53 protein-coding genes are annotated in these 55,387 nt (G+C 71.0%); 41 read left to right on the top strand and 12 right to left on the bottom strand.

Annotated features, from left to right (window positions below; genetic code table 11):
* The first annotated feature begins 265 nt into the window (after nucleotides 1-265).
* Nucleotides 266-1,456 carry an acyl-CoA dehydrogenase family protein gene (locus tag ACX80K_RS16400; RefSeq protein WP_459272959.1) on the top strand — a complete coding sequence of 397 codons (1,191 nt, stop codon included), beginning with the start codon at nucleotides 266-268 and terminating at the stop codon, nucleotides 1,454-1,456.
* Nucleotides 1,457-1,520: 64 nt separating this feature from the next.
* Here ACX80K_RS16400 and ACX80K_RS16395 read toward each other — a convergent pair whose 3' ends face one another.
* The gene (locus ACX80K_RS16395) at nucleotides 1,521-2,267 is read right to left on the bottom strand and encodes a M23 family metallopeptidase (protein ID WP_459272958.1); all 747 of its coding nucleotides are present in this window, start codon (nucleotides 2,265-2,267) and stop codon (nucleotides 1,521-1,523) included.
* A gap of 417 nt (nucleotides 2,268-2,684) precedes the next feature.
* Here ACX80K_RS16395 and rpsB point away from each other — a divergent pair, with 417 nt between their 5' ends.
* The 6 genes from rpsB to ACX80K_RS16365 all read left to right on the top strand — a co-directional run bounded on the left by rpsB (nucleotide 2,685) and on the right by ACX80K_RS16365 (nucleotide 7,890).
* A complete protein-coding gene (gene rpsB / locus ACX80K_RS16390; RefSeq protein ID WP_459272957.1) occupies nucleotides 2,685-3,668 on the top strand; it encodes a 30S ribosomal protein S2 in 984 nt (327 codons plus the stop codon).
* Between the two features lie 135 nt (nucleotides 3,669-3,803).
* Nucleotides 3,804-4,640 carry a translation elongation factor Ts gene (tsf, locus tag ACX80K_RS16385; protein WP_459272956.1) on the top strand — a complete coding sequence of 279 codons (837 nt, stop codon included), beginning with the start codon at nucleotides 3,804-3,806 and terminating at the stop codon, nucleotides 4,638-4,640.
* Nucleotides 4,641-4,808: 168 nt separating this feature from the next.
* Nucleotides 4,809-5,549, top strand: a complete 741-nt coding sequence (gene pyrH, locus ACX80K_RS16380; RefSeq protein WP_459272955.1) for a UMP kinase — start codon at nucleotides 4,809-4,811, stop codon at nucleotides 5,547-5,549.
* A 127-nt stretch (nucleotides 5,550-5,676) separates the two neighbouring features.
* The gene (frr, locus tag ACX80K_RS16375) at nucleotides 5,677-6,234 is read left to right on the top strand and encodes a ribosome recycling factor (RefSeq protein WP_104179976.1); all 558 of its coding nucleotides are present in this window, start codon (nucleotides 5,677-5,679) and stop codon (nucleotides 6,232-6,234) included.
* Nucleotides 6,234-7,235, top strand: a complete 1,002-nt coding sequence (locus ACX80K_RS16370; protein ID WP_459272954.1) for a phosphatidate cytidylyltransferase — start codon at nucleotides 6,234-6,236, stop codon at nucleotides 7,233-7,235. The genes frr and ACX80K_RS16370 overlap by 1 nt, the downstream gene beginning before the upstream one ends.
* Before the next feature lie 76 nt (nucleotides 7,236-7,311).
* The gene (locus tag ACX80K_RS16365; protein ID WP_459272953.1) at nucleotides 7,312-7,890 is read left to right on the top strand and encodes a DivIVA domain-containing protein; all 579 of its coding nucleotides are present in this window, start codon (nucleotides 7,312-7,314) and stop codon (nucleotides 7,888-7,890) included.
* A gap of 54 nt (nucleotides 7,891-7,944) precedes the next feature.
* On the opposite strand, the gene ACX80K_RS16360 is transcribed toward ACX80K_RS16365, so the two are convergent.
* The 4 genes from ACX80K_RS16360 to ACX80K_RS16345 are packed head-to-tail and all read right to left on the bottom strand — an operon-like array spanning nucleotide 7,945 to nucleotide 11,783.
* Nucleotides 7,945-9,411, bottom strand: coding sequence for a sodium/solute symporter (locus ACX80K_RS16360; RefSeq protein ID WP_459272966.1), 1,467 nt, complete (start codon nucleotides 9,409-9,411; stop codon nucleotides 7,945-7,947).
* Between the two features lie 25 nt (nucleotides 9,412-9,436).
* Nucleotides 9,437-9,850, bottom strand: coding sequence for a DUF485 domain-containing protein (locus ACX80K_RS16355; RefSeq protein ID WP_459272952.1), 414 nt, complete (start codon nucleotides 9,848-9,850; stop codon nucleotides 9,437-9,439).
* A gap of 6 nt (nucleotides 9,851-9,856) precedes the next feature.
* Nucleotides 9,857-10,576: a LytR/AlgR family response regulator transcription factor gene (locus ACX80K_RS16350; RefSeq protein ID WP_459272950.1), complete on the bottom strand. Its 720-nt coding sequence runs from the start codon at nucleotides 10,574-10,576 to the stop codon at nucleotides 9,857-9,859.
* Nucleotides 10,577-10,595: 19 nt separating this feature from the next.
* Complete coding sequence (locus ACX80K_RS16345; RefSeq protein WP_459272949.1) at nucleotides 10,596-11,783, bottom strand: histidine kinase; 1,188 nt, start codon at nucleotides 11,781-11,783, stop codon at nucleotides 10,596-10,598.
* Between the two features lie 224 nt (nucleotides 11,784-12,007).
* Here ACX80K_RS16345 and ACX80K_RS16340 point away from each other — a divergent pair, with 224 nt between their 5' ends.
* Together ACX80K_RS16340 and ACX80K_RS16335 are read left to right on the top strand one after the other, a co-directional pair.
* On the top strand, nucleotides 12,008-12,391 hold the full coding sequence (locus ACX80K_RS16340; RefSeq protein ID WP_459272948.1) for a DUF485 domain-containing protein: 384 nt from the start codon (nucleotides 12,008-12,010) through the stop codon (nucleotides 12,389-12,391).
* 26 nt (nucleotides 12,392-12,417) lie between these two features.
* Entirely contained in the window at nucleotides 12,418-14,025 is a 1,608-nt protein-coding gene (locus ACX80K_RS16335) for a solute symporter family protein (RefSeq protein ID WP_459272965.1), read from the top strand.
* Between the two features lie 66 nt (nucleotides 14,026-14,091).
* On the opposite strand, the gene ACX80K_RS16330 is transcribed toward ACX80K_RS16335, so the two are convergent.
* Entirely contained in the window at nucleotides 14,092-14,568 is a 477-nt protein-coding gene (locus ACX80K_RS16330) for an Lrp/AsnC family transcriptional regulator (RefSeq protein WP_459272947.1), read from the bottom strand.
* 181 nt (nucleotides 14,569-14,749) lie between these two features.
* Here ACX80K_RS16330 and pdhA point away from each other — a divergent pair, with 181 nt between their 5' ends.
* From pdhA to ACX80K_RS16315, 3 genes are read left to right on the top strand one after another with little or no spacing between them, the layout of a single operon-like run.
* Nucleotides 14,750-15,940 (top strand): pyruvate dehydrogenase (acetyl-transferring) E1 component subunit alpha, encoded by a 1,191-nt coding sequence (gene pdhA, locus ACX80K_RS16325; RefSeq protein WP_459272945.1) that lies wholly within the window; start codon nucleotides 14,750-14,752, stop codon nucleotides 15,938-15,940.
* Nucleotides 15,940-16,974: an alpha-ketoacid dehydrogenase subunit beta gene (locus ACX80K_RS16320; RefSeq protein WP_459272944.1), complete on the top strand. Its 1,035-nt coding sequence runs from the start codon at nucleotides 15,940-15,942 to the stop codon at nucleotides 16,972-16,974. The genes pdhA and ACX80K_RS16320 overlap by 1 nt, the downstream gene beginning before the upstream one ends.
* Entirely contained in the window at nucleotides 16,971-18,317 is a 1,347-nt protein-coding gene (locus ACX80K_RS16315) for a dihydrolipoamide acetyltransferase family protein (RefSeq protein ID WP_459272943.1), read from the top strand. The genes ACX80K_RS16320 and ACX80K_RS16315 overlap by 4 nt, the downstream gene beginning before the upstream one ends.
* 36 nt (nucleotides 18,318-18,353) lie before the next feature.
* On the opposite strand, the gene ACX80K_RS16310 is transcribed toward ACX80K_RS16315, so the two are convergent.
* Together ACX80K_RS16310 and ACX80K_RS16305 are read right to left on the bottom strand one after the other, a co-directional pair.
* Nucleotides 18,354-18,821 (bottom strand): GNAT family N-acetyltransferase, encoded by a 468-nt coding sequence (locus ACX80K_RS16310; RefSeq protein ID WP_459272942.1) that lies wholly within the window; start codon nucleotides 18,819-18,821, stop codon nucleotides 18,354-18,356.
* 118 nt (nucleotides 18,822-18,939) lie between these two features.
* Nucleotides 18,940-19,551: a TetR/AcrR family transcriptional regulator gene (locus tag ACX80K_RS16305; RefSeq protein ID WP_459272941.1), complete on the bottom strand. Its 612-nt coding sequence runs from the start codon at nucleotides 19,549-19,551 to the stop codon at nucleotides 18,940-18,942.
* Between the two features lie 122 nt (nucleotides 19,552-19,673).
* Here ACX80K_RS16305 and ACX80K_RS16300 point away from each other — a divergent pair, with 122 nt between their 5' ends.
* From ACX80K_RS16300 to ACX80K_RS16265, 8 genes are all read left to right on the top strand, one after another.
* Entirely contained in the window at nucleotides 19,674-21,293 is a 1,620-nt protein-coding gene (locus ACX80K_RS16300; protein WP_459272940.1) for a carboxyl transferase domain-containing protein, read from the top strand.
* Between the two features lie 4 nt (nucleotides 21,294-21,297).
* Nucleotides 21,298-23,400 carry an acetyl/propionyl/methylcrotonyl-CoA carboxylase subunit alpha gene (locus ACX80K_RS16295; protein WP_459272939.1) on the top strand — a complete coding sequence of 701 codons (2,103 nt, stop codon included), beginning with the start codon at nucleotides 21,298-21,300 and terminating at the stop codon, nucleotides 23,398-23,400.
* Entirely contained in the window at nucleotides 23,397-24,569 is a 1,173-nt protein-coding gene (locus ACX80K_RS16290) for an acyl-CoA dehydrogenase family protein (protein ID WP_459272938.1), read from the top strand. The genes ACX80K_RS16295 and ACX80K_RS16290 overlap by 4 nt, the downstream gene beginning before the upstream one ends.
* A gap of 69 nt (nucleotides 24,570-24,638) precedes the next feature.
* Nucleotides 24,639-25,415: a CoA transferase subunit A gene (locus tag ACX80K_RS16285; RefSeq protein WP_459272937.1), complete on the top strand. Its 777-nt coding sequence runs from the start codon at nucleotides 24,639-24,641 to the stop codon at nucleotides 25,413-25,415.
* Between the two features lie 2 nt (nucleotides 25,416-25,417).
* On the top strand, nucleotides 25,418-26,068 hold the full coding sequence (locus ACX80K_RS16280) for a CoA transferase subunit B (RefSeq protein WP_459272936.1): 651 nt from the start codon (nucleotides 25,418-25,420) through the stop codon (nucleotides 26,066-26,068).
* Nucleotides 26,069-26,172: 104 nt separating this feature from the next.
* Complete coding sequence (locus ACX80K_RS16275) at nucleotides 26,173-26,652, top strand: MaoC family dehydratase (RefSeq protein WP_459272964.1); 480 nt, start codon at nucleotides 26,173-26,175, stop codon at nucleotides 26,650-26,652.
* On the top strand, nucleotides 26,649-27,473 hold the full coding sequence (locus ACX80K_RS16270) for an HpcH/HpaI aldolase/citrate lyase family protein (RefSeq protein WP_459272935.1): 825 nt from the start codon (nucleotides 26,649-26,651) through the stop codon (nucleotides 27,471-27,473). The genes ACX80K_RS16275 and ACX80K_RS16270 overlap by 4 nt, the downstream gene beginning before the upstream one ends.
* 69 nt (nucleotides 27,474-27,542) lie before the next feature.
* Complete coding sequence (locus tag ACX80K_RS16265; RefSeq protein ID WP_459272934.1) at nucleotides 27,543-28,091, top strand: dihydrofolate reductase family protein; 549 nt, start codon at nucleotides 27,543-27,545, stop codon at nucleotides 28,089-28,091.
* A gap of 123 nt (nucleotides 28,092-28,214) precedes the next feature.
* On the opposite strand, the gene ACX80K_RS16260 is transcribed toward ACX80K_RS16265, so the two are convergent.
* The gene (locus tag ACX80K_RS16260; protein WP_459272933.1) at nucleotides 28,215-29,750 is read right to left on the bottom strand and encodes an HNH endonuclease signature motif containing protein; all 1,536 of its coding nucleotides are present in this window, start codon (nucleotides 29,748-29,750) and stop codon (nucleotides 28,215-28,217) included.
* A gap of 262 nt (nucleotides 29,751-30,012) precedes the next feature.
* Here ACX80K_RS16260 and dxr point away from each other — a divergent pair, with 262 nt between their 5' ends.
* The 9 genes from dxr (at nucleotide 30,013) to ACX80K_RS16215 (ending at nucleotide 39,119) form a co-directional block, all read left to right on the top strand.
* Entirely contained in the window at nucleotides 30,013-31,299 is a 1,287-nt protein-coding gene (gene dxr / locus ACX80K_RS16255; RefSeq protein WP_459272932.1) for a 1-deoxy-D-xylulose-5-phosphate reductoisomerase, read from the top strand.
* Nucleotides 31,296-32,639: a M50 family metallopeptidase gene (locus ACX80K_RS16250; protein ID WP_459272931.1), complete on the top strand. Its 1,344-nt coding sequence runs from the start codon at nucleotides 31,296-31,298 to the stop codon at nucleotides 32,637-32,639. Before dxr ends, ACX80K_RS16250 begins: the two co-directional genes overlap by 4 nt.
* A 39-nt stretch (nucleotides 32,640-32,678) precedes the next feature.
* Entirely contained in the window at nucleotides 32,679-33,302 is a 624-nt protein-coding gene (locus ACX80K_RS16245; RefSeq protein WP_459272930.1) for a MarR family transcriptional regulator, read from the top strand.
* A gap of 196 nt (nucleotides 33,303-33,498) precedes the next feature.
* Nucleotides 33,499-33,939 carry a hypothetical protein gene (locus ACX80K_RS16240; protein WP_459272929.1) on the top strand — a complete coding sequence of 147 codons (441 nt, stop codon included), beginning with the start codon at nucleotides 33,499-33,501 and terminating at the stop codon, nucleotides 33,937-33,939.
* 19 nt (nucleotides 33,940-33,958) lie between these two features.
* Nucleotides 33,959-34,249, top strand: coding sequence for a YciI family protein (locus ACX80K_RS16235; protein ID WP_459272928.1), 291 nt, complete (start codon nucleotides 33,959-33,961; stop codon nucleotides 34,247-34,249).
* 99 nt (nucleotides 34,250-34,348) lie between these two features.
* Nucleotides 34,349-35,515, top strand: coding sequence for a flavodoxin-dependent (E)-4-hydroxy-3-methylbut-2-enyl-diphosphate synthase (gene ispG, locus ACX80K_RS16230; RefSeq protein WP_104179949.1), 1,167 nt, complete (start codon nucleotides 34,349-34,351; stop codon nucleotides 35,513-35,515).
* Nucleotides 35,469-36,371: a GNAT family N-acetyltransferase gene (locus ACX80K_RS16225; RefSeq protein WP_459272927.1), complete on the top strand. Its 903-nt coding sequence runs from the start codon at nucleotides 35,469-35,471 to the stop codon at nucleotides 36,369-36,371. Before ispG ends, ACX80K_RS16225 begins: the two co-directional genes overlap by 47 nt.
* Nucleotides 36,372-36,506: 135 nt before the next feature.
* Nucleotides 36,507-38,300 carry a proline--tRNA ligase gene (locus ACX80K_RS16220; protein ID WP_459272926.1) on the top strand — a complete coding sequence of 598 codons (1,794 nt, stop codon included), beginning with the start codon at nucleotides 36,507-36,509 and terminating at the stop codon, nucleotides 38,298-38,300.
* A gap of 6 nt (nucleotides 38,301-38,306) precedes the next feature.
* Nucleotides 38,307-39,119, top strand: a complete 813-nt coding sequence (locus tag ACX80K_RS16215) for a sulfite exporter TauE/SafE family protein (protein WP_459272925.1) — start codon at nucleotides 38,307-38,309, stop codon at nucleotides 39,117-39,119.
* Between the two features lie 46 nt (nucleotides 39,120-39,165).
* Here the strand turns inward: ACX80K_RS16215 and ACX80K_RS16210 are convergent, their stop codons facing one another.
* Both ACX80K_RS16210 and ACX80K_RS16205 read right to left on the bottom strand, forming a co-directional pair.
* A complete protein-coding gene (locus ACX80K_RS16210; RefSeq protein WP_459272924.1) occupies nucleotides 39,166-40,251 on the bottom strand; it encodes an aminoglycoside phosphotransferase family protein in 1,086 nt (361 codons plus the stop codon).
* Nucleotides 40,244-41,428 (bottom strand): DUF4439 domain-containing protein, encoded by a 1,185-nt coding sequence (locus ACX80K_RS16205; protein WP_459272923.1) that lies wholly within the window; start codon nucleotides 41,426-41,428, stop codon nucleotides 40,244-40,246. The genes ACX80K_RS16210 and ACX80K_RS16205 overlap by 8 nt, the downstream gene beginning before the upstream one ends.
* Before the next feature lie 129 nt (nucleotides 41,429-41,557).
* Between ACX80K_RS16205 and ACX80K_RS16200 the strand changes: the two genes are divergently transcribed.
* The 5 genes from ACX80K_RS16200 (at nucleotide 41,558) to rbfA (ending at nucleotide 47,325) form a co-directional block, all read left to right on the top strand.
* Nucleotides 41,558-42,232 (top strand): ribosome maturation factor RimP, encoded by a 675-nt coding sequence (locus ACX80K_RS16200; RefSeq protein ID WP_459272922.1) that lies wholly within the window; start codon nucleotides 41,558-41,560, stop codon nucleotides 42,230-42,232.
* Between the two features lie 10 nt (nucleotides 42,233-42,242).
* Complete coding sequence (gene nusA / locus ACX80K_RS16195; RefSeq protein ID WP_459272921.1) at nucleotides 42,243-43,241, top strand: transcription termination factor NusA; 999 nt, start codon at nucleotides 42,243-42,245, stop codon at nucleotides 43,239-43,241.
* A gap of 35 nt (nucleotides 43,242-43,276) precedes the next feature.
* The gene (locus ACX80K_RS16190) at nucleotides 43,277-43,714 is read left to right on the top strand and encodes a YlxR family protein (protein WP_459272920.1); all 438 of its coding nucleotides are present in this window, start codon (nucleotides 43,277-43,279) and stop codon (nucleotides 43,712-43,714) included.
* A gap of 121 nt (nucleotides 43,715-43,835) precedes the next feature.
* Entirely contained in the window at nucleotides 43,836-46,781 is a 2,946-nt protein-coding gene (gene infB / locus ACX80K_RS16185) for a translation initiation factor IF-2 (RefSeq protein ID WP_459272919.1), read from the top strand.
* A gap of 106 nt (nucleotides 46,782-46,887) precedes the next feature.
* Nucleotides 46,888-47,325, top strand: a complete 438-nt coding sequence (gene rbfA, locus ACX80K_RS16180) for a 30S ribosome-binding factor RbfA (protein WP_459272918.1) — start codon at nucleotides 46,888-46,890, stop codon at nucleotides 47,323-47,325.
* Nucleotides 47,326-47,410: 85 nt separating this feature from the next.
* Here rbfA and ACX80K_RS16175 read toward each other — a convergent pair whose 3' ends face one another.
* Entirely contained in the window at nucleotides 47,411-48,586 is a 1,176-nt protein-coding gene (locus tag ACX80K_RS16175) for a pyridoxal phosphate-dependent aminotransferase (protein WP_459272917.1), read from the bottom strand.
* A 70-nt stretch (nucleotides 48,587-48,656) separates the two neighbouring features.
* Between ACX80K_RS16175 and truB the strand changes: the two genes are divergently transcribed.
* The 7 genes from truB (at nucleotide 48,657) to ACX80K_RS16140 (ending at nucleotide 55,276) form a co-directional block, all read left to right on the top strand.
* A complete protein-coding gene (gene truB / locus ACX80K_RS16170; protein ID WP_459272963.1) occupies nucleotides 48,657-49,568 on the top strand; it encodes a tRNA pseudouridine(55) synthase TruB in 912 nt (303 codons plus the stop codon).
* 3 nt (nucleotides 49,569-49,571) lie between these two features.
* Nucleotides 49,572-49,940, top strand: a complete 369-nt coding sequence (locus ACX80K_RS16165) for a hypothetical protein (protein WP_459272916.1) — start codon at nucleotides 49,572-49,574, stop codon at nucleotides 49,938-49,940.
* Between the two features lie 56 nt (nucleotides 49,941-49,996).
* Nucleotides 49,997-50,407, top strand: a complete 411-nt coding sequence (locus tag ACX80K_RS16160; RefSeq protein ID WP_459272961.1) for a hypothetical protein — start codon at nucleotides 49,997-49,999, stop codon at nucleotides 50,405-50,407.
* A gap of 134 nt (nucleotides 50,408-50,541) precedes the next feature.
* Nucleotides 50,542-51,231 carry a DUF4345 domain-containing protein gene (locus tag ACX80K_RS16155; RefSeq protein WP_459272915.1) on the top strand — a complete coding sequence of 230 codons (690 nt, stop codon included), beginning with the start codon at nucleotides 50,542-50,544 and terminating at the stop codon, nucleotides 51,229-51,231.
* Between the two features lie 151 nt (nucleotides 51,232-51,382).
* Nucleotides 51,383-52,378: a bifunctional riboflavin kinase/FAD synthetase gene (locus tag ACX80K_RS16150; protein WP_459272914.1), complete on the top strand. Its 996-nt coding sequence runs from the start codon at nucleotides 51,383-51,385 to the stop codon at nucleotides 52,376-52,378.
* 103 nt (nucleotides 52,379-52,481) lie between these two features.
* Nucleotides 52,482-52,751: a 30S ribosomal protein S15 gene (gene rpsO, locus ACX80K_RS16145; protein WP_049829981.1), complete on the top strand. Its 270-nt coding sequence runs from the start codon at nucleotides 52,482-52,484 to the stop codon at nucleotides 52,749-52,751.
* A 269-nt stretch (nucleotides 52,752-53,020) separates the two neighbouring features.
* On the top strand, nucleotides 53,021-55,276 hold the full coding sequence (locus ACX80K_RS16140; RefSeq protein ID WP_459272960.1) for a polyribonucleotide nucleotidyltransferase: 2,256 nt from the start codon (nucleotides 53,021-53,023) through the stop codon (nucleotides 55,274-55,276).
* The last annotated feature ends 111 nt before the right edge of the window (nucleotides 55,277-55,387 follow it).

Raw genomic sequence — 55,387 nt, 5'->3', positions numbered from 1 at the left:
GTGGCTCCAACCTCGTCCTCTTTTTGTCTCGTCCTCCCACCCCCCCCCCCCCCCCCCCCCCCCCCCCCCCCCCCCCCCCCCCCCCCCCCCCTCCCCCCCCCGGTCCTGCTTAACGGGGTGCTGTCCCGGTACGTCCTGTCCCTGCCACTGGCGCCCTAAGTTACCCGCGGGTAACATGTTGTCCCGAGCGCTGGAAGCGCCCGCCGCAAAGCCCACCTGTTCGAGTGAGATTCCGGTCGCCGACGACCGGGGTGAAGGAATTCCGATGAGCAAGACGTCGATCGATGTGAACAACCTGCCCTACGCCGACGGCGACTTCTTCGCGTTCGAGGAGCTGATGTCCGACAAGGAGCGCTCCCGGCTCGAGGAGATCCGCTCCTGGCTGACCCGCGAGGTCCGCCCGAACGCGGTCGACTGGTGGAACAAGGGCGTCTTCCCCAAGGACCTCATCCCGAGGATCGCCGAACTCGATCCCATGAGTCCCGTCCGCCGCCAGGGATACTCGAACCTCTTCGCCGGGCTCACCCACGCCGAGTTCACCCGCGCGGACACGTCCATCGCCACGTTCATGGGCGTCCACGACGGGCTCTTCACCGGGTCCATCGAGGCACTGGCCTCGAAGGAGCAGCAGGACGAGTGGCTGCCGGACATCTACGCGCTGAGGAAGATCGGCGCCTTCGGCCTCACCGAGCCCCTCGGGGGCTCCGACGTCGCCGGCGGCACCCGAACCACCGCACGCCGCGACGGGAACTCGTGGGTCCTCAACGGCGCCAAGCGCTGGATCGGCAACGCGACGTTCTCCGACTGGGTGGTCATCTTCGCGCGAGACCTCGAGGACAACCAGGTCAAGGGCTTCATGGTCGACACCGCCACACCCGGCTTCTCGTCGACGAAGATCGAGAACAAGATCGCCCTGCGCACCGTGGAGAACGCCGACATCGTCCTCGACGACGTCGTCGTCTCCGACGACTACCACCTCAAGGGTGCGAACAGCTTCCGGGACACCAACAAGGTCCTCAAGGTCACCCGTCTCTCCGTCGGCTGGCAGGCCGTGGGCCAGCAGCTCGCCGCGTTCGACGTCGCCCGCCGCTACGCCGTGGAGCGCGAGCAGTTCGGCCGGCCGATCGCGAGCTTCCAGCTCATCCAGCAGCAGCTCGTCCAGATCCTCGGCAACGCGATGAGCTCCATGGGCATGATGGTGCGGCTGTCCCAGCTCGAGGACGCGGGCAAGGCCAAGGACGAACAGTCCGCCCTCGCCAAGGCCTTCACCACGGCCCGCATGCGCGAGAGCGTCGCGGCAGGGCGCAACATCCTCGGCGGCAACGGGATCGTGGTGGACTACGAGATGGCCAAGATCTTCTCCGACGCCGAGGCCATCTACTCCTACGAGGGCACGCAGGAGATCAACACGCTCGTGGTCGGCAGGTCGATCACGGGAATCGCGGCCTTCGTCTAGTCCCGGGCCCGGACCGGATAGTAGCTGGGCGGGGACGGCGGACCGCGGTGCCCGCCCTCCCTGCTCACCGGACGGTCCGGCCCCGTGGAGGCGCCCGGTCGCCGAGCGGCAGGAGGACCGAGGGGCGCCGATCGAGGACGAACGACAACGGGTCCACGTACTCGCCGTCCACCCGCACGCCCCAGTGGAGGCACGTCGCCGGACAGTGACCCGGCGGGCCGTCGCCCCGGGCCTCGAGTGTCGCCACGACCTCGCCCCGGCCGACGCGCTGCCCCCGCACCAGCTGCGTCGTGACCGGTTCGAAGCTGCTGATCCGTCCCTCGCCGTGGTCGATCGAGAGCACACCCCGGTCCACCACAGTGCCGGCGAAGGACACCACGCCGTCGTCAGGGCTCAGGACGGCCGGTGCCCGGCCGGCAGCAGCCGCGGCCAGGTCCACGCCGCGATGCCCCCGCAGCCATCTCTGTGCCGGCTTCTCGAACGGACGCAGTACAGCCGGGGCGGGCGCGAGCGGCCAGGACCACTCCGGGACGAAGGATTCCTGCCCGCCCGACTCCCTGCCTCCCGCTTCCGGCCCGCCCGTCTCCACGCCTCCCTGCGCACGGCCGGCCGTCGCCGCCTCCGCCGTGCCACCCGCCCCCGTTGCCGCCAGGAGGACGACCAGGAGCACGATCAGCAGCGCCCGTCCGGGGAGGTGGCGACGGGAGCACCGAAGGGAGTACCCAAGGGAGCGCCGGCGGCGCGCCTGCGACCGCGGACCGGGGTGGCCCGCGCCCTCCGGGGGAGAGCGGGGCGGTACCTGGGAAGCCATCCGGCCATCCTCCCCGACCGTCGGACCGGGCACGCGGGCGCGTGACGCCGTGTGGACAACGACGGCCCCGGGACGGCCGGCGACGGCGCTGCGCCCCTCCGGGGGCCGCCGTCGCCCTGCGGATCCGGCACTGCCGCTGTAGTACACTTGACCGAGCAGTCCGCTGCTCCCTCCTCCCCGCGCCCACGGCACGGACGCGGGCGGGATCCTCGGGCTGACTACGCGTGCCCGCGATTCGGCGTCCCGAAGGACGCCGAAGTGCCCTCCCCACGGTCCGGTGAACTCCGGTACGGGAGGGGACGTCCGATGACGACCGGGCACCAGGACGTACCGGCCACCCCGGCCGGTACCGAGATAACCGTCAACAAGCTTCAGGCAGCGCACCGCGCCAAAGCCGAAGCTGAAGAAAGGCAGAACATGCCAGTCGTAACCATGCGCCAGCTGCTCGACAGCGGCGTCCACTTCGGTCACCAGACCCGCCGTTGGAACCCGAAGATGAAGCGCTTCATCTTCACCGAGCGCAACGGCATCTACATCATCGACCTCCAGCAGTCGCTGTCCTACATCGACCGCGCGTACGAGTTCGTCAAGGCCACCGTCGCCCACGGCGGAACCGTCCTCTTCGTCGGCACCAAGAAGCAGGCCCAGGAGGCGATCGCCGACCAGGCGACGCGCGTCGGCCAGCCCTACGTCAACCAGCGCTGGCTCGGTGGCATGCTCACCAACTTCCAGACGGTGTCCAAGCGCATCCAGCGCATGAAGGAACTCGAAGAGATCGACTTCGACGACGTCGCCGGCTCGGGCCACACCAAGAAGGAGCTCCTGCTCCTCAAGCGTGAGCTCACGAAGCTCCAGAGCAACCTCGGTGGTATCCGCAACCTGACCAAGGCCCCCTCGGTCGTGTGGGTCGTCGACACCAAGAAGGAACACCTCGCCATCGACGAGGCGAAGAAGCTGGGCATCCCCGTCGTCGCGATCCTCGACACCAACTGCGATCCCGACGAGGTCGACTTCCCGATCCCGGGCAACGACGACGCCATCCGCGCCGTCAACCTGCTCACCCGTGTCGTTGCCGACGCCGTGGCCGAGGGCCTCATCGCCCGCCACAACCGTTCGGGCAACAACGACTCGGCAGCAGCCGACGAGCCCATGGCCGAGTGGGAGCGCGAGCTCCTCCAGGGCACCTCCGACGCCGCTGCTCCCGCTGCAGAGGCACCCGAGGCTGCGGCTCCCGCTGCCGAGGCACCCGAGGCCGCGGCTCCCGTTACCGAGGCAGAGCCCGCGGCAGCAGCCGAGGTTCCCGCGGCCGACGAGGCACCTGCAGGCCTGCAGGCTCCGATCGCCGAGGAAGTCCCCGAGGCAGTAGCTCCCGCCACGGAAGCCGCCAGCGACACCAAGTAGTTCCCAGTGCGTAAGGGGTGTGGGTGAAACCACGCCCCTTACGCATGTTCCGCGGATGTCCGCCGCGGAACGCCTCTCCCGCGGGCTGCGACCCGCGGCTGCTCGTCCTAGATCAACACCAACTTAGGAGTTCGTATGGCAAATTTCACTGCCGCTGACATCAAGGCCCTGCGCGAGCGCACGGGCGCCGGCATGATGGACGTCAAGAAAGCCCTCGACGAAGCCAACGGCGACGCCGACAAGGCCCTGGAACTGATCCGCATCAAGGGCCTGAAGGGCGCGACGAAGCGCGAAGGCCGTTCGACCGCCGAGGGCCTCGTCGCCGCACGCGTCGAGGGCACCGTCGGCGTCATGGTCGAGGTCAACTGCGAGACCGACTTCGTCGCGAAGGCCGGCCCGTTCATCGAGTTCTCCAACAAGGTGCTCGCCGCCGTCCTCGCGTCCGGTGCTGCCGACGTCGAGAGCCTCCTCGCGTTCGAGCTCGAGGGGAAGCCCGTCTCCGAGCACGTCATCGAAGCCGGCGCGCTCCTCGGCGAGAAGGTCGACGTCCGTCGCATCGCCCGTGTCGAGGGCCAGATCGTCGACGCCTACCTGCACAAGACCTCCAAGGACCTCCCCGCCCAGGTCGGCGTGCTGTTCGCCGTCGAGGGAGCAGGGGACGCCGCCACCGAGGCCGCACACGACGTCGCCGTGCACATCGCCGCGTACTCGCCCACGTACCTGACCCGCGAGGACGTCCCCGCCGAGCTCGTCGAGTCGGAGCGCCGCATCGCGGACGAGACCGCCCGCGCCGAGGGCAAGCCCGAGCAGGCCCTGGCGAAGATCGTCGAGGGACGCCTCACCGGCTTCTTCAAGGAGGGCGTGCTGGTCGACCAGGCCTTCGCCAAGGACGCGAAGAAGTCCGTCGCCACGGTCCTGGCCGATGCCGGCGTCAAGGCCACGGCCTTCGCCCGGTTCCGCGTCGGAGCCTGACCACCGCGTCGGATCCCGAGCAGGGGGCGGCCGCCGGCAAGGTGGCCGCCCTTTCCTGCGCCCGGGAGGCGCACCGTATCCTGTAACGGGTCCGGCAACATCCCCACCGCTCGCACCACCGGCCGTCCGCTCCGGACGGCCCCCAGTTCTACGCCCGGGAGGCACCACATGGACACCACTTCGACTGCTGCGACGGAGAGTCCCGGCCGCCGGCGCCGGGTCCTCCTCAAGCTCTCCGGCGAGGTCTTCGGCGGCGGCAAGCTGGGCGTCGATCCCGAGACCGTCCGCTCCGTCTCCAAGCAGATCGCGGCGACCGTGGGCGACGTCGAGGTGGCCATCGTGGTCGGCGGCGGCAACTTCTTCCGCGGTGCGGAACTCTCCCAGAGCGGCATGGACCGTTCCCGCGCCGACTACATGGGCATGCTGGGCACCGTGATGAACTGCCTCGCGCTGCAGGACTTCCTCGAGCAGGCAGGCGTCGAGACGCGTGTACAGAGTGCCATCACCATGGGGCAGGTCGCCGAGGCGTACATCCCCCGCCGCGCCATCCGCCACCTCGAGAAGGGGCGCGTGGTCATCTTCGGCGCCGGCGCCGGCCTCCCGTACTTCTCGACCGACACGGTCGCGGCCCAGCGCGCCCTGGAGGTGCACGCCGACGAGGTCCTGATGGCGAAGAGCGGCGTGGACGGTGTCTACACCGCGGACCCGCACAAGGACCCGACGGCGGAGAAGCTGGACACGCTGTCCTACGACGAGGCCCTCCGCCGCGACATCCGCGTGATGGACCAGACCGCCATGACCATGTGCAAGGACAACAACCTGACCATGGTGGTGTTCGGCATGGAGGGCGAGGGCAACGTCACCCGCGCCATACGCGGCGAGAAGCTCGGCACCGTCGTCACCGCCTGACCGGCCCGCGGGGTCCGGACCGGGCGGGCGGCGCCGCCCCTCCGCGCCGGGACGGCACGCCCTCGTGAACTAGGATTGAACACTGGAACGGTTGCCGGGCAGCCGACTGCGGAGCGAAGGAGACATTGTGATCGAAGAGACCTTGCTGGAAGCCACCGACAAGATGGACAAGGCCGTGGAGGTTGCAAAGGACGATTTCGCCACGGTCCGTACGGGCCGCGCGAACGCTTCCCTGTTCTCGAAGGTCGTGGTGATGTACTACGGCGCCCCCACCCCGCTGCAGCAGCTGGCCTCCTTCCAGAACCCCGAGGCACGCACGCTGCTCATCACGCCGTTCGACCGCACGGTGCTGAACGACATCGAGCGGGCGCTGCGCGACTCGGACCTCGGCGCGAACCCGTCCAACGACGGCAACGTCATCCGGGTGGTCCTCCCCGAGCTGACACAGGAGCGCCGCAAGGAATACGTGAAGCTCGTGAAGACGAAGGCCGAGGACGCCAAGATCTCGATCCGCAACATCCGCCGGAAGGCGAAGGACGGCATCGACAGGGCCGTCAAGGACGGCGACTCCGGCGAGGACGAGGGCTCGCGCGCCGAGAAGGAACTCGACGCACTCACGAAGTCCCGCGTGGACCTGATCGACGAGCTGCTGAAGCGCAAGGAAGCAGAGCTGCTCGAGGTCTGATGGCGAACTCCGATCCTCCCGGTGCGGACCGGTCTCCCCGGTCCGACGCCGGGGCAGACAATGCCCGCGGCGTCGCCGTGGCCGGCACGCCGCCGACCGCACCGGATGCCGGCTCGCGCAGGGCGCTGCGGGCCGCGCGGGCGAGTTCCGGACTGTTCCGGCGTCGGCCGAGGAAGACCGGGGGAGCGTCCCGTGCGGGACGCAACCTGCCGGCCGCGATCGGCGTCGGTGCCGCGCTGCTGATCCCCACCCTGGCGGGGCTGCTGTTCTTCCCGATCGTGTTCGTCGTCATCGTCACCCTCTTCGCCGTCGTCGGTGTGTGGGAGACCTGCCGGGCCCTTGAGATCCGGCGCATCCACGCCCCGCTCGCGCCCACCCTCGCCGGGACGCTGGTTCTGCCTGCCGCCGCCTACTTCGGCGGTGGCGAGGGGCTCGCCTTGGCCACCGTCCTCTCCGTGCTCGCGCTGTTCGTCTGGCGCTCCGTGGACCCCGCGCCCGAGGCCGGCAAGGGCCTCATGGCCGGGACGTTCACGCTGCTGTGGATACCGTTCATGCTGAGCTTCGCGATGATCCTCATGCGCGTGGAGGGCGGGTTCCTCGTCATCGCGACGCTGCTGCTCCTCGTCGTCGCCAACGACACCTTCGGCTACCTCATCGGGGCGTTCTTCGGGAAGCACGCCATGGCACCGAAGATCAGCCCGAAGAAGTCCTGGGAGGGATTCGGCGGGTCGATCGGCGGGGCGCTCGTCGTCGGAGGGCTCTGCTCCGTCTTCCTGCTGGGGCAGCCGCTGTGGGTCGGACTCGTGCTCGCCGTCGCCATCGTCGCGTCCGCGACGGCCGGGGACCTCGCGGAGTCCATGATCAAGCGGGAACTGGGCGTGAAGGACATGGGCACCCTCCTGCCCGGCCACGGCGGGGTGATGGACCGCCTCGACTCGATCGTGTTCGCCTCCCCGATGGCATACCTGCTGTCCGCTACATTGGTTCCGGGGTTGCTGTAACCGCAGGTCAGAGGGCACCCCGGAGCCGCCGGCTCCCGCAGGTCCCACGAGGGTTTGATCAGAAGGACGAAACACGATGCATGTGGCACGCCCGGGCAGTTCCCCGTTCGCGCGCGTCGGGCGCACCGAGCTCGGCTACAACACCCGTCAGGTGGACCGGTTCCTGACGAAGGCCCGCGGGTACTACAACGCGGACAACCCCGACAGGGAGACCATCACCAGCAAGGACGTCCGTGCCATGGCGTTCGACCCGGCCAAGGGCGGCTATGAGCCCCGGGCCGTGGACGCGGCGCTGGACCGGCTCGAGGACGTCTTCGCGCTCCGGGAACGCGACCACCTGATCCGGACGCAGGGCGAGGACGCCTGGCTGCGGCAGATCGGCCGCGCGGCCGCGGTCCTCCGCAACCGGCTCCATCGTCCCGCAGGGGAGCGCTTCCGGCGCCCCACGAAGAAGGACGCCCCCAGCTACGACGTCGAGGACGTCGACCGGCTCTGCGACGAGCTCCTGCGCTACCTCGAGCACGAGGTCCCCATGAGCGTCGACATCGTCCGCCGCGCGGTGTTCCGGGAGGCCCGGGGGTCCGACGGGTACGAGGAGAACCAGGTGGACGTCTTCCTGGACAGTGTCGTGGAACTCATGGCGGGCATCGACTGACCCGCTGACCCGCTGACCCGCTGACGCGCCGCCCAGGGCAGGTCGCCGCGGACCCTACCGCGGCTCGGGGGTATGCAGCCGCGCGAGCACGCGCGACGTCGACGCTGGCCGCCGGCCCGCCGTCGCCCGCGAGACCAGCACCATGGTGAGGAACGCCGTCGGGACGGTCCACAGCGCCGGCTGGCCGAGCCACACCCAGCGTTCGCCCGCGCCCGCGCCAAGCGCCGCCGTCACGGCGATCGAGCCGCCGCACGAGACCGCGCCGGCGAGCATCCCCGCGATGGCGCCCGCGTCGGTCAGTCCCCGCCACCAGATCCCGAGCAGCAGCAGCGGGCAGATCGTGGAGGCGGTGAACGCGAAGACGGAGCCCACGCTGCCGGCCAGCGCGAGGCTGTCGGTCAGCAGGGCGAGGACGAGCGGGACCACCGCGGAGAGCAGCGCCGCCGTCCGGAAGCCCCGCACACTGCCCTGGAAGAACTCCTGGCTGACCACCCCGGCGAGGGACACCACCAGGCCGCTCGTCGTCGAGAGGAACGCGGCGAACGCGCCGGCCGTCACGAGGGCCGACAGCAGGTCACCCGCGGTGCCGCCCAGGATGCGCCCGGGCAGCAGGAGGACCGTCGCGTCGGCCGCCCCCGCCGCAGCCAGTTCGGGGGTGTGGATGCGTCCGAGGATCCCGTACACCGTGGGGAACAGGTAGAACACGGACAGCAGGCCGAGGACGATCAGGGTGGTCCGGCGGGCCGACGCGCCGTCGGGGTTCGTGTAGAAGCGGACCAGGACGTGGGGGAGTCCGAGCGTCCCGAACAGCAGTGCGATGACGAGCGAGATGGTGCCGTAGAGCGAGGCGTCGGCCGTGGTGTCGAGGTCCGCGGTGAACGCGCTGCCGCCCGCGGTGACCGGCCCGCCGGTGCCACCGAGGTGGACGAGCATGAACACCACCGGGACGGCGAGGGCCGTCAGTTTCAGCCAGTACTGGAACGCCTGCACGAACGTGATGGACCGCATGCCCCCCGTCACCACGCTGAGGCACACGACGACGACGACGGCGAGCGGCCCGGCCCACGAGGGCAGGCCCGTGGTGATGCGCACCGTCAGGGCCGCGCCGTGCAGCTGCGGCACGATGTACAGCCAGCCGATGACGACGACGAGCAGGCTGGTCACGCGGCGCACGAGGAGGGAGTCGAGCCGCGCCTGGGCGAAGTCCGGGATGGTGTACGCCCCGGACCGGCGCAGGGGAGCGGCGACGAAGAGGAGCAGCATGAGGTAGCCGGCCGTGTACCCGATGGGGAACCACAGGGCGTCGACGCCGGAGATGAGGACGAGCCCGGCGACGCCGAGGAAGCTCGCCGCGGACAGGTACTCGCCCCCGATGGCCGAGGCGTTCCACCACGGGCGCACCGTGCGGGACGCCACGTAGAAGTCCCCCGTGGTCCTCGAGATGCGCAGGCCGTAGATGCCGATCAGCACCGTGCTGAGCGCCACGAGGAGAAGGGCCGTGTAGCCGATGGCGGGGCTCAGGCGCAGGAGGTCGTCATCGAGCACGTCAGTCATCGACGAGGTCCTGGAAGCGCCGCTCGTTGCGGGTGGCGCTGCGCACGTAGAGCACGGCGCACCCGATGACGAGGGGGTAGACGCCGAGGCCGAGCAGCAGCCACGGCACCGGCACGGTGAGGACCGTGACGCCGTCGATGTCGGGGAACAGCGCGAGCAGCACGGGGATGCCGATGAGGATCACCAGGAACCCGCCCGCGACCACGAGGGCCAGGCGCAGCTGCGACCGGATCAGCGAGGCCACGAAGAGCTGGCCCACCTCGGACTGCTCGGCCATCTCGCGGGCCACGGGGAAGGATGCACCGGTGGCGCGGGCGGCCGTCCTCGGTGCCGTGACGCGCACGCGCCGCGGGACCTGCCGATCGTCTGCGCCCTGGTCCCCGCCCTGGTCCCCGCCCTGGTCCACCGGGGGTCAGTGGCCCGGACGGAGGCGCGTTGCCTCGAGCTTCTCGCGGACGTCGGGCAGGTGCCGGCGGCTGACCGGCAGCTCGGCGTCGCCCACGAAGAGGCTGGCCCGCCCGGCACCGATGCGCACCTGGCGCACCTGGTCCATGGAGACGAGGTAGGAGCGGTGCGTGCGGAGGAAGCCGGCGTCGGCCCACTGCCGCTCGAGGTCGTTGAGCGGAATACGGATGAGGTAGCTCGCCTCGGCGGTGTGCAGGCGCGCGTAGTCGCCCTGGGCCTGCACGTACCGGACGTCGTCCCGGCGGATCATCCTGCTGACGCCGCCCTGGTCCACGGTGATGACCTCGGGCGCCGCCGTGGAGCCCTCCACGCGTTCGCAGACCCTCCGCACCGACTCGGCGAGGCGCGCGGTGCGCACGGGTTTCAGGAGGTAGTCGACGGCGCGCAGCTCGAACGCCTCGAGGGCGCGGTCCTCGTCGGCGGTGACGAACACGACGGCAGGCGGCCGGCTGAAGCGTGAGATCACCCGGGCGATGTCGAGGCCGGAGAGGGACGGCATGTGGATGTCCAGGAACAGGGCGTCGACGCTGTGGAGTTCGAGTGTCCGCAGCACCTCGGCGCCGCTGGACGCACGGTGGATCGTGCCGATCCGGGCGTCCTTGCCGAGCAGGAAGGCCAGCTCCTCGACCGCGGGGAGCTCATCGTCGGCGATGATGACATTGACCATGCTTTCTAGGTTACGCGTCCTACGCCTGGTGATCGGGCTGCGACTTGGGCACGCGCATGGTGATGAGCGTGCCCGCGCCGGGCGCCGTGTCGATGATGAGTCCGTGGTCGTCGCCGTACACCTGGCGCAGGCGCGAGTCGACGTTCCGCAGGCCCACGTGCACGCCCTCCGTGTGGCCGGCGAGGACGGACCGCAGGTGCTCGGGCTCGATCCCGACGCCGTCGTCCTCGATGGTCACCTCCGCGAAGGGCCCGACGTCGTGCGCGGTGATCGTGATGTTCCCGACGCCGTCCTTCGAATCGAGCCCGTGGCGCACGGCGTTCTCGACGAGCGGCTGGAGGCTGAGGAACGGGATGACCGTGCTGAGCACCTCGGGGCCGATCTCGAGGCTCACCCGGAGGCGGTCGCCGAACCGTGCCCGTTCGAGCAGGAGATAGCGGTCGATGCTGCGCAGCTCCTCGGCCACGGTCGTGAAGTCGCCGTGGCGGCGAAACGAGTAGCGGGTGAAGTCCGCGAACTCGACCACCAGTTCGCGGGCCCGCTCGGGGTCGGTGTTGATGAAGGACGCGATCGCGTTCAGCGAGTTGTAGATGAAGTGCGGGCTGATCTGCGCGCGGAGCGCCCGGAGCTCGGCCTCGGCCAGGAGCCGGCGGGACGAGTCCAGTTCCGCGAGCTCCACCTGCGTGGACACCCACCCGGCCAGCTCGTTGGTGGCCCGCACGAGGCCGGCGTCGACGTCGCCCGCGAAGGCGCCGACCGTCCCCACCACGCGGTCGTCCACGCGGATGGGGGAGAGGACGAGCTCCCCGAGGTCCGTGAGCCCTGCGGCGTCGAGGCGCTGCCGCCGGACGATCTGCGTGCGGCCGCTCTCGAGGACCTGCCGCACGAGCGGCATCACGTCCGGCGGGGTTCCCCGGCCGCCCTCCCACGCCAGCACGCCGGCGTCGTCGCTGATCATCAGCACGTCGCACCGCAGCAGCCCGCGCAGGTGCCGGCTCGCCCGCGAGGCGCCCGAGGGGGTGAGGCCCTCGCGGAGGTGCTCCGAGGCGAGGGCCGCCGTGTGGAGCGTCGCGTAGGTGGCGCGGTCGGCGTCGGACCCGAGGTCCCGGTACGACCGCGACAGCCGGAAGCCGAGCGAGGCCACGACGGCGAGGGTGATGACTGCCACGGCGCACACGAGGGCGGTGTCGACGGCGGCGCTGAACATGCCCCCAGCGTAACGCCGCCGGGGTGGCGGCCCGGCCGTGCCGTTCGTCGCGCGCGGCAACCGTTCGGCGCACCCGGCTGCGCGCTCGGCGACGCACCCCGCGGTGCAGGTGGTGCGTGCCGTCGTCGTCCCGCACAGTGATGGGAGTCACACCGGCGTGCCCTCCCGCGCGGCCGTCCCTGCCGCACCGTGCCCGGGTGACTCCCCGAGAAGAAGGAGGAACCATGGGTTCGCACCCAGTAGGGCCGGTAGACGGTTCCGGTGCTGCCGTGGACTTCACCGAAGTCCAGCAGACCGAGCAGTTCAAGGAACTGCGCAAGCGCCACCGCAGTTTCGTGTTCCCCATGGCAGTGTTCTTCCTGCTCTGGTACTTCGCCTACGTGCTCCTGGCCGACTACGCCCACGAGTTCATGGCCACGCCGGTCTTCGGCAACATCAACATCGGCATCATCCTGGGGCTGCTGCAGTTCGTCAGCACCTTCGCCATCACCATGTGGTACGTCAGCTACGCCAACCGGCGCCTCGACCCGATCGCCGCGCAGCTGCGGCACGAGCTCGAGGAAGCGGCACCCGACGCCTTCATCGACCCTGCAGGAGGAAAGAAGTGATCGCTCTCCCCAGCGCGGCCGTCCGCGTGCCGCTCCAGACGGCCGAGGCCACCACGGTGGGCTCGCCGCTGCTGAACATCGGCATCTTCGGCCTGTTCGTCGCGATCACGCTCGTGATCGTGCTGCGGGCCAGCCGCAACAACAAGACGGCCGCGGACTACTACGCCGCGGGCCGCTCCTTCACGGGCGGTCAGAACGGCACCGCCATCGCGGGCGACTACCTCTCCGCGGCGTCCTTCCTCGGCATCGTCGGCGCCATCGCCATCAACGGCTACGACGGCTTCCTGTACTCGATCGGCTTCCTCGTGGCCTGGCTCGTGGCCCTGCTCCTCGTCGCCGAGCTGCTGCGCAACACCGGCAAGTTCACCATGGCCGACGTCCTGTCCTTCCGCCTCAAGCAGCGCCCCGTCCGCATCGCCGCGGCCATCACCACCCTGGCGGTCTGCTTCTTCTACCTGCTCGCGCAGATGGCGGGCGCGGGCGGCCTCGTCTCGCTCCTGCTCGGCATCAACGACCGCGTGGGCCAGTCCGTGGTCATCACGGTGGTCGGCGTGCTCATGATCATGTACGTACTGATCGGCGGCATGAAGGGCACCACCTGGGTGCAGATCATCAAGGCGTGCCTGCTGATCGCCGGCGCGTTCATCATGACGGTCTGGGTCCTGGCCCTGCACGACTTCAACCTCTCCACGCTGCTCGGCGCGGCCATCGAGACCTCCGGCAACGCCGCGATCACGAGCCCGGGCCTGCAGTACGGCGCCAGCGCCACCACCCGGCTCGACTTCCTCTCCCTGGCGCTCGCCCTGGTGCTCGGCACGGCGGCCCTGCCGCACGTCCTCATGCGCTTCTACACCGTGCCCACCGCCAAGGAGGCCCGCCGCTCGGTGGTCTGGGCCATCTGGCTCATCGGCGCGTTCTACCTGTTCACGCTCGTGCTCGGCTACGGTGCGAGCGCCCTCATCGGCGCCGAACGCATCGCCGCCGCTCCCGGCGGCGTCAACTCGGCCGCTCCGCTCCTGGCCTACGAGCTCGGCGGGTCCATCCTGCTCGGACTCATCTCCGCCGTCGCGTTCGCCACGATTCTCGCGGTCGTCGCGGGGCTGACCATCACGGCGGCCGCCTCGTTCGCCCACGACATCTACGCGAGCGTCATCCGGCGCGGCAAGGTGGACCCCGACGGCGAGGTCAAGGTGGCACGCCGCACCGTCGTCGTGATCGGTCTGCTCTCGATCCTCGGCGGCATCGGCGCGCAGGGCCAGAACGTCGCGTTCCTCGTGGCACTCGCCTTCGCTGTGGCGGCCAGCGCGAACCTGCCGACCATCCTCTACTCCCTGTTCTGGCGGAAATTCAACACCCAGGGCGCGGTCTGGAGCATGTACGGGGGGCTCGGCTCGGCGATCCTGCTGATCGCGCTCTCGCCCGTCGTCTCGGGCGGTGAGAAGTCCATGATCCAGAGCGCGGACTTCTCCCTGTTCCCGCTGAGCAACCCGGGCATCGTCTCGATCCCGCTCGCGTTCTTCCTCGGCTGGCTGGGCACCGTCCTGTCGCGGACCACGGAGGACCCGATGAAGCAGGCCGAGATGGAGGTCCGCTCGCTCACCGGTGTCGGCGCCGAGAAGGCCACCGACCACTGACGCGTCCCCGTTCACGGCCGCACCGCACGAGGCCGCCCCACCGTCCCGGTGGGGCGGCCTCGTGCGTCAGGACTGCGTGCGGGGCCCGCGCGCGAGCAGCGGCTCGACCCGGAAGGGGATGAGTTCGCCCATCGCGAGTGACGTGTCGCAGCGTTCCACGCCGTCGCACGCCAGGATCTTGCCGTTGATGCGGAACAGGTCCTCGGCGTCGACGGCGACCACGCGGACCAGGATGTCCGCCTGGCCCGTGAGCCCGAAGGCCTCGACGACCTCGGGCACGGCGGCGATGCTGCGGGTGATGGCCGCCAGTTTCTGCTGCTGGACGTGGACGTGGATGAAGGCGGTCAGCGGATAGCCGAGCGACACCGTGTTGACGCGCCGCTCGAACGAGAGGAAGACCCCCTTCTTCTCGAGCTGCGCCATCCTCGCCTGCACCGTGTTCCGGGACAGCCCCAGCTTCTGTGCGAGGGCCACGACGGTGCGCCGGGGGTCCTTGGCCATGGCCTGCAGCAGGCGCGTGTCGGTGAGGTCGAGGGGTTGCATAGTGCGCAACGCTAACACGGCCCCCGACGCCGGAATGGTGCACTCTGCTCAGTCGAAGAGCCGACGGTTGTGCCCCCTGCCCCCTGTGAGTAGGGTCACACTCACCCCGGGTAAAGGCGCCCGGAGCCCCTCCGCACGGATCGCCGACGGAGGGTCGCCTGCGAGTGCGAAGGTGCATGCAATGACCCAGGATGGCTCCCTGCCGGGACCCGGCAGGACCGACACGGGCGGAACGGTGGAACAGGCGAGCGGCACGGTGCACCCCGGCCCCTCCCGCCCCGACGCCGACGAACTCGTCCAGCTCCTCGACCCCGCCGGCGTCCGCCACCCGCACGGACACTACGACCGCCTGGTGGCCGACGTCGACGGCGCAGCCCTGCAGCGGCTCTACGAGGACATGGTGGTGGTCCGGCGCATCGACGCCGAGGCCACCGCGCTCCAGCGCCAGGGGGAGCTCGCGCTCTGGCCCCCGCTCCTCGGCCAGGAAGCGGCCCAGATCGGATCGGGACGCGCGCTGCGTTCCGACGACTTCGTCTTCTCCAGCTACCGCGAGAACGCCGTCGCCTACTGCCGCGGCGTGGACCTCGCCGACATCCTCCGTGTCTGGCGCGGCAACGCCTCCTCCGGCTGGGACCCGTACACCATCAACATGGCGACCCCGCAGGTCATCATCGGGGCGCAGACCCTGCACGCGACGGGGTACGCGATGGGCATCCTCAACGACGGCGCCGACGCGGTCGCGGTCGCCTACTTCGGCGACGGCGCCACGAGCCAGGGTGACGTGAACGAGGCCATGGTCTTCGCGGCGAGCTACCAGGCGCCGGTCGTCTTCTTCTGCCAGAACAACCACTGGGCCATCTCGGAGCCCGTGGGGCTGCAGGCGCACGTGCCGATCGCGCGCCGGGCGCCCGGCTTCGGCATCCCCTCCGTGCGGGTCGACGGCAACGACGTCCTCGCGTGCCTCGCCGTGACCCGCGAGGCGCTCGCCCGGGCCCGCTCGGGCGGCGGGCCCACCTTCATCGAGGCGGTCACCTACCGCATGGGACCCCACACGACGGCGGACGATCCCACCCGCTACCGTGACGCGAACGAGCTCGAGGACTGGGCGGCCCGCGACCCGCTGGCGCGGCTCGCCGCCCTGCTGGACTCGCTCGGGCTGCTCGAGGCGGACTACACCGACTCCGTCAGGGCGAAGGCCGACGCCGTCGCCGCCGAGCTGCGGGAGGGCTGCCTCTCGATGCCCGAGCCGGCGCCGTCGGACGTCTTCAAGCACGTCTACAGCTCACCGAACTCCTGGCTGGACCGCCAGCAGGACCACTACGAGCGCTACCTCGCCTCCTTCGCCCAGGCGCCCCAGGAAGGATCCCGCTGATGACCACCATGACCTTCGGCCGTGCGATCAACGCAGGCCTGCGCCGCGCCATGGACGACGACCCCAGGGTGATCCTCATGGGCGAGGACATCGGCAAGCTCGGCGGTGTCTTCCGCATCACCGACGGCCTGCAGAAGGACTTCGGGCCGCACCGGGTCCTCGACAGCCCGCTCGCCGAAGCCGGCATCATGGGCACCGCCGTCGGCATGGCCTACCGGGGGTACCGTCCCGTGGTGGAGATCCAGTTCGACGGTTTCATCTACCCGGCCTTCGACCAGATCGTGTGCCAGGTCGCCAAGCTGCACTACCGCACGCAGGGCGCGGTGAGGATGCCCATCACGATCCGCGTCCCCTTCGGCGGCGGCATCGGTTCGCCCGAGCACCACTCCGAATCGCCCGAGGCGTACTTCACCCACACCTCGGGCCTGCGCGTCGTCAGCGTCTCGAACCCGCAGGACGCCTACACGATGATCCAGCAGGCCATCGCCAGCGACGACCCCGTGCTGTACTTCGAACCCAAGCGGCGGTACCACGTCAAGGGCGAGGTCGACGAGGGAGCCGACCCGTCGGCGTCGGACCTGGGTGCCGCCCGCGTGGTCGCGGAGGGCACCGACGTCACGCTCGTGACGTACGGCCCGCTCGTGCCGACGGCCCGCGACGCCGCCGTCGCGGCCTCCGACGACGGCATCTCGATCGAGGTGATCGACCTCCGGTCCCTCGCCCCGATCGACTTCGCGACCGTCGAGGCGTCCGTGCGGAAGACCGGCCGGCTCGTCGTCACCCACGAGGCCGCCCAGTCGGGCGGACTCGGCGCGGAGATCGCCGCGAGCATCACCGAGCGGTGCTTCGACTTCCTCGAGCACGCCCCCGTCCGCGTCACGGGCTTCGACATCCCGTACCCGTATTCCAAGCTCGAGTTCCACCACCTGCCGGACCTGGACCGGATCCTCGACGGCGTGGACCGCGTGATGCGCCGACCGAACTCCCTGAGCGGACTCGACGGCGTACCCACCAGCGAAGGAGCGTCCCTGTGACGACGACGGCCACCGTGAAGGAATTCCGCCTGCCCGATCTCGGGGAGGGCCTCACGGAATCGGAGATCGTCCAGTGGCATGTCGCCGAGGGCGACACCGTCGAACTGAACCAGATCATCGCCGACGTCGAGACCGCGAAGGCCGTCGTCGAGCTGCCCTCGCCCTACGCCGGCGTGGTCGTGCGCCTGCACGAGGCCGCCGGGACCGTCGTCGACGTCGGCGCACCGATCGTCTCCTTCGCCGTGGCGGGGGAGCCGGAGGACGCACCCGTGCCGTCCGCCGGCGAGGAGCCCCCCGCGAAGCGCGAACCGAACCTCGTCGGGTACGGCGCGGCCGTGGAGAAGGGCGGCAGGCCGCAGCGCCGCAGCCGCCTGCTGCCGGCGACCCGACCCGCGGGGGTGCCGCCGGTCCCGGCCCGCCGTGAGCGGCCCCGGTCCACACCGCCCGTCCGCAAGCTCGCGCGCGACCTCGGCATCCCGCTCGACGGCCTCGCGGGGACCGGTCCGGGCTCCCTCATCACGCGCGCCGACGTCCTGGCGGCCCTCGCCGGCACGGCGGGGAGCCCGGTGGCGGCGCCCAGGGAGGAGACGGGCCCCCCGGTTCCCCCGGTTCCCCCGGTTCCCCAGGGCGTGCGGTCCGCGGGCGGGGAGACGCGGACCCCGATCAGGGGCGTGCGGAAGCACACCGCCGCCGCCATGGTCGCGAGCGCCTTCACGGCGCCGCACGTGACGGAGTTTCTGACCCTCGACGTCACGCCGACCATGGACCTGCTCGCGGAGCTGAAGCAGGGCCGCGCGTTCGAGGGCACCAGGATCACGCTGCTCGCCCTCGTGGCGAAGGCCGTGTGCATCGCCGTCGCCCGGAACCCCTCCCTCAACTCGTCCTGGGACGAGGAGGCGCAGGAGATCGTGCAGTACGCCGACGTGAACCTCGGGATCGCCGCCGCCACGCCGCGCGGACTGCTCGTCCCCACCATCAAGGGGGCGCAGGCCCTGGCGCTCGTGGAGCTCGCGCGGGCGCTCGGCTCGCTGGCGGAGACCGCCCGTGCCGGGAAGACCGCACCGGCGGACCTGGCCGGAGGGACGATCTCGATCACCAACATCGGCGTGTTCGGGATCGACGCTGGGACGCCGATCCTCAACCCGGGCGAGGCCGCGATCCTGGCCCTGGGCGCCGTGCGGAGCATGCCGTGGGAGTACCAGGGCGCCGTCGCCCTGCGTTCCGTGCTGACGCTCAGCCTCTCCTTCGACCACCGGCTCGTCGACGGCGAGCAGGGATCGCGCTTCCTGGCCGACGTGGGCACCATCCTCCGGAACCCGGCGATGGTCCTCGCGATGGTCTAGCGCGGGGCGGCACGCCGCCGTCCCGGCGCGGGACGGTCACGCCAGTTCGAGGATGAGCTCCTTCACCACGGCGCCGCGGGCCGGGGCGAAGCCCTGTGTCTCGCCGACCTGCTGGAAGCCCCAGCGCTCGAGGATGCGGATGGAGCTCACGTTGTCGGCGACGGCGCGTGCGCGGATGGGACGTTCCGTGACCTCGGCGAGGAACTGCCCCACGGCCGCGGTGGTGATGCCCTGGCCCCACCGCGAACGGTCGATCCAGTAGCTGATCTCGGGCGTCTCGGCGTCGTGGTAGGCGAGGATGCTGCCCACCACCTCACCGTCGGAGAGGATGGTGCGCACCGTGATCCTGCTGTCGTTGAGGATGTCCTGCCAGTGGTTGTCGAACACCCCCCGGTCGGACGGGTTCTTGGCGCCGAAGGCTGCCATGTGGTTGGCGCCCGGGTCGAGCTGGTGCGAGAAGAACTCGTCGAGGTCGGTTGCTTCAACGGGACGTAGCGTGATCACAGCGGCACTTTCAGTCGGTGGAGGGGCCGGGCGGACTGCGCGGCCGGAACTTCTCGTGGGATCAGCGTACTAGCCGCCCCGGGACGCGCCCCGGTGCGGTCCGGGGGCCGCCCTCGCCTCACGCCGTCAGGGCGGCCCACGCCATGTCCTGCAGCAGGTCGCGGAGCGCGGCGAGCTCACGCGACGACGTGGTGCCGTGCGTGGTGTGCGGCGTCGAGTTGATGAGGCCGAAGACCGCATGGACCTTGCGCCCCAGCATCGACCGGTCCGTGTCCGGCAGGTGGCGGGCCAGTTCGTCCACCCATACCTGGACGTAGCCGCGCTGCAGGGAGCGGACGGTGCGTCCGTCGTCGTGCGCGAGGGACGCGAGGTCGCGGTCCTGGACGCGGATGACGTCGGCGTTGTTGAGGGCGAACTCCACCTGGAACCGGATGAGCCCCCGCAGCGCCTCCTCGGGGGAGGAGGCCCCGGCCGCGACGGCCCGGCCGCCCTCGAGCAGGTCCTCGCTGACCCCGGTGAGCAGGGCGGAGAGGACCGAGGGCTTGCCCGGGAAGTGGCGGTAGACGGCCGGACCGCTCACGCCGGCCGCGGCGCCGAGGTCCTCGATGGACACGCCGTTGTAGCCGCGATCGGCGAACAACTGGGCGGCGGCGTCGAGCAGCGCCGCCCGGCGGGTGGCCTTCGCGATGCTCCGGCCCGTCACGCGGTCCTCGGTGGGCAGTGCCTCCATGCGGGTCCTTGTCGTTCGCCGGGGGAATTCGTCCCCTCATTGTCATGGACAACCGGGTTAATGACCACTAACCTGAATTCGGTTAGTGTCTGCTAACTGAACTGCGCGCGAGGAAGTAGTCGATGGAGACCCTGACTTCGAAGGTCGATCCGCTCTCACCGGCGTTCTCGGCGAACGCGGCGGCCCAGGCGGACCTCGCCCACGACCTCCGGCGACGGCTCGCCACGGCCGCGCTGGGCGGACCGGAACGGTCCCGCGAACGGCACGTCGCCCGCGGCAAGCTCCTGCCGCGCGAGCGGATCGACCAGCTGCTCGACGACGGCAGCCCCTTCCTCGAGATCGCACCCCTGGCGGCCGACGGCATGTACGACGACGAGTGCCCCGGCGCGGGCCTCATCGCCGGCATCGGCCTGGTACACGGCCGCCACGTCCTCGTGATCTCCAACGACGCGACCGTCAAGGGCGGGACGTACTACCCGATGACGGTCAAGAAGCACCTCCGGGCCCAGGAGATCGCCCTGGAGAACCTCCTGCCCTGCGTCTACCTCGTCGACTCGGGCGGGGCGTTCCTGCCCCGGCAGGACGACGTCTTCCCCGACCGCAACCACTTCGGCCGCATCTTCTACAACCAGGCCACCATGTCCGCCCGGAAGATCCCGCAGATCGCCGCCGTCCTGGGCAGCTGCACCGCGGGCGGTGCCTACGTGCCGGCGATGAGCGACGAGACCGTGATCGTCCGCAACCAGGGCACCATCTTCCTGGGCGGGCCGCCCCTCGTGAAGGCGGCCATCGGCGAGGTCGTCACGGCGGAGGAGCTCGGTGGCGGCGACGTCCACTCCCGCGTCTCCGGCGTCACGGACCACCTCGCCGAGAACGATCAGCACGCGCTGGAGATCGTGCGCGACATCATCTCCACCCTTCCCCCCGCGACCCCCGCGACCCCCGCGACCCCGGCCCCGTCGGCACCCGTCCTCGAGCCCGTCGTGGCCCAGGACGAGCTCTACGGAGCCGTGCCGGCGGACGTCAACGCCTCCTACGACGCCCGCGAGATCATCGCCCGCCTCGTCGACGGCTCGCAGTTCCACGAGTTCAAGCGGGAGTACGGCACCACCCTCGTCACCGGGTTCGCCTCGATCCACGGCCACCGCGTGGGAATCGTCGCCAACAACGGCGTCCTGTTCAGCGAATCCGCGCTCAAGGGCGCCCACTTCATCGAGCTCTGCGACCAGCGCGGCGTCCCCCTGGTGTTCCTGCAGAACCTCTCGGGATTCATGGTCGGGAAGGACTACGAGGCCGGGGGCATCGCGAAGAACGGCGCCAAGATGGTCACCGCCGTGGCCACCGCCCGCGTGCCCAAGCTGACCGTCGTCGTCGGAGGCTCCTTCGGCGCCGGCAACTACTCCATGTGCGGGCGCGCGTTCTCACCGCGCTTCCTGTGGATGTGGCCCGCCGCCCGCATCTCGGTGATGGGCGGCAACCAGGCGTCGTCGGTTCTCGCCACCGTCAAGCGCGACCAGCTCGAGGCGCGGGGCGAACAGTGGCCGCCCGAGGAGGAGGAGGCGTTCCGCGCACCGATCCGCGAGCAGTACGAGGCGCAGGGCAACCCCTACTACTCGACCGCCCGCCTCTGGGACGACGGCGTGATCGATCCCGCCGACACCCGGACCGTGCTCGGCCTCGCGCTCGACGTCTGCGCCGGGGCACCCCTGCCCGATACCTCCTTCGGCCTCTTCCGGATGTGACCCGATGACCTCACCCAGCACCCCCGCCCCGCCCAGCCCCTCCGGCCGGCCCGCCACGGCCCACTGGCCTTTCGACACCGTCCTCGTCGCCAACCGCGGCGAGATCGCGAGCCGCGTGATCCGCTCCGTCCGGGCGCTGGGGCTGCGCTCCGTCGCGGTGTACAGCGACGCGGACGCCGGAGCACGGCACGTCCGCGAGGCCGACGTCGCCGTCCGCATCGGCGGCGCGGCCCCGTCGGAGAGCTACCTGTCCATCCCCGCCGTCCTCGAGGCCTGCCGCCGCACGGGCGCCGGCGCGGTCCACCCCGGGTACGGGTTCCTCAGCGAGAATGCCGCCTTCGCCGACGCGCTGCGCGACGCGGGGATCGTCTTCATCGGCCCCTCCGTCCACGCACTGGACGTCATGGGGGACAAGATCCGGTCCAAGAACCACGTCGCCTCCTCCGGCGTCCCCGTGGTGCCCGGCATCGCCGAACCGGGCCTCACCGATGACGACCTGCTGCGCGCGGCCGGCGGCGTCGGCTTCCCGCTGCTCATCAAGCCGTCCGCCGGCGGCGGCGGCAAGGGCATGCACGCCGTCCACCACGCGGCGGACCTCCCCGACGTGCTCGCCACGGCACGCCGCGTCGCCGCCCGCGCGTTCGGCGACGACACCCTGTTCCTGGAACGCCTGATCCTCCGGCCCCGCCACATCGAGGTGCAGGTGCTCGCCGACAGTCACGGCACCGTCCTCCACCTCGGCGAGCGCGAGTGCTCGCTGCAGCGCCGGCACCAGAAGGTCATCGAGGAGGCGCCGTCGGCCCTGCTCGATCCGGCGACACGGTCCCGGATCGGCGAGGCGGCCTGTGCCGCGGCGCGCAGCGTCGACTACACGGGCGCCGGTACGGTCGAGTTCCTCGTCTCGGACGCCGCACCGGACGAGTTCTTCTTCATGGAGATGAACACGCGCCTGCAGGTGGAGCACCCCGTCACCGAGCTGGTGACCGGCGTCGACCTCGTCGAGTGGCAGATCCGCATCGCCGCCGGTGAGGAACTGCCGTTCACGCAGGACGACGTCGTCCTGACGGGCCACGCCGTCGAGGCGCGCGTCTACGCCGAGAACCCGGAGGCAGGGTTCCTCCCCTCGACCGGGACGGTCCTGGCGCTCGCCGAACCGACGGGGGAGGGCGTGCGGGTGGACAGCTCGCTCCTGCCCGGTGGTACCGTCTCGTCGTCGTACGATCCGATGCTCGCCAAGGTCGTCGCGTGGGGTGCGGACCGGGGCGAGGCGCTGGACCGCCTCGATGCCGCCCTCGCCGGCACCCTGGTGCTCGGCGTGGACACCAACATCGAGTACCTCCGCCTGCTCGTGAACGACGACGACGTGCGGGCCGCGCGGCTCGACACCACCCTCATCGAGCGCAAGCTCCCGGACCTGGCCTTCCGGCACGCGGGCCCCGAGGACCTCGCGCTCGCCGCCGTGCTGCTCGTCGAGGGCGAGCCGACCGTCCCGGGCGGATCGCCCTGGCACCGGGGCGACGGCTTCCGGCTCGGGACGCCCCGCCCGCGTGTCGTGACGCTCGAGGTCGACGGCGCTCCCGCGACCGTCCGGCTCCTGCGGACCGGCGGCGGATGGGCCGCGACGGTCGACGGACGCGAGGGCAGCGGTCCCGCCGAGGTCACGGTGACGGTCGGCGTCGACGGGGGAGCGACCATCGACGGCCTGCGCTCCCGGCGGCACCATCACGTGGACGGCGACACGGTCTGGCTCGGCGACGCCGGCTGGTCGGCGCGCCTGCGCCGCCCGGACCGCCGCGAACTGCTCGACGCGGCCCTGTCCCGGATCACCCGTGAGGAGGGATCGGCCGACCCGCTGGTCCGGAGCCCCATGCCGGGCACGGTGGTGTCGGTGTCCGTCGAGGACGGCGCCACCGTCGAGGCGGGCGACGTCCTCGTCGCCGTCGAGGCCATGAAGATGGAACACCAGCTCACCGCCGCCCTCGCCGGCGTCGTCCGCCTGTCCCTGAAGCCCGGGGACCTCGTCCGGGCACAGCAGATCCTCGCAACCATCGAGGCCGCCCCCGAGGGCGGCCCCGCACCTATCCCCACGGAAGGGAATGCAGCATGAATTTCGAACTGAGCGAGGAGTACCAGGACCTCGTCGACAGCGTCCGCGACTTCGCCGACGAGGTCGTGGCCCCGGTCTCCGCCAAGCACGACGCCGAGCACAGCTTCCCCTACGACGTGGTCCGCCAGATGGGGGACATGGGCCTCTTCGGCCTGCCGTTCCCGGAGGAGTACGGGGGAATGGGCGGCGACTACTTCGCGCTGTGCCTGGCGCTCGAGCAGCTGGCCCGCGTGGACCAATCGGTGGCCATCACCCTCGAGGCGGGCGTGTCCCTCGGGGCGATGCCGGTCTACCGTTTCGGCACCGAGGAGCAGAAGCAGCAGTGGCTGCCCTCCCTCGCCTCCGGCAAGGCCCTCGGCGGCTTCGGGCTCACCGAGTCCGAGGCGGGATCCGACGCGTCCGGCACGAAGACGACGGCCAGGCTCGAGGAGGGCGTCGGCGGTTCCGAATGGGTCATCAACGGGACCAAGGAGTTCATCACGAACTCGGGCACCGACATCACCTCCCTCGTGACCGTCACCGCCGTCACCGGGACCTCGGAGCGCCCCGACGGCACCGTGAAGAAGGAGATCTCCACCCTCCTCGTGCCCTCGGAGACGCCCGGCTTCACCGCCGAGAAGGCCTACAACAAGGTGGGCTGGAACGCCTCCGACACGCACCCGCTGACCCTGACGGACGTCCGCGTCCCGGAGGCGAACCTCCTCGGCACGCGAGGCCGAGGCTACGCCAACTTCCTGCAGATCCTCGACGAGGGCCGGATCGCCATCGCGGCGCTCGCCACGGGTGCGGCGCAGGGTTGCGTGGAGCAGTCCGTCCGCTACGCCGGCGAGCGGATGGCGTTCGGCAGCAACATCGGGGCCTACCAGGCCATCCAGTTCAAGATCGCCCGCATGCAGGTCCGGGCCCATACGGCACGCCTGGCCTACTACGACGCCGCGTCCCGCATGCTCGCGGGCAAGCCGTTCAAGACGCAGGCCTCCATCGCGAAGCTGGTGGCCGGTGAGGCGGCCATGGACAACGCCCGCGATGCGACGCAGATCTTCGGCGGCTACGGTTTCATCAACGAGTTCGTGGTGTCCAGGCACTACCGTGATTCGAAGATCCTGGAGATCGGCGAGGGGACCACGGAGGTCCAGCTCATGCTGATCGCCCGCGACCTCGGCCTCTAGCCCGATACATCCAGCCCGACACCTCCGGCCGACGGCCGGGCGGAGCCGCGGCGACACGAAGGAGAAGCAGTGATCAACAAGGTGGTCAGCAGCGCGGCCGAGGCCGTGGCGGACATCCCCGACGGCGCGTCCCTCGCCGTCGGCGGGTTCGGACTGTGCGGCATCCCGGTGACACTCATCGACGCCCTGCACGCGCAGGGCACGGCGGAGCTGGAGACCGTGAGCAACAACTGCGGCGTCGACGACTGGGGCCTCGGCATCCTGCTGTCCGACCACCGCATCCGCCGCACCATCAGCTCCTACGTGGGTGAGAACAAGGAGTTCGCACGGCAGTACCTCGCGGGGGAGCTCGAGGTGGAGCTCACCCCGCAGGGCACGCTCGCCGAGAAGCTCCGCGCCGGCGGAGCAGGCATCCCCGCCTTCTACACGACGGCGGGCGTCGGCACGCAGGTGAGCGAGGGCGGCCTGCCGCAGCGCTACGACAGCGAGGGGAACGTCACGGTCGCCTCGAAGGCGAAGGAGGTGCGGTCCTTCGACGGCGTCGACTACGTCCTGGAGGAGTCGGTCCGTCCGGACTACGCGCTGGTGCACGCCTGGAAGGGCGACCGCCACGGCAACCTCGTGTTCCATGCCGCCGCGATGAACTTCAACCCGCTGTGCGCCCAGGCCGGCAGGATCACGATCGCCGAGGTCGAGGAGCTCGTCGAGCCGGGTGAACTCGAGCCCGGCCGGATCCACACCCCCGGGATCTTCGTCCAGCGCGTCGTCGTCGCACCCGACGTGGAGAAGCGCGTCGAGAAGCGCACGGTCTCGCTGGCCGGACCCGCCGTCCCCGAAGGAGCATGAGCATGGCACTGACCCGCACTGAACTGGCGGCCCGCGTCGCCCAGGAACTCGAGAACGGCCAGTACGTCAATCTCGGCATCGGCATGCCCACCCTCATCCCCAACTACATCCCCGACGGCGTCGAGGTGGTGCTGCACTCCGAGAACGGGATCCTCGGCGTCGGCCCGTACCCGGCGGAGGACGCCGTGGACCCGGACCTCATCAACGCGGGCAAGGAGACCGTCACGGCCAACCCCGGCGCGGCGTTCTTCGACTCGGCGTCCTCGTTCGGCATGATCCGCGGCGGGCACGTCGACGTCGCGGTCCTCGGGGCGATGGAGGTCGCGCAGAACGGCGACCTCGCGAACTGGATGGTGCCGGGCAAGATGGTCAAGGGGATGGGCGGCGCCATGGACCTCGTGTTCGGGGCGAAGCGCGTGATCGTCATGATGGAGCACGTGGACCGCGCGGGCCGTCCGAAGATCGTCGCCGCGTGCTCGCTGCCGTTGACCGGCAAGGGCTGCGTGAACCGGATCATCACCGACCTCGCCGTGATCGACGTCGGACCCGACGGGCTGGTGCTCCGTGAGACGGCCCCCGGCGTGAGTGCCGATGACGTCGTCGCCGCCACGGGCGCACCGTTGCGCATCGACCTCCCGGAAGCAGCCGCGTGAGCGACGGAGCACAGGCGGACAGGACCGACGGGCAGGGCAGCACGCAGCAGCGCGCCGGGGAGCCGAACTCCTCCGCGCGCACCGCCGCCTCGCCGGAGCGCCACGTGATCGAGCAGCGCGGGCTCTACTTCGACGAGCTCACGGTCGGAGCGGTCTACGCCCATCGTCCGGGCCGCACGCTCACGGAGGCGGACAACGTCCTCTTCACCACGCTCACGATGAACACCCAGGCGCTGCACCTCGACGCGGCGTGGTCGGCGGCCCAGCCGTTCGGGCAGCGTCTCGTGAACTCCATGCTGACCCTCGCCACGCTCGTGGGCCAGTCCGTCTCGCAGCTCACGCAGGGCACCATCGTGGCGCAGCTCGGACTGACCGATGTCGTGTTCCCGAAACCGGTCTTCCACGGCGACACCCTCTACACCGAGACGGAGATCACCGGCGTCCGTCCGTCGTCGTCCCGTCCGGGGCAGGGGATCGTCTCGATGGCCCACACGGGGCGCAACCAGCACGGCGACGTCGTGGCGACGGCGACCCGCAGCGTGCTCATGTGGTCCTCGACCGGGCAGCAGGAGGGACGGGCGTGAGCGGCATCGCCCTGGGCCCGGCCCTGCTGTTCTGCCCCGCGGACCGGCCGGAACGCTACGCGAAGGCGGCCGAGCGCGCCGACACGGTGATCCTCGACCTCGAGGACGCCGTCGCGCCCGCCGCGAAGGAGGGGGCGCGGTCCGCGCTCGCCGCGTCCCGGCTCTCCCCGGACCGCACCGTCGTGCGGCTCAATGCCGTCGGGACCCCCGATTTCGCCCCCGACTGCGCGGCCGCCCGCCGCACCGGGTACCGCGCGGTGATGCTCGCGAAGACGGAGTCCGCCGACGACGTCGCTGCCGTCCGGGCCGCCCTCGGCGACGTGGAGGTCATCGCCCTGTGCGAGACGGCGCGCGGCGTGGTGAACGCCGCGGACATCGCGCGGGCCGACGGCGTCGTCGCCCTCATGTGGGGTGCCGAGGATCTGGTGGCGTCCCTGGGCGGGACGTCGAGCAGGACGTCCGCGGGGACCTACCGTGCCGTGGCCCTCCAGGCCCGCTCACAGGTGCTGCTCGCCGCGGGCGCGGCGGACCGCCAGGCCATCGACGCCGTGTACGTGGACATCGCCGACCTCGAGGGCCTCACCGCGGAAGCCGACGATGCCGCCGCCTCGGGTTTCGCGGCCAAGGCCTGCATCCACCCGGGCCAGGTCGCCGCGATCCGCGCCGCCTTCGTCCCCGGGGCGGACGAGGTGGAGCGCGCCCGTGCCCTGCTCGCGGCCGCGGAGCACGAGCGCGGCGTCTTCACGTACGAGGGGCGCATGGTCGACGAACCCATCCTCCGGCACGCCCGGAGCGTCCTGGGCAGGGCGGGTCGCCGCTGAGGTATCGGGCCTGCGCTTCCACCCGTCGGAGGGGGTTGCGCTCGTCGCCGATCGCCGTACGCTGGGGCGATGCAACCACTGCGGTACTCCATCAACATCACCCTGGACGGGTGCTGTGACCACCGTGAGGGCCAGGCGGACGAGGAGCTGCACCGTCACGCGGTGGAGAATCTCGAGCGGGCCGACGCCCTGCTGTTCGGCCGGGTGACCTACGAGATGATGGAGGCGGCGTTCCGCGCGCCGGTCCCGGCAGGTGCAGGGCCTGCATGGACGGAGCCCTTCGCACGGACGATCGATGGGGCGAAGAAGTACGTGGTGTCCAGCACCCTGGCGCAGGTCGACTGGAACGCGGAGCTGCTGCGCGGAGATCTGGCAGAAGTGGTGCTGGAGCTCAAGCAGGCGCCGGGCCGGGGACTGTTCACGGGAGGGGTGATGCTTCCGCTGGCGCTGGCGGAACTGGGCCTGATCGACGAGTACGAGTTCGTGGTGCAGCCCAGGATCGCGGGCCACGGTCCGACGCTCTTCGCGGGGCTTGCCGAGCGCGTCGATCTCCGGCTCGTGGACCGGCAGGAGTTCGGCTCGGGAGCGGTGGCCCTGCGGTACGAGCCGCGCACGTAGGGCAGTGCTCCGTACAGCTCCGAGTCGACCTGCGAGTGGGCCGACGTCGGCACCGGCGTCATGCCGGCGATGACCGTGAGCACAGCAAGAGCCCAGGGCGCATCTGCGTGTCCTGAGCTCCGATCACGTGACCCCGACCCGGATCCGCCCTTGTCCACCTCGCCTGATCTCCGCGCTGCGCCCTCGGCGACTTGCTCGGCCCGACCTGCGACCCGTCCGGTGCCTCTCGGGCGGCGTCGTGTAGGTGCGCCCGCCCGGCGACAGCCAGGTCAGGCCGCCGTCGGGGCCGGGCGTCGGAGTCCAGTCCGTCTGGTGCTTGAGCATGTGGTGTCGCCTGCAGACGGGATAGAGGTTGTCCGGACCGGTCGATCCGTCGTCGGCCCAGGAGAGCAGGTGGTCGAGGTCGCACCGGCTGGCCGACCGCGAACACCCGTAGAAGCTACAGGTCTTCTCGCGGAGCTGGACCCACGTCCGGAGGTCCTCGCTCGGGCGGTACCGGGTCCGGTCCAGGCCGAGGACCGCCCCGGTGTACGGGTGGGTCAGCAGGCGCATCCACGAGGTGGCGTCGGCGGCCAGCTTCCGTGCGGCGTCGGCCGGGATGGGGCCGTAGCCCTCGAGCTCCGCCGGTTCGTCGGTGAGCGGCATCAAGGAGAACACCGGGACGGTGACCACGATCTTCGCCGGGGAGGAACGCGCACCGCAGCCGGTGTGCCCCGCGTCGGTGCTGTCGCCGCCACCCCGGCAGGTCTCGCAGGAAGCCGCTGCAACGCCGGCGGTTCCGCCGGTACCGAGCAGCAGGTCTGCCAGGACGTCGGCCCGCAGTTGCGGCAGGGTCCGCGGGTCGTCATCGGCCCGCGGGTTGCGGGCTGCTGCATCCACGGCGGTGTGGAGGGCCAGCGCCTGCTCCGCCGGGAGGTAGGCGTTCAGCCACGCCATACCGTCCTGATCGGGCTCGAATACGACGCACCGGTCGGCGGCCGCCTTCACCCTGCGGGCGGTCAGCGTCTCCGGGTGCAGCTTCTCCCTGAGCCGCCGGCACCGTGCCGTCAGCCTGGGTCGGTTCAGGTCGCCTGCGACCTGCAGGATCTCGGCCTCGAAGGCCCGCACGGCGTCATGGGGAACGGTGCGGGTCTGCTCCACGATGACCGATGCCCGCGCGGAGCAGATCTCGCCCTTCTCCAGGGCTGCGAGGGTGTCCGTCAGGTCGCCGGTCAAGCTCAGTGACTCCGAGACGAGCCGTGCGGCGGACCCTTCGGAGAGTTTCAGCAGTGCCGCGGTCTCCACGACCGTCCCGGTGAACACCAGGGAGGACGTCGAACCAGACCAGATGTGGTGCTCGCGATCGCTGAAGGTATGGACCTGCGCGACCAAGCGGGCCCGCTGGGCCGCCGCCCAGGACGCCAGCCGGTCGGTCGCCCGCAGCAGGTCGAGCGTGTCACTGAGACTGGAGGGAGCGGCGATCGTCGGGGTGTCCTGCAACCGGGCCACCAGGCCATAAGGCGACGCGTTCTCGACGCGGGCGCGCGCATGCTCGTCGACCCCGGCATCGTCGAACTCTTCCTCCGAGCCGAGGACCTCGTCGAACGCCTCCGCGGGCCAGCCCCAGATCGCCTCGTCATAGGCGTCCCCGAGAGTCAGCAGCGCCGCTCCGGTGGTCATGCTTCAGCCAATCACCCGATACCGACACTATCGCTGCCCGCCAAGAAGCCGGAAGAGACGAGACGTGCGGCGAATCCGACCGGTCATTGCGGGTCCTGAAGTACCCGCTCGCGCCCCGACGATCGCTCCCCGCAGTGTGGAGTGCGCGCCCTCCGCCGAGCGACGTCGACCGATCACGGCAGGCCTTCCAAGCGAGCCTCCCCAGCGAGCCGCGCCCGGCAGCCGGGGAACCCCGACCCCTGGTCTGCGGGATACTGGGGCCATGGATTTCAGCAACCCCACCCGCGAGCACCGGCGCGTCTCCATCCTCGGCTCCACCGGTTCGATCGGCACGCAGGCACTCGACGTGATCGCAGCAGCCCCGGACCGCTTCAGCGTCGCCGGACTCAGCGCGGGCGGGCGGAACCTCGAACTCCTCGCCGGCCAGGCCGTCGCCGTCCGTGCCCCCGCCGTCGGGGTCGCCTCCGCGTCGGAGGCCGAGCTCGAGCAGGCCATCGGCCGGGCGGCCGACGCGGCCGGCGTCTCCGGGTACGCGCCGCAGCTCTTCGCCGGCGCGGGTGCGGCGGCGGAGATCGCCGCGTGGCCCGACGCCGACGTCGTGCTCAACGGCATCACCGGGTCCATCGGCCTGGAGCCGACCCTCGCGGCCCTCGCCGCCGGGCACCTGCTGGCGCTCGCCAACAAGGAGTCCCTGATCGCCGGGGGAGCCCTCGTCCGGGCCGCCGCCGCGCCCGGCCAGCTCGTCCCCGTCGATTCCGAGCACTCGGCCATCGCGCAGGCCCTGCGCGGGGGGACGGCCGACGAGGTGGACCGCCTCGTCCTGACCGCCTCCGGCGGGCCGTTCCGCGGCCTGACCCGCGCGCAACTGCGGAACGTCACCCCGGCGCAGGCCGTCGCCCATCCCACGTGGGACATGGGCCGCGTCATCAGCACGAACTCCGCCTCCATGGTCAACAAGGCCCTCGAGGTCATCGAGGCGCACCTGCTCTTCGACATCCCGCTGGAACGGATCGACGTCGTCGTCCACCCGCAGTCGGTGATCCATTCGATGGTCCAGTTCGTCGACGGCTCCACGCTGGCGCAGGCCTCGCCGCCGGACATGCGCCTCCCGATCGCCCTCGGCATCGGCTGGCCGTTCAGGGTGCCGGGGTCCGCGAAGGCCTGCGACTGGAGCCGGCCCGCCGAATGGACCTTCGAGCCCCTGGACGGGGAGGCGTTCCCCGCGATCGCCCTCGCCAAGCGCGCCGCGGCCGAGGGGGGTACGCGCATGGCCGTCTACAACGCCGCGAACGAGGAGGCCGTGGACGCTTTCCACAGGGGAGCCATAGGTTTCCCTGACATCGTGGACACGGTGTCCGCCGTCGTCGACGACCAGCGTGCCCGGGACGCGGCGGGCGGCGCCGGGCAGGAACTCACGCTCGCCGCGGTCCTCGAGGCCGAGCGCTGGGCACGGACGAGCGCCCGGGCCCGTTGTGGCCTCGGAGACCCACCGCGGGAGTCGCTGCCGACGGCGGCGGCCGTATCGGAAGGCCAGAAGGAAGAACTGTGACTGTTCTGCTGTTCGTCGTCGGAGTGCTCGTCGTCGTGGTGGGGATCGCCGCCTCGATCGCGCTGCACGAGGTGGGACACCTCGTGCCCGCCAAGCTCTTCCGGGTCCGTGTCACGCAGTACATGGTGGGCTTCGGCCCCACCGTCTGGTCCCGGCGTCGCGGCGAGACGGAGTACGGCCTCAAGGCGATCCCGGCCGGCGGGTACGTGTCGATGGTCGGCATGTTCCCGCCCGCCACGACCGAGGACGGCGCCGTGCGCCAGTCCAGCACCGGCGTCTTCCAGCAGCTCACCAACGACGCGCGGCAGGCGGCGGCCGAGCAGCTGCAGCCGGGGGACGAGGACCGCGTCTTCTACAAGCTGCCCATCTGGAAACGGATCATCATCATGATGGGAGGGCCGCTGATGAACCTCCTGATCGGGACGGTGCTGTTCGCCGTCCTGCTCATGGGATTCGGGACCGCCCAGCCCACCACGACGATCGCCTCCGTCTCCGCGTGCGTCGTCCCCGCCAGCCGGCAGGTCGAGACAAACCAGACGGAGTGCGGCGCGGACGACCCCGCCGCCCCCGCCTACGAGGCCGGCCTCCTGCCCGGAGACCGTGTCGTGGCCTTCGACGGCCGGGACGTCACGGACTGGGACGAGCTGTCCGGGTGGATCAGGGACGCGGCCGGCCGCGAGGTCGGCATCAGCTACGTGCGCGACGGCGAGACCGTCGACTCGACCATCACGCCCCTGCTGACGGAGCGGCCCGTGGCCGCTGCGGACGGCACGGCCGAGGTCGACGGCGACGGCGACGCCGTGACGCAGGAGGTGGGCTTCATCGGCGTCGGATCGACGCAGGAACTCGTCCCGCAGCCCGCCGGCGCGGTACTGCCGGCCGTCGGTGACTCGCTGGCCCGCGTGGCCGGGGTGGTGCTCAACCTCCCGCAGCGCGTCGTCGAGGTCGGCCAGGCCGCCTTTTCGGACGCGCCCCGTGACCCCGAGGGCCCCATCAGCGTGGTGGGCGTCGGCCGGATCGCCGGCGAGATCTCCGCCATGGAGGAGATCCCCGTGGCGTCGCGCGCGGCGACACTCATCGGACTCGTGGCCGGCGTGAACCTGGCCCTGTTCGTGTTCAACCTCATCCCGCTGCTCCCGCTCGACGGCGGCCACGTCGCCGGCGCGCTGTGGGAGGGCCTGCGCCGGGGATTCGCCCGCCTGTTCAAGCGGCCCGACCCCGGACCGTTCGACATGGCGAAGCTCCTGCCCCTGACCTACGCCGTCGCCATCCTGCTGATGGGCATGGGGGTCCTGCTGATCTACGCCGACATCGTGAAACCCGTCGACCTCTTCGGCTGATCGGTTGTAATTCGGATTTCAACCTCATACGGTTGATGAATGTTCGTCCTCACGATCGACCAGGCACGCAGCCGGAGCTCCGCCGACCGCGTCCCCGAGCTGCTGGAGCTGCTCGCCCCGATCCCCACGGTCCTGCCCTGGGAACGCTCCGTGGGGGACGAGGCGCAGGGCGCCCTGGCCGAGGCGGGCGCCGTCGTCGACGCCGCCCTGCTCTGCCTGCGCGCCGGCGGCTGGTACGTCGGCATCGGCATCGGCGAGGTGGAACGACCCTTCCCGCGCTCGCCGCGGGAGGCCCGCGGGTCGGCCTTCGTGGCCGCCCGGTACGCCGTCGAGCGCGCCAAGAAGACGGGGGACCGGGCACCCCTGGCGGTCGAGGCGCCCGACGGCGGAGCGGCGGCGGCGGCGGAGGCGGAAGGGGTGCTCGCGCTCCTCGGCCGGCACGTCCTGGGGCGGTCGGAGGCCGACTGGCGCGTCCTCGATCTCCTGCAGCCCGGTGAGCGCGGCACGCAGACGGCCGTGGCCCGCACCCTCGGGATCAGTCCGCAGGCCGTGAGCAAGGCGGCGGCGCGGGCCGCCTGGCACGAGGAGCAGGCCGTCCGTCCCGCGGCCGCGCGACTCCTCGCGTGGGCGGACGACGCAGGCGACGACGACGCTGACGCGTAGGCCGACGGCGTCGTCCGGCTCCCCGGGCCCCCGTGGCGCCGAGAGGACACGAATGACCGGTTCCCGCCACGCTGCGTGGTCATCTCCATCCTTTCGACGACATCGGGCGCCCGGCGGCCGAACCGACGCTCCCGCCCGCTGGGGGTGCCGTGCTGTAGACATGGACGACATACCGACAGGACATGGAGGAGGTTCGGTGGACGCACTGTGGATCGTGGTGGCGCTCGTGGTGGCGGGAGGCGTCGGCCTGCCCGTGACCATGCTCGTGCTGCGGCTGGCACGCTCCGTGGACACCGCGGAACGGCGCCGCGAGGAGCTCCCGGAACCGGCCGACCAGCCGCAGCTCGACCTCCCCGAGCCGCCCGACCAGCCGCCCCAGGCACCCGTCGACGCCCTCCCTCCCGGTGTGCTCCGCGGCGGCCTGGTCATCGGCGTGCTCGAGCGCCTCGCGGTGACGGTCGCCATCCTCGGCGGCCAGCCCGTGGCCATCGCCTACGTCGTGGCGGTCAAGGCCCTCGGCCGCTACGCCGAGCTGAAGGAGACCCCGGCGGCGTCGGAGCGCTTCATCATCGGCACGCTGACGTCGATGCTCTGGGCCGCAGGCGTCGCGACCCTCATCAAGGTCTACCTGCTGTGATTCACGTAGGGTGAGACCCATGAGCATCTTCGCCGTCGAGTACGTCTACAACCCCGACCACGACGACCTCCGAGCCGAGCACCGGCCGGCGCACCGGCAGTGGCTCGAGGAGCTCGTCGGACAGGGCCGTGTCCTCGCGTCGGGGCCTTTCGCCGACGGCAGCGGGGCACTCCTCCTCTTCACCTCGGAGAACGAATCGGATCTCAGTCGGCTGGTCGGGCAGGACCCCTTCGCCCGCGCCGGAGCCATCGCGGCGGTCAAGGCCACCGAATGGAACCCGGTCATCGGAGCGTTCCGCGACCACGTGTGACGTGCATCGCCACGGCGTCCCGGACGGCCGGGGCGGGTGGATAATGAGAAAAGGAATCTCGTCGGACGTGCGGTCAAGGCCGCCAGCATGGAGGAAGCTTTGACCTCGGTCAACCTAGGAATGCCCGCAGCGCCGCCGCCGGTCCTCGCCCCACGGCGCAAGACCCGCCAGATCAAGGTCGGTTCGGTGGGAGTCGGATCGGACTCGCCGATCAGCATCCAGTCGATGACGACGACGCCGACCACCGACATCAACGCGACGCTCCAGCAGATCGCCGAGCTGACGGCCACGGGATGCGACATCGTCCGCGTGGCCTGCCCCTCGGCCGACGACGCCGCAGCACTGCCGATCATCGCCAGGAAGTCGCAGATCCCCGTCATCGCGGACATCCACTTCCAGCCAAAGTACGTGTTCGCCGCGATCGACGCCGGATGTGCCGCGGTCCGCGTGAACCCGGGCAACATCCGCAAGTTCGACGACCAGGTGAAGCAGATCGCCGACGCTGCGAAGGCAGCCGGCACCTCGATCCGGATCGGCGTCAACGCCGGCTCCCTCGATCCGCGCCTCATGCAGAAGTACGGCAAGGCCACGCCCGAGGCGCTCGTCGAGTCGGCGGTCTGGGAGGCGTCCCTCTTCGAGGAGCACGACTTCCACGACTTCAAGATCTCGGTGAAGCACAACGACCCCGTGATCATGGTCCGCGCCTACGAGCTCCTCGCCGAGCGCGGCGACTGGCCCCTGCACCTCGGCGTCACCGAGGCCGGTCCGGCGTTCCAGGGCACCATCAAGTCCGCGACGGCCTTCGGCGCCCTCCTGTCCAAGGGCATCGGCGACACGATCCGCGTGTCGCTCTCCGCGCCGCCGGTCGAGGAGATCAAGGTCGGCAACCAGATCCTGCAGTCGCTCAACCTCCGCCCGCGCAAGCTCGAGATCGTGTCCTGCCCCTCCTGCGGCAGGGCTCAGGTGGACGTCTACACCCTTGCCGAGGAGGTCACGGCAGGCCTCGAGGGCATGGAGGTCCCGCTCCGCGTGGCGGTGATGGGCTGCGTCGTCAACGGACCCGGCGAGGCCCGCGAGGCCGACCTCGGTGTGGCGTCCGGCAACGGCAAGGGCCAGATCTTCGTCCGCGGAGAGGTCATCAAGACCGTCCCCGAGGACCAGATCGTCGAGACCCTCATCGAGGAAGCCATGCGGCTCGCAGAGGAGATGGGTGAGTCCGATGGCGAAACTGCTGGCCAGGGTGGCCCCATGGTTACCGTCAGCTAGGGCCCAGCCCGACCCCGAGGGGCCCTGGTCCTTCCGGGTCCTCGGCGAGGACGACACCCGCGACCTGTGGGCCATCGTCAACGACGATCCCGTGGCGAACGTCTTCGTCGCCTCCCACCTCGAGACCATCGGTACCGCTGCGCCGTCCTTCTCCGGCGGCGAGATCATCGGCATGTTCCGCCACCACGTCCTCCGCGCGGCGTGCTGGGCGGGCGTCAACCTCGTCCCGGTCGGCGTGGACGACGAGACCGGCGCCATCTTCGGCGACCACCTCGGGCGGTCGGGGCGCAGCTTCTCGTCGATCTTCGGCCTCTCCGAGGGTGTCATGGACCTGTGGTCCACGTTCGAGGACTACAGCGCCGAGCCGTTCGACGTCCGCCCTACCCAGCCGCTCATGGCCATCGACACGGACCCCCTCATCCGGCCGGCGACCGACCTCCGGTTCACACGGCCCGAGGAGCTCGACCGGCTGCTGCCGGCCTGCGCCGCGATGTTCGAGGAGGAGGTCGGCTACTCGCCGTTCATCGGCGGCTCGGACCATTACCGCCGCCGCGTCGCCTCCCTCATCAGCCGGAAGCACTCCCTGGCGGCCTTCGACGACGACGGCCAGGTGGTCTTCAAGGCCGAGCTCGGCACCGTGTCCTCCCAGGCCGTGCAGGTCCAGGGCGTCTGGATGAACCCGGACCACCGCGGCAAGGGGCTCAGCGCCGCGTACATGGCCGCCGTCGTCGTCGCGGCACGCGCGCTGGCCCCCACCGTGAGCCTCTACGTGAACTCCTACAACGCCCGCGCCATCGCCGCGTACAAGCGCGTGGGGTTCGCGCAGGTGGACACCTTCGCGACCATCCTGTTCTGAGCCGGTACGCCCTCAGGGGAGGACGGCGTCCGGGCCGAACCGGCTAGATTGGTACCTGTTGTCTCCCGCCGGACGGCGGGAGAGCGAATGGCAGTGCTCGATCCGGATGCACGATGAATACGAACGGACACCCGCGTGGTCTTACGACTCTCGACCCTTTTCCTGCGCACCCTGCGTGAAGATCCAGCCGACGCCGAAGTCGCCAGCCACCGCCTGCTGGTCCGCGCGGGCTACATCAGGCGCGCCGCGCCGGGGATCTACAGCTGGCTGCCGCTGGGCCTGAAGGTCCTGGGCCGGGTCGAGGCGGTCATCCGCGAGGAGATGGAGGCCATCGGCGCCCAGGAGGTCCACTTCCCCGCGCTGCTGCCCAAGGAGCCCTACGAGGCGACGAACCGCTGGACCGAGTACGGCGACGGCATCTTCCGCCTGAAGGACCGCAAGGGCGCCGACTACCTCCTCGCGCCCACCCACGAGGAGATGTTCACACTGCTCGTGAAGGACCTGTACACCTCGTACAAGGACCTGCCCGTGAGCCTGTTCCAGATCCAGACCAAGTACCGCGACGAGGCCCGGCCGCGTGCGGGCCTGCTCCGCGGCCGCGAGTTCATCATGAAGGACTCCTACTCGTTCGACGTCGACGACGAGGGCCTCGAGGCGAGCTACCAGCTCCACCGCGGTGCCTACCTGCGCATCTTCGAGCGGCTCGGGCTCGAGGTGATCCCCGTGACGGCGACAGCGGGAGCGATGGGCGGTTCGAGGAGCGAGGAGTTCCTGCACCCCACGCCCATCGGCGAGGACACCTTCGTCCGTTCCGCGGGCGGCTACACCGCGAACGTGGAGGCCGTCACCACCGTGGTGCCCGACGCCGTCGACTTCACCGATGCGCCCGCGGCCGAGGTCCGTGACACCCCCGACACCCCGACCATCGGCACGCTCGTGGACTCCGCCAACGCCGCAGCGGGCGACCGGACCTGGACGGCCGCGGACACCCTGAAGAACGTCGTCCTCGCGGCGGTGCTGCCCACGGGCGAGCGCGAGCTCGTCGTCGTCGGCGTCCCCGGCGACCGCACCGTGGACCTCAAGCGCATCGAGGCGAACATCGCCGGCCACCTCGAGACGGGCGGCGAGGTGGCCGTGGAGGCTGCGGGCGAGGAGGACCTGAAGAAGCACCCGGGCCTCGTCAAGGGCTACATCGGGCCCGGCCTCACGCCGGACGCCGCCGTCCTCGGCACCGAGGGGACCACGGGCCTGCGCTACCTCGTGGATCCGCGCGTCGTGACCGGCACCGCGTGGATCACCGGTGCCAACGAGGACGGCCGCCACGTCTTCGGCCTGGTCGCGGGCCGCGACTTCACCTGGGACGGCGTCATCGAGGCCGTCGAGGTGCGCGAGGGCGACGAGGCCCCCGACGGGTCGGGACCGCTCGTCGCCGCGCGCGGCATCGAGATGGGCCACATCTTCCAGCTCGGCCGCAAGTACGCGGAGGCACTCGGGCTCAAGGTCCTCGACCGGAACGGGAAGCTCGCCACGGTGACCATGGGCTCCTACGGTGTCGGCGTGACACGGGCCATCGCGGCCCTCGCGGAGTCGAACCACGACGACCGCGGCATCGTGTGGCCCCGCAACGTCGCCCCCGCCGACGTGCACATCGTCGCGACCGGCAAGGGCGCCGAGGTGTTCGAGGCGGCCGAGAAGCTCGCCGGCGACCTGGAGGCGGCCGGTCTGACCGTGCTCTACGACGACCGCCCGAAGGTCTCGCCGGGCGTCAAGTTCGGCGATGCCGAGCTGATCGGCGTGCCGACCATCGTCGTGGTCGGCCGGGGGCTCGCGGACGGTGTCCTCGAGGTCAAGGACCGCCGGACGGGCGAGGCGCAGAACGTCGCCGTGGACGAGGCCGTCGCGCTGCTGCGCGAGCTCACAGCCTCCTAGGCCGCGGTGGTCCCGGGACTCGAGGAACTGCACCTCGCCACGATCCTGCTGGTGCTCGTCGCCGGATTCGCCGCGGGCTGGGTCGACGCCGTCGTCGGGGGAGGAGGGCTGCTCCAGCTGCCGGCGCTCCTCCTCGTGCCCGGGATCACGCCCGTCGAGGCCCTCGCCACGAACAAGCTCGGGTCCATCTTCGGCACGACGACGAGCGCCGTCACCTACTACCGGCGTGCGCACCCCGACCTGCGGACGGCGCTGCCCATGGCGGGCGTCGCGCTGATCGGGGGCTTCGGCGGAGCGATCCTCGCCGCCTCGCTGCCGTCCTCGGTCTTCAAGCCGATCATCGTCCTGGCGCTCATCGCCGTCGCGGTGTTCACGGCCCTCAAGCCCTCGGTGGGGACCCTGACGAAGCTGCGGTACCAGGGGGCCCGGCACTACGGGACGGCCGGCGCGATCGGCCTCGTCATCGGCTTCTACGACGGACTCATCGGGCCGGGCACCGGGTCCTTCCTGATCATCGCGATGGTCACGCTGCTGGGGTACAACTTCCTCGGCGCCAGCGCGAAGGCGAAGATCGTGAACATGGCCACCAACTTCGGCGCGCTCATGTTCTTCCTCCCCAACGGGTCGATCCTCTGGGGCCTCGGGCTCCTCCTCGGCGTCGCGAACATGGCCGGGGGCTACACCGGCTCGCGCATGGCCATCAGCCAGGGGAGCAGGTTCATCCGCGTCGTCTTCCTCGTCGTCGTCGGGGCCCTGATCGTCAAGCTCGGCTACGACGTCTGGGTGGAGAACGTCCGCCCCCTGGTGTCGGGACCCTGACGGGCGCGTGGCGGACCGGGTGCCGCCCGGTGCCGCCGGGTGGCCGTCAGAGGGTCGGCAGCGCGTGGACCGGGGGCAGCCCGTCGAGGGTCCGTCCCAGGACCGAACTCGCCACCCAGAGCGACCGCTGCGCATCCCCGGTGAGGCCGTGCCCGAGGTAGGACAGCGCGTTCCTGACCTCCCGGACGACCGTCCAGCCGAACGCCAGGTCCACGTCCAGCCCGGCGGCCGTGGCCAGGGCCGTGCCGTGCGCGCGCAGGTGCCCCGCGGGATCACCGGCGTCGAGCTCGTCGAGCCGGTTCCACAGCATGGGTGCGACGGCGTACTCGGCGTCGCCGAGCACCGGCTTCGGATCGATCGCCGTGAAGTCGTGCAGCTGCCCGGGCGACGTCGGGAGCAGGTTGGCATAGTGCAGGTCGGCGTGCACGAGCACGTCGCGTTCCGATCTCCTGCCGACGGCGCCACGTGACTGGCACACCTCCAGCGCCGCCTCCATCAGCCACCGCGGGAAGGGCTCGCCGAGCTCGTCCCACCGGGCGGGCAGGGTGTCCGTCCACTGTTCCGCAGCGGAGGCCAGGTGCGGGATCGCGGCCCAGGCCGCACTGTCCCCGGGGCGGATCGACAGCTGCCGCATCACCGCTGCCCACGGCCGCGGCGTCGCGTCGAGGGCCACGTCGCCGAGCGAGGAGTCGCCGTCGAGGCGGGTGAGCAGCAACGCGAAGTCCGGGCGCGACGCCGCGAGGAGCCGCACCGCACCCCTCCCGTCCCACAGTTCGAGGGCATCGGGCTCGGGGAGGGCTTCGTCGTGCGGGACGGTCAGCTTGAGGACTTCCCTTCCCGTCTGCCCGTCGTCCCGCCGCACCACGGGCACGACGACCGCGCACCGTCCCGCCCAGGCCGGCTGCCCCGGAGCCAGGTCGAGGTCGAGGTCCCAGGCGGCGAGCCGATCCGCCAGCAGTCCCTGCCAGTCCCGCAGCCACCGCGCCCCGCCGGGAATCGTCCGCGCACTCTCCACGAGGCGTCCCGGGAGGTCGGGCAGGAACCCGGCCGCCGCCCGACGGTCCTCCGGGCTGCGGCCGCTGTCGCCCTGCGCCGGGCCCTCGTCGCGCGTCCGCCCGCGGCCGCTAGCCATCTGCCGGCTCCTCGGGGGCCGCCGCACCTTCGGCATCCTCCAGCCCCGGGAAGGGGCCCAGGGGCGTCCCGGCGTCGAGGCTGCGCTGCACGGCGGCATTGAAGGCGACGACGGCCCAGGCCCTCGCATCGGGCCCGACGGCGGGGATGAGCCCCGCGTACAGTCCTGCGTGATCCTGTTCGAGGTCCCTCAACGCCGCGGCCGGATCGGCGCGGAACCCCTCGCCGATCGCGAACCCGGCCGGCGCGGGCGCGGGCGGGGCGCAGAGGCCCGCGAGGCGCCCGGCGGCGGCGTCGGCGGCCGTCCCGTGCACCGACGACCGGGCGAGCAGTGCCGGTGCATCGGGGAGCAGCGCCGCCGCGACCTCGTAGCCGAAGCGTGCCCGGTCCTCCGCCGTCTTCGCGCTGAGCAGGGCGTGCCGGTCGGCTTCCGGTCCCCGGGGCGTGCCGGCGCAGTCGGCGGGGACACCGCCGGGTGGGGCTCCCGGCGCGGACCCCGGCGCCGGGGACGCGTGCGCGGCCGGTACGGCAGGGTCGCGGTCCTCCCCGGCGTCGCCGGTGTCACCGGCGTCGCCGGTGTCCCCGGTGTGCCCGGCGAACAGGCCCGTCCCGGAGGCGAGGTCCGCAGCGGGGAGCGCGTCGGCGGACGGGAGGGCCGCGTCGGTGCCGAGGGCGGCCGCGAGCAGCACAGTATGCCGCCACTGCGCGGCTCCGGCGGAGGCGAGGACGCGGGCCGGTCCGGGGTCGGCGCCGACGGCGTCGTCCAGGCTCCGGAGGGCGCTGTCGTGGAGCAGGTGCAGGACGCGCGTCCCGTCGGCGGGGGCCGACGTGGCCGACGGCCCCGCGGCCTGCGGCCCGGAAGCGGCAGTGGGAGGCGAGGCTGGTGTCGCCGCGGGTCCGGACGGCGCAGGGGAGCGGGGCAGGGCGACGGCGTCGGCCTGCGCGGCGAGGTCGTCCGCGACGGCCTGCAGGGTCCCGGCGAGCGCCGGGTCGGCGACTGCTGCCTCCCGCGCGTCCGCGGCCAGTGCACGGTACCGCCCCTCGGCGTCGAGCTGTACCTGTTCGGCGGCGGAGCGGACGGGCGCCTGCGGCTCCGCGGGCGACATGCCCACGCCGATGCCCACGCCGAGGAGGACCACCAGGAAGAGGCCGACGAGCCCCGCCACCCACCGGGCCACCCGCCCGGCGGCGGAGCCTGCCGGGGCTCCGCGCCCCTGCTGTCCACCTGTCTGCGCCCGCCTGATCACAGTTCCCGATGATCCCACGGCAGTACGCGTTTCACCCGGCCATACACCGGGCGTCGCGGAATGTCGGTACTCTTGGTGGACAACATCATCGAGTGGGAGGCAGCCATGGCGGTCCGGTCCGGGAACGAAAAACATGCCTCGACCCGCAAGTCAGCCGTGGAGGCCGAACTGCAGGTTGAAGCACAGCGCCTGCGGACCAGGCTGCAGCCCGTTGTGGAGGAGCACGACCTCTACCTCGAGGACGTCGAGGTGAAGGTCGCGGGCTCCCACCGCACCGTCCACGTCGTCGTCGACCTGCCCGAGGACGCGACGGGGAGCGTGGGACTCGATGTGATCTCCGCCATCTCCTCCGATCTGTCCGCCGCCATGGACAGCGACCCCGAGGACGACGACCGCCCGTACAGCCTCGAGATCTCCTCGCCCGGCGTGTCCCGCCCCCTCACTGAGCCGCGGCACTGGCGCCGCAACGTGGGACGCATGGTCGAGGTCAAGCCGGTGACCGGCGACGTCGTCGTCGGACGCCTCCAGGACGTCACCGCCACCGGCATCCGGATGATCCCCCAGCTGCCGGTCAAGAAGGGCATGAAGCCCAAACAGGGCGATCCACTCGCCCTCGAGTTTTCCAGGATCCGCAAGGGGACCGTCCAGGTCGAATTCGCGCATCCTGAGGATGAACACCACGAGAACAGCGATGGTGCCGAACCGGATGACTCCGGCGCCGTGCACCACGCGTAAGGAGACCCGCATGGACATCGATATGAGCGCACTGAGGCTGCTCGAGCGCGAACGTGAGATCCCGCTGGACAAGCTGATCCCCACGATCGAGCAGGCACTGCTCATCGCGTACCACCGCACGCCCGGAGCCCACGAGACGGCGCGCGCCGAACTGGACCGCCGCAACGGGCACGTCACCATCTGGGCGACCGAGAAGGACGACGACGGCGAGCCCGTCGGCGAGTTCGACGACACGCCCGGCGGCTTCGGGCGCATCGCGGCGAGCACCGCGCGCCAGATCATCCTCCAGCGCCTGCGCGACGCCGAGGACGAGAACATCCTCGGGGAGTTCCGCGGCAAGGAGGGCGAACTCGTCGCCGGCATGATCCAGCAGGGCACCAACCCGCACATGATCCAGGTGAACCTGGGCTCCGTGGAGGCCGTGCTGCCGCCTCCCGAGCAGGTTCCCGGCGAGAAGTACCTGCACGGCACGAGGCTCCGCGCGTTCGTCGTCGACGTCCACCGGGGTATGAAGGGCCCGTCCATCACGCTCTCCCGGTCGCACCCGGGCCTGGTGCGGAAGCTCTTCGAACTGGAGGTCCCGGAGATCGCCGACAGGACCGTCGAGATCGTCGCCCTCGCCCGCGAGGCGGGCCACCGCACGAAGATCGCGGTGAAGGCGAACGTGCCCGGCGTCAATGCCAAGGGTGCGTGCATCGGCGAGATGGGGACCCGCGTCCGCGCCGTCATGAACGAGCTGAACGACGAGAAGATCGACATCGTCGACTACAACGACGACGCCGCCTCCTTCATCGCCAGTTCGCTCTCGCCGTCGCGCGTGACGTCCGTGACCATCACCGACGAGACCACCCGGTCCGCCCGCGTCGTCGTCCCCGACTACCAGCTGTCCCTGGCGATCGGCAAGGAAGGCCAGAACGCACGCCTCGCGGCGAAGCTCACCGGCTGGCGCATCGACATCGTCTCCGACGCCGCCCAGCCGGCGCAGGCGGCCAGGGCGGCCAAGGCCTAGGAGGCCGGTCGGCCGGCCGGGCCGGAAGGGGTAGAATGGAGATGACTGCTGTGGCGTCGTGCCCGGAAGATTCTGGAGACAGGGGAGATCCTGTCGACAGGACGGACCCCGGGCAGCACCCGGAGGACCACCATCCGCAACGCACCTGCGTGGGATGCCGCCGGCGGGACCGCCAGTCACACGTGATGCGGGTTGTCGCACAACCGATCGACGGGGGCCTTGTCGCCGTCATCGATGAGCGGCGCCGCCTATCCGGACGGGGCGCCTGGCTGCACCCCGACCCGGCATGCATGGAAACGGCCGTCAAGCGGAAAGCCTTTCACAGGGCCTTCCGCGGGCCGGTGGACACTGCGCAGTTGGCAGCGGGCTTCCAGGCATCCCTGGAGCGTCGAGACACACGCTCCGATTCATCACCGTCCTCCCTGAAAGCGGGTCAGTACCCTCATGGAAACCCGATGAGTACCCAGCGATGAGTGCGCAACGATGACATCTTCGTTGCGCTCTGCACCAGATCGTCCAGACGCCCCGGCGGCTGGCATCAGCAGGAAATAGACGGTTCGTGCCTGGCTCGGTGCGGACCGAGACAGGAGAAATGTGGCCAAGGTCCGCGTACATGAGCTCGCCAAAGAGCTCGGTATAACCTCGAAAGACGCAGTTGCGAAACTGCAGGAACTGGGCGAATTCGTCCGTTCAGCCTCGTCCACCATCGAGGCCCCCGTCGTGAAGAAGCTTCGCGGCGCATTCCCCGACAGCGGCGGCGCCAAGACCGCCCCCGCACCGTCACGCCCCGCGGCCCCCGCGCCGTCGGGCCCCAAGCCAGGTGCAGCCCAGGCCGCTCCCGAGGCACCCGCCCCGGTCGCGCCCGCACCGACCACCCCCGCCGCTCCTGCAGCACCGGCCACTCCGGCTGCTCCGCAGGCATCCCCCTTCTCGAACGGCTCCGCTCCGGCGGACACGCCTGCGCCGGCCGCGCCGGCTGCCCCGTCCGCGGAGAACACCCCTGCCCCGCAGGACACCCAGGGGAGTCCGACCCCGGGAACGCGACCAGCGCCCCGACCAGCGACACCGCCTGCCGCCCCCTCGGCAGGGACCCGACCCTCGGGCGCCCGCCCCGGCGGCGCACCCCGCCCGGGCAACAACCCCTTCGCGCCCTCGCAGGGCATGGGGTCGCGCCGCGGCGACACCGATCGTGGTGCCGACCGCACCTCGGAGCGTCCGCCGCGTCCGGGCAACAACCCCTTCGCGCCGTCGCAGGGCATGCCCCGTCCCGGTCGTCGTGACGATGCACAGCAGCGTCCCGCCGCCGGCGCAGGCGGACCCCGCCCGGCTGCAGGTGCGGGTGGACCGCGCCCCGCCGCAGGTGCCGGTGGACCCCGCCCGGGTGCACCGCGCCCCGGCGCCCCCCGTCCCGCCGGAGCCCCCGGCTCGCGTCCCAGTCCCGGCATGATGCCGAACCGCACCGAACGCCCCGCCGCCCCCGGCCGCGGAGCCCCCGGTGCCGCTGCAGGTGCCGGTCCGCGTCGCGGACCCGGCGGAGCACCGAACAGCCCCAGTGGAGCACCCGCCGGCGGCGGCTTCGGCAAGGGCGGCCGCGGACGCGGCGGCACCGCCGGTGCCTTCGGCAAGGGTGGAGCCGGTCGCGGCAAGCAGCGCAAGTCGAAGCGCGCGAAGCGGCAGGAACTGGAGCAGATGTCGGCTCCTTCGCTGGGCGGCGTGAGCGTACCCCGCGGAGACGGCAACACCATCGTCACCATGCGTCGCGGCTCGTCCATCACGGACTTCGCCGACAAGATCGAGGCGAACCCCGCAGCACTGGTCACCGTCCTGTTCCACCTCGGCGAGATGGCCACGGCTACGCAGTCGCTGGACGAGGACACCTTCCAGGTGCTCGGCACCGAGCTCGGCTACAAGATCCAGGTCGTCTCACCCGAGGACGAGGAGCGCGAGCTCCTCAGCAGCTTCGACATCGACTTCGATGCCGAGCTCGAGGCCGAGGGTGACGACGACCTCGAGGCCCGTCCGCCGGTGGTCACGGTCATGGGCCACGTCGACCACGGTAAGACGCGACTGCTCGACGCGGTCCGCAACACCAAGGTCGTCGAGGGCGAGCACGGTGGCATCACCCAGCACATCGGTGCCTACCAGATCCAGCACGTCCACGAGGACAGCACGCGCGCCATCACCTTCATCGACACCCCGGGCCACGAGGCGTTCACCGCCATGCGTGCCCGTGGCGCGAAGGTCACGGACATCGCCGTGCTCGTCGTCGCCGCGGACGACGGCGTCATGCCGCAGACCGTGGAGGCGCTGAACCACGCCCAGGCGGCCAACGTGCCGATCGTCGTGGCCGTCAACAAGATGGACAAGGAAGGCGCGAACCCGGACAAGGTCAAGGGCCAGCTCACCGAGTACGGTCTCGTCCCCGAGGAGTACGGCGGCGACACCATGTTCGTCCACGTGTCCGCGCTGCAGGGCATGGGCATCGACGACCTCCTCGAGGCCGTCCTGCTCACCGCCGACGCCGCCCTGGACATGCGGGCCAACCCGAACAAGGACGCCCGCGGTATCGCGATCGAGGCCAACCTCGACCGTGGTCGCGGCGCGGTCGCCACGGTGCTCGTGCAGTCGGGAACGCTGAACGTCGGGGACACGATCGTCGCCGGTACGGCCCACGGCCGTGTGCGTGCGATGTTCGACGAGAACGGCGACGTCGTCACGACGGCAGGACCCTCGCGTCCGGTCCAGGTCCTGGGCCTGTCCAACGTGCCCCGTGCGGGTGACACGTTCTTCGTCACCGACGACGAGCGCACCGGCCGCCAGATCGCCGAGAAGCGTGAAGCAGCGGACCGCAACGCGGCCCTCGCGAAGCGCCGCAAGCGCATCAGCCTCGAGGACTTCGACCAGGCCGTCGCCGAGGGCAAGGTCGACACCCTCAACCTCATCCTCAAGGGTGACGTGTCGGGTGCCGTCGAGGCCCTCGAGGACTCGCTCCTCAAGATCGACGTCGGAGAAGGCGTGCAGCTGCGCGTCATCCACCGCGGCGTGGGTGCGATCACCCAGAACGACGTCAACCTGGCGACGGTCGACAACGCGATCATCATCGGCTTCAACGTCAAGCCGGCGGAGCGCGTGGCGGACCTCGCCGAGCGCGAAGGCGTGGACATGCGCTTCTACTCGGTGATCTATGCCGCGATCGACGACATCGAGCTCGCCCTCAAGGGCATGCTCAAGCCGGAGTACGAGGAGGCGCAGCTCGGGACCGCGGAGGTCCGGGAGGTGTTCCGCTCCTCGAAGTTCGGCAACATCGCCGGTTCGATCGTCCGGTCGGGCATCATCCGACGCAACACGAGGGCGCGCGTCCTCCGCGACGGCAAGGTCATCGGGGACAACCTCTCCGTGGACTCGCTCAAGCGGTTCAAGGACGACGCCACCGAGGTCCGCACCGACTTCGAGTGCGGTATCGGCCTCGGCTCGTTCAACGACGTCAAGGAAGGCGACATCATCGTGACCTTCGAGATGCGGGAGAAGCCCCGCGTCTAGCACGTCGGTCCGCGCAGGCGCCCTGGGTCACCAGGGCGCCTGCGCCATTCCTTTCTCCGGACCCCTCGGGGTCCTCCATCCACCCGCTTCAGTAGGAGTATCAGCAATGGCAGATCCGGCCCGCGCCGCGCGGCTCGCGCAGCGCATCAAAGTCATCGTCGCGGAGGCGCTCCGGCGCCGCGTGAAGGACCCGCGGCTGGAAGCGGTCACCATCACGGATGCCCGCGTGACCAACGATCTCCAGCACGCGACCCTGTACTACACCGTGCTGGGGGACGCCGACGAGCAGCAGGCGACGCGGATGGCACTCGAGTCCGCGCGCGGCGTATTGCGCTCGGAGGTCGGGAAGAACATCACCGCGCGCCTGACGCCGACGCTCGAGTTCGTCCCCGACGAGGTGCCGGTCAACGCCAGCCACCTCGAGGAACTGCTGCAGAAGGCACGCGAGCGCGACGCCGAAGTGGCAGCGATCGCCCAGGGCGCCGACTTCGCGGGGGACGCGGACCCGTACCGCACCTCCGAGGACGACGAGGCGGGACGCTAGTCCTCCCCGGGCGGGTCCGCCCGGCACGACCAGAGGCAGCCGGCCGGCGGGTCGGCTGCCTCTCGCGTTCCCGGCCGGGGGAGCGTCAGGCCTGCGGGGAGGGGAGCCGGGAGAGCCCTTCGACGAGCTCGTCCGTCCTCCCGCAGAGAGCGATCCTCACCCAGCCCTCACCCCTCGCACCGAAGGCCGTGCCGGGGGCCAGCGCGACACCCTGTTCGGCCAGGAAGCGCCGGGTCCACGCGCGGACGTCCCCGCCCGTGGCGTGGGACAGGTCGGCCCACAGGTAGAACGCCCCGCGGGCATCGAGGTAGCCGATGCCGCGTGCGTCGAGGACCGCGGTGGCGGCATCGCGGTTGTCCCGGTAGTGGTGCAGGGCCGTGGACACGTAGTCCTGCGGGCCCGTGAGGGCGGCGAGCGCCGCGTACTGCGACGCCGCCGCGACACAGGACACCGTGGCCTCCATGACGTTGCTCAGCAGCTGCTCCATGCCCGGCGGGGTGACGAGGGCACCGATGCGCAGGCCGGTCAGGCCGTAGGTCTTGGACAGCGTCAGCGACGTGACGACGCGCGTCTCGCGGGCCTCGGGCACGGCCTCGGGGCCACCGGCGTCGAACCTCGCCGGGCTGACGTGCGGGACGTCGTAGGTGAAGGCCTCGTAGCACTCGTCCGAGATCACCCACAGGTCGTTGCGGTGCGCGAACCGCACGAGCTCGCGGGTGAGGTCGGCGCCGAAGACGGAGCCGAGGGGATTCGACGGCGAGTTCAGCATCAGCACCCTCGTCCGCGGGGTGACGAGCCGCTGCAGGTCCTCGATGCGGGGCTGGAAGCCGTGGTCGGGCACCAGCGGGTACGGTACCGGGACGCCGCCCAGCAGGCCGACCGTCATGGTGAACGTGGGGTAGCCCGGGTCGGGGATCAGCACCTCGTCCCCGGTCCCGATCAGCGTGCTGAGCGCCAGGTGCAGTCCCTGCTGCGCACCGGCGACGACGAAGACGCGCGACGGGTCGTCCTCGACGCCCGCGAGGTGCGAGAACCTCGCGGCGAAGGCCGCCCGCACCGGTGCGAGGCCTGCGTTGGGCGTGTAGTTCGTCTCGTCCCTGTCGAGGGCGGCCATGCCGGCCTCGAGCACGTGCCGCGCCACGGGGAAGCCGGGCTCGCCGATGCTGAGGACGATGGAGTCGGGGGTGGCCCACGCCGCCTGCGTGATCTCGCGGATCTGGTTCACCGGGACATTGACCGCACGGGACGGAGCTGAAGGCATAGGCAGGATCGTATCGCGCACGCGTCCGCCCGCGCCGGAAGCGCGGGAACCCGCAGCGGCGGCCGATATACTGGGAGACGTGAATTCCGGGCAGGTCCACTCAGGGCTGATCATCGTGGACAAGCCTCAGGGCTGGACGAGCCATGACGTCGTCGGCCGCCTCCGCCGACTCGCGGGGACGCGCAAGGTCGGCCATGCGGGGACCCTCGATCCGATGGCCACCGGTGTCCTCGTGATCGGGATCAACCGTGCCACACGCCTGCTGACCTTCATCGTGGGCACCTCGAAGACCTACACCGCCACGATCCGCCTCGGCCAGTCGACCCTGACGGACGACGCCGAGGGCGAGGTCACGGGCGGCAGCATCGCCGCCGCGGTGACCGAGGAGGACATCCGCGCCGCCGTCGCCGCGCTGACGGGCGACATCCAGCAGGTGCCGAGCAGCGTGAGCGCCATCAAGGTCAAGGGCGAGCGGTCGTACGCCCGCGTCCGCTCCGGGGAGGCGGTGGACCTCCCCGCCCGCCCCGTGACGATCCACCGCTTCGACATCCACGCTGTGCGCAGGGTCAGCAACGGCCGCCTGCAGGACGTCGACGTCACCGTCGAGTGCAGCTCCGGCACCTACGTGCGTGCCCTCGCCCGGGACCTGGGCGACGCGCTCGGTGTCGGCGGGCACCTCACGGTCCTGCGCCGGACGAGGGTCGGTCCGTACTCCATCGGGCAGGCACGCACCCTGGACGAGCTCGCGGCGGACCTCGAGGTCCTCCCGCTCGACGACGCCGGGCGCGCCCTGTTCCCGGTCCGGGAACTCACGGACGCCGAGGCCGTCGACGTCTCGCACGGCCGCCGGATCGGCCCGAACTCCGAGCCCGACGTACCCGTCGCCGCGTTCGCACCCGACGGTACCCTCGTGGCGCTGCTGGAGAACCGCGGCGGGGCGGCCCGGACCGCGCTGGTGTTCGCACCGGGCGGGCAGGACTAGCCGGTGGACCCCTTCCTCCTCACCGGGACGCTCGTGTGCCTGCTGTCCGCCGTCCTCTGCATCGGAGCCGCACTGCTGCGGCAGCCCCCGAACGACATCACCATCCTGTCCGTCGCGGCCGTCGAGCTCTTCCTGCTGGCCTACACCGTGGGCGCCGTCGTCCGCCAGGTGGCGGGCGAGCCCGTGCTCGGGGAGGCCTGGGAGTTCTGGGGCTACCTCCTCACGGCGCTCGTCGTCCCCGTGGGGGCCTTCTGGTGGGCGATCCTCGAGAAGACGCGATGGAGCAACTTCGTCCTCGCCGCGGCGGGGCTGACGGTGTTCGTCATGCTCTTCCGCATGGAACAGATCTGGGACGGGGTGGCGGGACTGTGACGAAGCGACGCGGGGGAGCGGCATCGGGGGCGCCCGCGAGCGGCGGCGCCGGAGCAGTGCCCGACGCACGGGGGAGGAGCCGCGCCGGCGGACCCGGACGCCTCCTGATCGCCGTGTACGGGGTGTTCGCCCTGGCGGCGACGGCCCGCGCGGCGTTCCAGATCGCGACCAAGTTCGGCGAGGCACCGCTCGCGTACCTGCTGTCGGCCGTCGCGGCGCTGGTCTACGTCGTGGCCACGGTGTCCCTCGCCCGTGCGGGGGTGCGCGCCTACCGGGTGTCCGTCGTGGCCGTGGCCACCGAACTCGTGGGGGTCGTCACGGTGGGGCTCCTCAGCGTCCTCGACGCGGAGGCGTTCCCGCACGAGACCGTGTGGTCCGGGTTCGGCCGCGGCTACGGCTTCGTGCCGCTCGTCCTGCCGATCCTCGGCCTCGCCTGGCTGCACAGGACCAGGCCCGGCCGCAGCTGACGGCGCCGCCGGGCCGGCCATCGACTGTAGCCGAAGTGACGGTCCGGGGGAGCCCGCGTTCCCTGCTGCCGGCGGCGCACCCCACCGTGAGAGTATGGCGCTAGAGCACATCCAGCCTGCCTCCAGGGAGCGACATGACCAGCAACAGCCCCGAGCACGACAACTCCTCCGCCCCCGGCGGACGGCCCGCGGGGTCCGGTCCCCTCGGACGCGACGGCGCGGGGTCGGTTCCTTCCGGCACGCCCCCGCAGGACCAGGGCCGGTCGGCGGCCTCGGGGGCCGCGTCCCCGCACGCGGCGACCGGATCCGGCGACGCCGCGACCGGGACGTCGGGCACCCGGCCCGGCACGCCGAAGGCAGGCACCCCGGCCAAGGGCAGGAAGGCGGGCAAGGCCGCGTCCTCGGGCGGTGACTGGAACGTCTTCCGCACCGTCGTCGTCCTCGTGGGCCTCGTCCTCGCCGCCTTCGGCGCCTACTACCTGATCCTCGGGACCGCGGGCCTGCCCGACACCGAGGGGACGCCGGTGAACCCCACCCTCGAGAGCCAGTTCCGCTTCTTCTCCGCGATGATGGTCGGCGTCGGCGCCGCCTTCATCACCATCGCCATCAAGTTCCAGTGGGCCAACATGCTCTGGCTGGTGTGCCTCATGGTGTTCGTCGGCGGGATCGGGCGCGTCCTGTCCTGGGCCTTCTCGGGGACGCCCAACTACGTCCTGATCATCCTCATGGTCGTCGAGCTGGCGTTCCCGCCGGCCCTGCTCGTCTGGCACAAGTACATCGCGAAGACGAGCGACCTCCGCAAGGAGTTCGCGCAGCGCGGCTGACCGGCCCACGCCCCTCCCCGCCACGCCGGACGCCCCTCGTGCGCGCCGTGCGCGATGCCACCTGCCGTGGCGCCTTCGGCCATAATGAGATCGGCGACCCGCCGGACCGCAGCCGGGGTCCCGGGCATCCGCCGAACCACGAAGGAGATGCGTGTTCTACTGGAGAGACCTGGACAGTGTGCCCCCCGAGTTCGGGCCTTCAGTCCTGACGCTCGGGAACTTCGACGGCGTGCACCGGGGCCACCAGCGCGTCCTGCAGCAGGTCGTCGAGGCGGCGCGGCAGCGGTCCGCGGCCGCCGTCGTCGTGTCCTTCGACCCGCATCCGGCCCAGGTGCACCGTCCGGACTCCGCCCCCGAGCTGATCATGGGCCTCGAGGACCGCGTCGCCACGCTCGCCGGTACGGGGATCGACGCGCTGCTGATGATGCACTACACCCTCGACCTGGCCGCCTCCTCCCCGGAGGAGTTCGTGGAACGGGTGTTCGTCCGGGCGCTGAAGGCCAGGGCCGTGGTGATCGGCCACGACGTCCGCTTCGGCAGGGGCAACAGCGGCGACCTCGACACCATGCGCGAGCTCGGCCGCACGCTCGGCTTCGAGGTGATCACGATCGACGACTTCGGCGCCAGCTACCCGGTGGACGCCACCGACGCCGACGGCGACCGGCGCTGCTCGTCGACGTGGGTGCGGGAGGCCCTGGAGGCCGGCGACGTCGGCACCGCCGCCCGCGTGCTGGGTCGCCCCCACCGCATGCGCGGCGACGTGGTGCACGGCGCGGCCCGCGGGCGGGAACTCGGGTACCCGACGGCGAACCTCGCCGCGTCCTCGGAGGGCTTCATCCCCGCGGACGGCATCTACGCGGGCTGGCTCGTCGACCAGGCGGGGACCCGCTGGCCGGCGGCCATCTCGGTCGGATCGAACCCGACCTTCGACGGCGTCGACCGGCAGGTCGAGGCCCACGTCATCAACCGTCCCCCGGAGCGCGTGCAGGATTTCGACCTGTACGGCCAGGCGGTCGTCGTCGAATTCGTCGAACGGCTCCGCGGGCAGGTGGCCTACACCGGGCCCGAGGCGCTGATCGAGCAGATGAAGCTCGACGTCGAACGCGCGCGCGGGCTGCTTTCGACAGAACAACGGCCCAGACGCTAAACTGGACGAAGATCCGGCTGCAGTCCGTGGTGGCTGGATTTTTCTGTGTCGTCGTGCAAGCGATGCTCAGCACTTGTTCACGGTACAACTCTAGGAGTTACTCGTGGCCCTTGACGCCGCCATCAAGCAGGAAATCATCAAGGAATACGCCCTGGCCGAAGGTGACACCGGTTCACCCGAGGTGCAGATCGCGATGCTTTCCCGTCGTATCCTCGACCTGACCGAGCACCTGAAGATGCACAAGCACGACCACCACACGCGTCGTGGCCTGCTGCTTCTCGTGGGTCGCCGCCGTCGCCTGCTGGACTACCTGCGGGACACCGACATCACGCGTTACCGGACGCTCATCGAGCGCCTCGGTCTGCGTCGATAAGTAGCACCGGAAGGCGGCACCCTCTCCCCGGGAGGGGGAGCCGCCTTTTGCGCTGGAGACAGCAACGAAGTACCCCACGCATAACAGGAGTCGACCGGCACCGCGCATTCGCGGTCCTCGGTAGTGGTCTCCGGAACGCATGCGACATGCTGCTCCGTGGATCTCGATCGAAGACCGGGTGCCGTGGACCGTCCAGAAGGGACGGGACCACGTCGGGTGCCGATTGCCTCCGATGCTCAGCACCGACAAAGGAAACGGAGGTGACTCTCTTGGAGGGTCCCGAAATTCAGTTCGCCGAAGCAGTGATCGACAACGGTCGCTTCGGAACACGCACCGTCCGGTTCGAGACCGGCCGCCTCGCCCAGCAGGCCGCCGGCTCCGCCATGGTCTACATCGACGAGGACACCGCGCTGCTCTCGGCCACCACCGCGGGCAAGCAGCCGCGCGAGGGCTTCGACTTCTTCCCCCTGACGGTCGACGTCGAGGAGCGCATGTACGCCGCGGGCCGCATCCCGGGCTCGTTCTTCCGCCGCGAGGGACGCCCCTCCACCGAGGCCATCCTCGCGTGCCGCCTCATGGACCGCCCGCTCCGCCCCGCGTTCGTCAAGGGCCTCCGCAACGAGGTCCAGGTCGTCGTGACCATCCTCGCGATCAACCCCGACGTGCGCTACGACGTCGTCGCGATCAACGCGGCCTCGATGTCGACGCAGCTGTCCGGCCTGCCCTTCTCCGGCCCGATCGGCGGCGTCCGCGTGGCCCTCGTGTCCGACGGCAGCGGCACCGACCAGTGGATCGCCTTCCCGAAGCACTCCGAGCTCGAGAACTCCGTCTTCGACATGGTCGTCGCCGGGCGCATCGCCGGTGACGACGTCGCCATCATGATGGTCGAGGCTGAGGCCACCGACAACTCGTGGACCCTCATCAAGGAGAACGGCGCCACCGCACCCACCGAGGAGATCGTCGCCGACGGCCTCGAGGCCGCGAAGCCCTTCATCCGTGCCCTGTGCGAGGCCCAGGCGGACCTCGCGGCCCGCGCCGCGAAGCCGACCGTCGAGTTCCCGATCTTCCTCGACTACCAGGACGACGTGTACGCGGCCATCGAGGAGGCCGGGTCCGAGAAGCTCGCCCAGGTCTTCCAGATCGCCGACAAGCAGGACCGCGGCGCCGCGACCGACGCGCTGAAGGCCGAGCTCCTGGACGCCCTCGGCGCCCGGTTCGAGGGACGCGAGAAGGAGCTGTCCGCAGCCTTCCGCTCGCTCAACAAGGCCGTCGTCCGCCAGCGCATCCTGAAGGACCAGGTCCGTATCGACGGCCGTGGCCTCAGCGACATCCGCAAGCTCACCGCCGAGGTCGAGGTCCTGCCGCGCGTGCACGGCTCCGCCATCTTCGAGCGCGGCGAGACCCAGATCATGGGCGTCACCACGCTGAACATGCTCAAGATGGAGCAGCAGATCGACTCGCTGTCGCCCGTCACGCGCAAGCGCTACATGCACAACTACAACTTCCCGCCCTACTCCACCGGTGAGACCGGCCGCGTCGGTTCGCCGAAGCGCCGCGAGATCGGCCACGGAGCACTGGCGGAGCGCGCCCTCGTGCCCGTCCTGCCGACCCGCGAGGAGTTCCCCTACGCGATCCGCCAGGTCTCCGAGGCGCTGAGCTCCAACGGCTCGACGTCGATGGGCTCCGTCTGCGCGTCGACGCTGTCGCTGCTCAACGCCGGTGTGCCCCTCCGCGCGCCGGTCGCCGGCATCGCCATGGGCCTCGTGTCCGACGTCGTCGACGGCCAGACCCGCTACGCCGCGCTGACCGACATCCTGGGAGCCGAGGACGCCTTCGGCGACATGGACTTCAAGGTCGCCGGCACGGCCGAGTTCGTCACCGCCATCCAGCTCGACACCAAGCTCGACGGCATCCCCGCGTCGGTGCTGGCAGCCGCACTGAAGCAGGCCCGCGAGGCACGCCTGCACATCCTCGGCGTCCTGCAGGCCGCGATCGACGCACCGGACGAGCTGTCCGAGTTTGCGCCGCGGATCATCTCGGTCAAGATCCCCGTGGACAAGATCGGCGAGGTCATCGGCCCCAAGGGCAAGATGATCAACCAGATCCAGGAGGACACCGGGGCGGACATCTCCATCGAGGACGACGGCACCGTGCTCATCGGCGCCACGAACGGCGAGTCGGCCGAGGCCGCCCGCGCCGCCGTGAACGCCATCGCGAACCCGCAGGTCCCCGAGATCGGTGAGCGCTACCTGGGCACGGTCGTCAAGACCACGACCTTCGGTGCCTTCGTCTCGCTGACCCCGGGCAAGGACGGCCTGCTGCACATCTCCGAGCTGCGCAAGCTCGCCGGCGGCAAGCGCGTCGACAACGTCGACGAGATCCTGACCGTGGGCCAGAAGGTCCAGGTGGAGATCACGAAGGTCGACGACCGCGGAAAGCTGTCGCTCTCGCCCGTCGTCGCCGACGAGCCGGTCGAGGACGCCGGCATCGAGCTGCCCGCCGTCGCAGAGGGCGACGACGACTAGCCGAGCGCCGCGCTCGTCCCGAGCAGCCCACGGCCCGCGGCCCCGGGGGTGGGGGGGGGGGGGGGGGGGGGGGGGGGGGGGTGGGTGCCTTTTATCCGGGGGGAGAAGAAG

The sequence above is a fragment of the Arthrobacter sorbitolis genome (assembly GCF_054510995.1).
Note: the sequence above shows the minus strand (reverse complement) of the source record. Positions and strands in the feature narration are given on the sequence as shown.

What these genes read in the sequence shown, in the direction of transcription:
- ACX80K_RS16190 (WP_459272920.1), top strand. Translation starts at nt 43,277, where the DNA reads ATGGAGATGACTGCTGTGGCGTCGTGCCCGGAAGATTCTGGAGACAGG.
- ACX80K_RS16155 (WP_459272915.1), top strand. Translation starts at nt 50,542, where the DNA reads ATGACCAGCAACAGCCCCGAGCACGACAACTCCTCCGCCCCCGGCGGA.
- tsf (WP_459272956.1), top strand. Translation starts at nt 3,804, where the DNA reads ATGGCAAATTTCACTGCCGCTGACATCAAGGCCCTGCGCGAGCGCACG.
- ACX80K_RS16305 (WP_459272941.1), bottom strand. Translation starts at nt 19,551, where the DNA reads ATGGAGGCACTGCCCACCGAGGACCGCGTGACGGGCCGGAGCATCGCG.
- ACX80K_RS16400 (WP_459272959.1), top strand. Translation starts at nt 266, where the DNA reads ATGAGCAAGACGTCGATCGATGTGAACAACCTGCCCTACGCCGACGGC.
- ACX80K_RS16280 (WP_459272936.1), top strand. Translation starts at nt 25,418, where the DNA reads ATGGCACTGACCCGCACTGAACTGGCGGCCCGCGTCGCCCAGGAACTC.
- ACX80K_RS16340 (WP_459272948.1), top strand. Translation starts at nt 12,008, where the DNA reads ATGGGTTCGCACCCAGTAGGGCCGGTAGACGGTTCCGGTGCTGCCGTG.
- ACX80K_RS16210 (WP_459272924.1), bottom strand. Translation starts at nt 40,251, where the DNA reads ATGGCTAGCGGCCGCGGGCGGACGCGCGACGAGGGCCCGGCGCAGGGC.
- ACX80K_RS16265 (WP_459272934.1), top strand. Translation starts at nt 27,543, where the DNA reads ATGCAACCACTGCGGTACTCCATCAACATCACCCTGGACGGGTGCTGT.
- ACX80K_RS16200 (WP_459272922.1), top strand. Translation starts at nt 41,558, where the DNA reads ATGTCGGTACTCTTGGTGGACAACATCATCGAGTGGGAGGCAGCCATG.
- rbfA (WP_459272918.1), top strand. Translation starts at nt 46,888, where the DNA reads ATGGCAGATCCGGCCCGCGCCGCGCGGCTCGCGCAGCGCATCAAAGTC.
- pdhA (WP_459272945.1), top strand. Translation starts at nt 14,750, where the DNA reads ATGACCCAGGATGGCTCCCTGCCGGGACCCGGCAGGACCGACACGGGC.
- ACX80K_RS16350 (WP_459272950.1), bottom strand. Translation starts at nt 10,576, where the DNA reads ATGGTCAATGTCATCATCGCCGACGATGAGCTCCCCGCGGTCGAGGAG.
- ACX80K_RS16330 (WP_459272947.1), bottom strand. Translation starts at nt 14,568, where the DNA reads ATGCAACCCCTCGACCTCACCGACACGCGCCTGCTGCAGGCCATGGCC.
- ACX80K_RS16365 (WP_459272953.1), top strand. Translation starts at nt 7,312, where the DNA reads ATGCATGTGGCACGCCCGGGCAGTTCCCCGTTCGCGCGCGTCGGGCGC.
- rpsB (WP_459272957.1), top strand. Translation starts at nt 2,685, where the DNA reads ATGCCAGTCGTAACCATGCGCCAGCTGCTCGACAGCGGCGTCCACTTC.
- ACX80K_RS16320 (WP_459272944.1), top strand. Translation starts at nt 15,940, where the DNA reads ATGACCACCATGACCTTCGGCCGTGCGATCAACGCAGGCCTGCGCCGC.
- ACX80K_RS16395 (WP_459272958.1), bottom strand. Translation starts at nt 2,267, where the DNA reads ATGGCTTCCCAGGTACCGCCCCGCTCTCCCCCGGAGGGCGCGGGCCAC.
- pyrH (WP_459272955.1), top strand. Translation starts at nt 4,809, where the DNA reads ATGGACACCACTTCGACTGCTGCGACGGAGAGTCCCGGCCGCCGGCGC.
- ACX80K_RS16225 (WP_459272927.1), top strand. Translation starts at nt 35,469, where the DNA reads ATGGCGAAACTGCTGGCCAGGGTGGCCCCATGGTTACCGTCAGCTAGG.
- ACX80K_RS16295 (WP_459272939.1), top strand. Translation starts at nt 21,298, where the DNA reads ATGACCTCACCCAGCACCCCCGCCCCGCCCAGCCCCTCCGGCCGGCCC.
- ACX80K_RS16260 (WP_459272933.1), bottom strand. Translation starts at nt 29,750, where the DNA reads ATGACCACCGGAGCGGCGCTGCTGACTCTCGGGGACGCCTATGACGAG.
- ACX80K_RS16290 (WP_459272938.1), top strand. Translation starts at nt 23,397, where the DNA reads ATGAATTTCGAACTGAGCGAGGAGTACCAGGACCTCGTCGACAGCGTC.
- ACX80K_RS16345 (WP_459272949.1), bottom strand. Translation starts at nt 11,783, where the DNA reads ATGTTCAGCGCCGCCGTCGACACCGCCCTCGTGTGCGCCGTGGCAGTC.
- ACX80K_RS16245 (WP_459272930.1), top strand. Translation starts at nt 32,679, where the DNA reads ATGTTCGTCCTCACGATCGACCAGGCACGCAGCCGGAGCTCCGCCGAC.
- ACX80K_RS16370 (WP_459272954.1), top strand. Translation starts at nt 6,234, where the DNA reads ATGGCGAACTCCGATCCTCCCGGTGCGGACCGGTCTCCCCGGTCCGAC.
- nusA (WP_459272921.1), top strand. Translation starts at nt 42,243, where the DNA reads ATGGACATCGATATGAGCGCACTGAGGCTGCTCGAGCGCGAACGTGAG.
- ACX80K_RS16235 (WP_459272928.1), top strand. Translation starts at nt 33,959, where the DNA reads ATGAGCATCTTCGCCGTCGAGTACGTCTACAACCCCGACCACGACGAC.
- ACX80K_RS16175 (WP_459272917.1), bottom strand. Translation starts at nt 48,586, where the DNA reads ATGCCTTCAGCTCCGTCCCGTGCGGTCAATGTCCCGGTGAACCAGATC.
- ACX80K_RS16300 (WP_459272940.1), top strand. Translation starts at nt 19,674, where the DNA reads ATGGAGACCCTGACTTCGAAGGTCGATCCGCTCTCACCGGCGTTCTCG.
- dxr (WP_459272932.1), top strand. Translation starts at nt 30,013, where the DNA reads ATGGATTTCAGCAACCCCACCCGCGAGCACCGGCGCGTCTCCATCCTC.